This is a genomic window from Nocardia sp. NPDC024068, from assembly GCF_040638875.1.
Taxonomy (GTDB): Bacteria; Actinomycetota; Actinomycetes; order Mycobacteriales; family Mycobacteriaceae; genus Nocardia.
This window is the reverse complement of sequence record NZ_JBEZYU010000046.1, coordinates 1-45,666: the sequence shown is the minus strand read 5'-3', so window position 1 is coordinate 45,666 and position 45,666 is coordinate 1. Positions and strand designations below refer to the sequence as shown.

Sequence of the window (45,666 nt, the reverse complement as noted above, 5' to 3'; positions counted from 1 at the left end):
CCTGTCAGCACGCGAGACAATGCGCCGCAGGCGCGAGTATCGCGTGCTGACAGGCGACGCTCAGGGGGCCGAACCCCCGCGCGCGCCAGCGCGCCAAAAACACAGCACCTTCGCGAGCAAGGCCACCTGCCCCACCTTCACCTCGCAGGTCACCTACCAACTCCCACACGCAGGCTCACCTACCCACCTTCACCTCGCAGGTCACCTACCAACTCCCACACGCAAGCTCACCTACCCCACCTTCACCTCGCAAGTCACCTACCAACTCGCACGCGCAAGGCCACCTCCCCACCCCCACGAGCCAGGGATCCCAGCCCTGTCACCGCCCCCGGCCCCTCAGAACGTGATCACCTGCCGAAGTGCATGCCCCGCCGCCAGCTCATCCATCGCCCGGTTGATCTCCCCCAGCCCGATATGCGAAGAAATCAGCTTCTCCACCGGCAACCGCCCCTCCCGCCACATACGGACATACTCGGGAATATCCCGTGACGGCACCGCCGAACCGAGGTAGCTGCCGATGATCGAGCGCCCCTGGGCGACCAGTCCGAGTGGCGAGATGCTCGCCCGGGCCTCGGGTGCGGGCAACCCGACCGTCACCGTCGTACCGCCCGGCGCCGTGGCCGCGACCGCGCTCTCGAACGCGCGCGCCGAGCCGACCGCCTCGACCACCACCTCCGCCGCTATACCGTGATCGGCGATTTCACCCGGAGTGAAGGCACCGGTCGCGCCGAGTTCTCGGGCGAGGGTGAGCTTTTCGGGGACGGTGTCGACGGCGATGACCTCTCGGACACCCAGCGACACCGCCACCAGCACCGCCGCCATCCCCACGCCGCCGAGGCCGACCACCATCACCCGGTCGGTGGCGGCAGGCCGGGCGGAGTTCAGCAGCGCGCCGCCGCCGGTGAGGACCGCACAGCCGAGGACGGCCGCGACTTCCGGCGGTACGTCGTCGTCGACGGGGACGACCGAGCGCCGGTCCACGACGGCGTAGGTCGCGAATCCGGAGACCCCGAGGTGGTGGTGGACGTCGTGGCCGTCGCGGCGCAGCCGGCGCCCGCCGCCGAGCAGTTCGCCCGCGTTGTTGGCGGCACTGCCGGGTACGCAGGGGGTGCGGCCGCCCGAAGCGCAGCCGGGGCAGTCGCCGCAGCGGGGCAGGAAGGTCATCACCACCCGCTGCCCGACCGGGAGCCCGGCGCCGGGACCGGCCTGTTCCACCCTCCCGGAGGCTTCGTGGCCGAGCAGCATCGGCACCGGCCGGACCCGGTTGCCGTCGACGACGGACAGGTCGGAGTGGCACAGTCCGGCGGCTTCGATCCGCACGAGCAGTTCACCGGGTCCGGGGTCGGCGAGTTCGAGCTCGCTGATGGTGATCGGCGCCGATTCGGCGTACGGCGCCGGCGCGCCGATCCGTTCCAGGACTGCTCCACGGATTCTCATGCCGACCACGCTATGCCCACAGTGGGACCCGGGCATGATCCGGATCGGACTATGCTGGTTGGCCGTGACGGTGCTCCCGTTGGCCGCCTTGTACCGAGCCCGGGGTCGGGACCGTCACGATCCGAGGAGATATTCCTTTGTCCATCCAGTTCAACCACACCATCGTCGGCTGCCGTGACAACCGGGCGTCGGCCGAGTTCTGGGGCGATATCCTGGGCGTGGAACCGGGCGCCCCGTGGGGCCACTTCATTCCGCTGCCCACCGCGAACGGCGTCACCTTCGATTTCGCGAACGTCCCGGAGCATGTCACCGAGATCCAGGGGCAGCACTACGCCTTCCTGGTCTCGGAGGCCGAGTTCGACGCCGCCTACGCCAAGATCCAGCGCTACGGCATCGAGCACTGGGCCGACCCGCAGCAGCGCGCCGCGGGTGCCGTCAATCACAACGACGGCGGGCGCGGCGTGTACTTCCTGGACCCCAGCGGTCACTACATGGAGTTGATCACGGTCCCCTACGGGGGTTGGCCGGAGTGAGCTCATCCGGGCGGCGGGGGTGACCCGCCGCCCGGTCCCGGTTCAGGCCCGGGCCGCTTCGGCCCGGGCACCCGGACGCAGGCCGAGCCCGGCGGCGATGAGACACGCGAGCGCCACCGCGCCGATGAACCACGGGAATACGGTGCTCAGCCCCCAGGTGGTCGCGGCCCAGCCCGCGATCACGGTGGGCAGCGCCATGGCGGTGTAGGCGGCGAGGTAGTACGCCGACATCGTCTCCCCGCGTTTGTGTTCGGGGACCACGTTCGAGAGGTGCCGCAGCGACCCGCCGAAGCCGAGCCCGAAGGTGGCGCCGAGGACGACGCCGATGCCCACGACGGCGACCCAGTTGTGGGTGGCCAGGGCCGGGATGGTGAGCAGCAGCGCGACCGCCATGCCGATATCGCCGAGGATCGCCGCGGTCCGGGCCGGGACGCGGGTCGCGAACAGTTGCACCAGTGCCGCGGACAACGCCGTGGACGCGACGACCACGCCGCCGAAGACCAGGTTGTGGATTCCGGTCTGCTCCGCGGCGAGCGACGGGTACAGGGAGAGCAGAACGCCGAGTACCGACCATGCCGCCATCACGCCGAGCGCGGAGAACCAGAAGTCGGCACGGATTTCCGCCGGTACCGCCGGCCGCGCGATCCGGATCCGGCCGGTCACCCGCGCGGCATGCGGTTCCCGCAGCGCGAGTACCGCGGCGCCCACGATCAGGCAGATCACGCTGATGACGACATAGGGCGTCCGCAGCGGGTTGGGCGCGTATTGCGCGAGCAGCGCGGAGCCCAGGATCGCCACCGCCATACCGACATTGAAGGCGACGCCGGTGAGCTGGCCCGAACGCGCGCCGTGGTCGGGGCGCAGATCCAGCAGGGCCGCGGCCCCCGCCACCACGGTGGCTCCCACCGCCAGGCCGTGCAGGGCCCGAGCCAGCACCAGCATGGGCACCGTATCGGCGAAGACGAAGACGATCAGTCCGACGATCATCGTCGCGAAGGCGCCGAGCAGCACCGGTTTGCGGCCGACCACATCGGAGATCCGGCCGGAGACCAGCACGGCCACCAGTGCCGCGACGGCGTAGACCGCGAATACGACGGTGGTGGTGAACGGCGACAGATGCCATTCCCGTTCGTAGATGCCGTACAGCGGTGCCGGGACGCCCGACACCCCGAGCGCGACGCCGGTTGCCGCCAGTACCAGTGTGTATGCCCAGGACTGTCCGGTCCGGTCCGGCACTGCCACAGTCGCTGTCATCCGCACCCCGATCAGGTAGGTTTGATGAGTATCCAACCGGATCGACGGTATCGCACGGTACGACGAACATCAAACTTGAACGAGGCACTATGACGGACACCACCGCCACCGAGGCCGTTCCCGTGGCCGCCCTCCCTGCCGTTCTCGCCGCGCTGCACGACCCCGTACGCCTGGAGATGGTGCGCCGGCTGAGCAACGCCGGTACCGCGGTGCGCTGCGGCGCGCTCTACGACGGGGTCAACAAGTCCACCGCCACCCACCACTTCAAGATCCTGCGGGAGGCCGGTGTCACCGAACGGCTGATGATCGACGGCCAGACCTGCCAGCGCCTGCGCACCACCGAACTCGACGACGCCCTCCCCGGCCTGCTGACCTCGATCGTCGATGCCGCAAACCGCGCCCACCGGGACTGACCCGTACCGCAGCCCGCCACCTCGGTCGCGCGGACGTCACCGGGAAAGGTGCCGTCCCGGCTCAGGCGCCGACCAACCGGCCCACCGCGGCGGGCAGATCGCGGCGGCGGCGATACGGTCCGGCGACCGACGCGGCGAACGGCCGCGCGAGCAGGGAACGGGCGATCTCGCCCACCTCGTCGGTGGTGACCGCATCGATCCGGGCCAGGGTCTCCGAAACCGATCGGTGATTGCCGTAGCTGAGTTCGCTGCGGCCGATCCGGTTCATCCGGGACGCGGAATCCTCGAGCCCCAGCACCAGACCACCACGCAACGACCCCTTCGCCCGAGCACATTCGGCGTCGGTGATGCCGTCGGCGGCGACCTCCTCGAGCACTCCGCGCGCCAGTTCCGTCACCTCGTTCAGATTTTCCGGCTGGCAGCCGAGATACACCGAGAACGCACCGGTATCGGCGAAGGTGTCCACACTCGAATACACCGAATAGGCCAGACCGCGCTCTTCCCGGATCCGCTGGAACAGCCGCGAGCTCAGCCCGCCGCCGATCACCGTGTTCAGCACCGACAACGGCCAGCGCCGCTGCCCTTCGTGCCGTCCGTAGGCACGCACCCCGAAGACCAGATGGGCCTGTTCGCTGTCGCGGTGGCTCCAGCTCAGGTCCGGAACGCTGCGAGTGCGGAACCGGCCCTCCCGGCGCGGGGCCGGCAGCGCCGCGGGATCGAGCCGGCCGGCCACCGCCCGGTGCACCAGTTCCACGGTGTGCTCGTGCTCGATGTTCCCGGCGACCGCCACCACCATCCGGTCGGGGGTGTAGCGGCGCTGATGGAACGACCGCAACTGTCCCGCGCGCATCCCCTCGATGGATTCGACGGAACCGATGATCGGCCGCCCGATCGGATGGTCGCCGAACAGAGCGGTGAGGAACGCGTCGCCGACGAGGTCCTCGGGATCGTCGTCGCGCATCGCGATCTCTTCGAGCACGACCTGGCGTTCGACGTCGACGTCCACCGCGCGGCACAGACCGTTGAGCACCACATCGGAGACGAGGTCCACCGCCAGCGGCAGATCCTCGTCCACCACATGCGCGTAGTAGCAGGTCTGCTCCTTGGCGGTGAACGCGTTGAGTTCACCGCCGACGGCGTCCATGGCCTCGGCGATATCGAGGGCCGAACGGGTCGGCGTGGCCTTGAACAGCAGATGTTCCAGGAAATGCGCCGCGCCTGCCACGGTCGGTCCCTCATCACGGGAACCGACCCCGACCCACACGCCCACGGAGGCCGACCGCACCCCGGGGACCTGTTCGGTCACCACCCGCAGACCGCCGGGCAGGACGGTGCGCCGCACCCCGTTGTCGATATCGACCGTTTCGCCGATCCGCCACTGCGATGACGAACCCCCCTGGCCGCTCGGGCGCAGGGGGGCCGTCGTTTTCTGCTCCGTCACACAGACCAGTACTACTCGGTCGCCGCGGCGTCCGCAGCAGCGGGCGCGTCGTCGGTCTTCTCCTCGGCTCCCTCGTCGACCGGAACCAGCGAGATCTTGCCGCGGTTGTCGATATCGGCGATCTCGACCCGCAGTTTGTCGCCGACGTTCACGACATCCTCCACCTTGGCGACGCGTTTACCGTTGCCGAGCTTGGAGATGTGCACCAGACCGTCGCGACCCGGCAGCAGCGAGACGAACGCACCGAACGCGGTGGTCTTGACCACGGTGCCCAGGAAACGCTCGCCCACCTTGGGCAGCTGCGGGTTCGCGATGGCGTTGATCGCGTCGATCGCGGCCTGCGCCGACGGTCCGTCGGTCGCGCCGACGAACACGGTGCCGTCGTCCTCGATGGAGATATTGGCGCCGGTGTCGTCGGTGATCTGGTTGATCATCTTGCCCTTGGGCCCGATGACCTCGCCGATCTTGTCGACCGGGATCTTGATCGCGGTGACCCGCGGCGCGTACGGGCTCATCTCGTCCGGGGCGGCGATGGCCTCGGCCATCACGTCCAGGATGGTGGTCCGGGCGTCGTGGGCCTGGCCGAGCGCGCCCGCCAGCACCTGCGACGGAATACCGTCGAGCTTGGTGTCCAGCTGCAGCGCGGTGACGAACTCACGCGTTCCGGCGACCTTGAAGTCCATATCGCCGAACGCGTCCTCGGCGCCGAGGATATCGGTCAGCGCCACGTAGCGGACCTCTTCGGCGCCCGACTCGTTGGTGACGGTGTCCGATACCAGGCCCATCGCGATACCCGCGACCGGCGCCTTCAACGGAACACCGGCGTTGAGCAGCGACAGGGTCGACGCGCAGACCGACCCCATGGAGGTGGAACCGTTGGAGCTCAGCGCCTCGGAGACCTGGCGGATCGCGTAGGGGAACTCTTCCTGGCTCGGCAGCACCGGCACCAGCGCCCGCTCGGCCAGCGCACCGTGGCCGATCTCGCGGCGCTTGGGCGAACCGACCCGGCCGGTCTCACCGGTCGAGTACGGCGGGAAGTTGTAGTGGTGCATATAGCGCTTGGAGGTTTCCGGGCCGAGCGAGTCGACCTGCTGCGCCATCTTGACCATATCGAGGGTGGTCACGCCCATGATCTGGGTTTCGCCACGCTCGAAGATCGCCGAACCGTGCGCCCGCGGCACCACGGCGACCTCGGCGGACAGGGCCCGGATATCGGCCAGACCGCGACCGTCGATGCGGAATCCGTCGGTGAGGATGCGCTGCCGGACCAGTTTCTTGGTGACCGACCGGAACGCCGCGCCGAGCTCCTTCTCGCGGCCCTCGAACGAGGCACCGAGCTTCGACAGCACGTCGAGCTTGATCTCGTCGATCTTCTCCTCGCGCTCCTGCTTACCGGCGATGCTCAGCGCGTCCGAGAGCGGGGCCTGGGCGGCCTCCTCGACGGCGGCGTAGGTGTCGTCGGCGTACGGCGGGAAGAGGGGGAAGTCCTCGGTGGGCTTGGCGGCCAGTTCGGCCAGGTCCTGCTGGGCGCGGCAGAGCCGGGCGATGAACGGCTTGGCGGCTTCCAGGCCCTCGGCGACGACCGCCTCGGTCGGCGCCTGCGCACCGGCGTCCAGGTGTTCGAGCACATTCTCGGTGGCCTCGGCCTCGACCATCATGATCGCGACATCGCCGCTGTCGGTGACCCGGCCGGCGACGACCATATCGAAGACGGCCTTCTCCAGCTGGTCGTTGGTCGGGAAGGCCACCCACTGGCCACCCGTCGGGGTGCCGACCGCCGGATCGTTGATCAGCGCGACCCGCACGCCACCGACCGGACCGGAGAACGGCAGGCCGGCGAACTGGGTGGAAGCCGAGGCCGCGTTGATCGCGACCACGTCGTAGAGATCCTTGGGATCCAGGCTCAGCACCGTCACCACGACCTGGATCTCGTTGCGCAGCCCGTCGACGAACGAGGGACGCAGCGGCCGGTCGATCAGGCGGCAGGTGAGGATGGCGTCGGTGGAGGGGCGGCCCTCACGGCGGAAGAAGGATCCCGGGATCCGGCCCGCGGCGTACATACGCTCTTCCACGTCCACGGTGAGCGGGAAGAAGTCGAACTGGTCCTTCGGATGCTTACCGGCGGTGGTCGCCGACAGCAGCATGGTCTCGTCGTCCAGGTAGGCGACGACCGAGCCCGCGGCCTGTTTCGCGAGCCGGCCCGTTTCGAAACGGATGGTGCGGGTGCCGAACGCGCCGTTGTCGATCAGCGCTACGGATTCGAAAACACCCGGTTCGACCTCGATGGCCGAGCTCTTCGAGCGTTCGGTGGTTTCTGTCATTCTCTGTTCTCAACCTCTCGTCTCGCCGGACCGGCGCGGCGATGGCGCGATCCGGCTGTGTCAGCCGTACCAGGTATGGACGCGGCGCGAGGGCGGAGCCGCGGTGACCGGCGTGGGTCAGCGGTGTCCGTATTCGAGCTGCGGCGCGTACACCCGGCCGGAATCCCCTTGGATCCGGCGACGCGGAGGCGGTCATCGATCGAAGCTCTCCGGCGGTGTCGTCCGGGCCGAAAAGCCACTACCGAAGACCGACGCCACGAGCGCGGGTGGTTACGGCTGTTGTGTCGATCCTCGTGCACCGGTCTCCCCCGTGCACGAAAATGCCGACGAGGCGATTGTATGCGCCCCGCCGGCATGCCTGCCGCCCGGCTCACGGAACCGGGCGTGTTCACGATCTGTCAGCGCCGCAGGCCCAGGCGTTCGATCAGGCTGCGGTAGCGGTTGATGTCCTTGGCGGCGAGGTACTTCGACAGCCGCTTGCGGCGGCCGATCAGCGCCATCAGGCCGTGGCGGGTGTGGTGATCGTGCTTGTGCTGCTTGAGATGCTCGGTGATATCGGAGATCCGCTTGGTCAGCAGCGCGATCTGCGCCTCCGGCGAACCGGTGTCGGTCTCGTGCAGACCGTACTCGGTGAGGATCGTCTTCTTCTGCTCGGTGGTCAGTGCCATGGGGCATCCACTCCTGTTTCTCAGTTCCGCGCGTAAGGTGCCCGGACGGCCGCCGATATCGGGAATTCACCGAAAAGGGGGAAATCCGATCGTCCGGCCGGATGATCCGGGTCGGGCGCCGCCGCGGACCGCAGCAGACCCGACGGGACACATTACCCGATCCGCTCCGGCCCACCCCCGCGGGGGAACTATCGCCCGGTGTCGAGGACCTTCCGGGCGGCGTCCACATCGCGCCCCATCGCGCCCACGAGATCGTCGATCGAATCGAATTTCTGCATCCCGCGCAGGTGGTCCACGAAATCCACGGCGACGTGCTGACCGTACAGATCGGCCTCACGGTCCAGCACGTATGCCTCCACGGTGCGGGCCCGGCCCGAGAAGGTCGGGTTGGTGCCGACCGAGATCGCGGCCATGACCGGCTCGCCGGGAGTGACGGTGCCGATGGCGGGCCCGGGCCCCAGGACGGTGAACCAGCCCGCGTAGACACCGTCGGCGGGGATCGCGGCATGCATCGGCGGGGCCACGTTGGCGGTCGGGAAGCCCAGCGCCCGTCCCCGGCCGTCACCGTGCACCACCACGCCCTCGACCCGGTGCGGCCGGCCCAGCGCGTCCGCCGCGGCGGCCATATCGCCCGCGTCGACGCAGGCCCGGATGTAGGTGGAGGAGAAGGTGACGGCATGTTCGCCCAGCAGGGTCACCCCGTCGACCTCGAAGCCGAACCGGCCACCGAGTTCGCGCATGGTGGTCACCGTGCCCGCCGCCTTCTTGCCGAAGGTGAAATTGTCCCCCACCACCACCTCGGCGACGTGCAGCCGTTCCACGAGCAGGTTGTGCACGTATTCGGAGGGGGTCAGCTTCATGAACTCATGGGTGAACGGCATCACGCAGAACACGTCGACGCCCAGTTCCTCGGCGAGTTCGGCACGCCGGGTGAGCGTGGTGAGCTGCGCCGGGTGCGAACCGGGCCGGATCACCTCCATGGGATGCGGATCGAAGGTCATCAGCACGGCCGGGACGTCACGCGCGGCAGCCGACTTCACCGCCCGGCTCACCAATTGCGCGTGCCCGCGATGAACACCGTCGAACACGCCGATCGTGAGAACGCACCGCCCCCAGTCCGCGGGTACGTCGTCGAGACTTCGCCACCTCTGCACAGACGACAAGCCTACGCAAACAAGCGCCCGCACCGTATTCGGGTGGGATCGGTGCGCGGGCCGCGGATCGGCTACACCCGGCGGCGCCATCTGTGTGGATCACGACCCGAATGCCTAAGCTCGTGGATGTGCCCGGAAAACGAGATGTCACCACCCGACGGGAACTCGCCGACCCCGGGGAATCCGCCGCTCCGGGACTGTCATCGGTCGCGCAGGACTATCTGAAGGTCATCTGGACGGCCCAGGAGTGGTCGCAGGAGCGGGTGAGCACCAAACTGCTGGCCGAGCGGATCGGCGTCTCCGCGTCGACGGTGTCGGAGGCGGTGCGCAAACTATCGGACCAGGGCCTGGTGGAGCACGCCCGGTACGGCTCGATCACCCTGACCGAGGAGGGCCGCCGCGCCGCGATCGCCATGGTGCGCCGGCACCGGTTGATCGAAACGTTCCTGGTGAGCGAACTCGGTTACGGCTGGGACGAGGTGCACGACGAGGCGGAGATCCTCGAACACGCGGTCTCGGATCTGCTGATGGCGCGGATCGACGCGAAACTCGGTTTCCCGGACCGGGATCCGCACGGCGATCCGATCCCCTCGGTGGACGGCGCGGTGCCCACCCCGGAGGCGCGGCGACTGATCGAGTTCGATGCCGGCGACGCGGGCCGGGTGGCCCGGATCTCCGATTCCGATCCGGAGATGCTGCGGTATTTCGATTCGGTGGGTATAGCCCTGGACACCCGGATCGTGGTGGTGGAGCGACGGGATTTCGCGGGCACCATCGCGGTCCGGATAGGCCGTGACGACGCCTTGACGGATCTGGGCAGTATCGCCGCCGAGGCCATCTGGCTCCGGTACTGACCGGACGCGCGGGCGGCGGTTCACCACCGGACGCGCGGCGGTAGCGGCGTGGGCATTGCCGGAACCCCCACCGACGTGCTATCCATATTGTCAACAATCCGACAATCTGATTGCTCTCGATTCCGCATATTCGTCGGTTCGCATCGCCGCACCGACCGTCCCGGGAGGCGCAACCCCAATGACCGAACTTTCCCCGCTCCTGAAGCAGGCCACCCCGGTCACCGTGGATCACGGCTCCGGCTGCTATCTCTACGATGTCGACGGTCGCCGGTACCTCGACTTCACCGCCGGTATCGGCGTCACCAGCACCGGGCACTGCCATCCGCGCGTGGTGGAGGCCGCCCAGGCGCAGGTCGCGAAACTGATCCATGGCCAGTACACGACGGTGATGCACAAGCCGATGCTGGAATTGACCGAACGGCTCGGCACGGTCCTGCCCGAAGGACTCGATTCGGTGTTCTACGCCAACTCGGGCAGTGAAGCGGTGGAAGCCGCCCTGCGCCTGGCCCGGCAGGCCACCGGGCGGCCCAATGTGATCGTCTTCCACGGCGGATTCCACGGCCGCACCGTCGCCGCCGCCACCATGACCACCTCCGGCACCCGTTTCTCGGCCGGTTTCAGCCCGCTGATGGGTGGCGTTCACGTGGCACCCTTCCCCACCGCCTACCGCTACGGCTGGACCGAGGCCGAGGCGACGTCCTTCGCGCTGCGCGAACTGGACTACCTCTTCGCCACCCTCACCTCCCCGGCCGAAACCGCCGCCTTCATCGTGGAGCCGCTGCTCGGCGAGGGCGGGTACATCCCCGGTAACAAGACGTTCTTCCAGGGCCTGCGCGAACGCGCCGACCGGCACGGCATCGTCCTGATCTTCGACGAGATCCAGACCGGATTCGGCCGCACCGGTAAGTTCTTCGGCCACCAGCACTTCGACGTCCGGCCGGACGTGATCACCATGGCCAAGGGCCTGGCGAGCGGCTTCCCGATCTCCGGAATCGCGGCATCGAAGGACCTGATGAGCCGCGCCTGGCCGGGTTCCCAGGGCGGCACCTACGGCGGTAACGCCGTGGCCTGCGCAGCCGCCCTCGCCACGCTGGACGTCATCGAATCCGAGGGTCTGGTCGAGAACGCCCGGGTCCGCGGCGAGCAGTTGCTGGCCGGGGTGCGGGCCGCGGAATCCAAGGCGATCGGCGATATCCGCGGGCTGGGCCTGCTGGTCGGCGCCGAATTCACCACCCCCGACGGCGAGGCCGACCGCGAGACCGCCACCGCGGCCCAGCAACTCGCGGCCGCCAAGGGACTGCTGCTGCTGACCTGCGGCGCGCATATGAACACGGTGCGGATGATCCCGCCGCTCATCGTCTCCGAGACCCAGGTCGCCGACGCCCTCGCCATCTGGTCGGAGGTGCTCGCGGAACTGGGGCAGTGACCCCGGTACCGACGCACCCGGCCACCACCGGGCGACCGGCGGACCACGCCGGTCACCCCCGCACGACCACCAGGACGGATACATGGCCCGCTATATGACGATCACCCTCACCAAGGCCGGTATCACCTGCCGGGCCCGCCTGCTCGACGAGCAGGCGCCCGGCACCTGCGCCGCGGTATGGGACGCCCTCCCCCAGGAAGGCGACGCCTTCCACGCCAAATACGCCCGCAACGAGCTCTACACCCTGGTGCCCCGGATCACCGCCGCGCCGCACCGCGAGAATCCCACCGTCACCCCGATCCCCGGGGACGTCTGCCTGTTCGATTTCGAACCGTGGGAGATCGGTAATCCGGCCTACGGTTACGAACCCGGATCGGCCGCGCACCACGCTCAGGGCGCCACCGATCTGGCGCTGTTCTACGGGCGCAACAACCTGCTCCTCAACGGCGATGTGGGCTGGGTCCCCGGCAATGTCTTCGCCACCATCGAGGACGGCCTGGACGAGCTGGCCACCGCGTGCAACACGCTGTGGATCCACGGCGTCGCGGGGGAAACCCTGGCCTTCGCCCGCGGCTGATCCGGACCGCTCAGCCGAGGAACCCGGCCAGTACCGCGGCCACCTCGGCGGGGATCAGCGACGGCGCGAAATGCGATTGGCCGGGGAAGGTCCGCAGGGTGGAGTGCGGCAGCACCGTCGCGAGCCGTTCGACGGTCTCCGGCATCGGCTGCCAGGTGTCGGCGCCGCGCATGAGCAACGTCGGCGTCGTCACCGCCGACCAGCGGTCGAGATAGGTGGTATCGGCGATCATCGATTCGAGATCGCGGCTCCAGCCGTAGGAATCATCGGGTTCCTCGGCGGGTGGTTCGCCGGCACCGGCCGCGTCCAGCATCGCGGCCGGAACCCGGGCCACTTTCTCGGCCAGCAGCCGCTCCGCCCGCCCGCGGTTCCCGTTTCCGGCCAGTTCCTCGAACCGCGCCAGAACGGGCGCGAGTTCGGCACCCGCGGCATACAACGGCGGTTCCCACAGCGCCAGCGACCGGACCGGTAGCCCCGTCGCGGCCGCGTGCAGGGCGACGGTGGCCCCGTAGGACATCCCGGCCAGATGAGCGGGCACTCCGATCAGCTCGATGAGCGCACCCAGATCACGCACCTCGTCGGAGAAATGTTTGGGTGAGCTGCCGGGTCCGCTGGGCGCGTAGCCCCGCCGCGCCGGCAACCACAGCTCGAACTGCTCCGCGAGTTGCTCGGCCACGGGTTGCCAGGAATGCAGTCCGCCGCCGGACCCGTGGACCATGATCACCGGAGCTCCCGACCCGATCCGCCGGTACCGGATCGTGGTTCCGTCGAACGAGACGAACGACGCGGGCGGTTCGCTGGTGAATGCGGCCATGGAACCAACTCTTGCAGAACCCCGTGCCGGTCCTCCAGCGAAATCCGCGTGTCGTGGTTGGGTCCGAGGGCGGTATCGGCCCCGGGGCAGCCACATCAGGCCCGGGGCAGCGACGTGGCATCGGGGCCCGGTATCGCTCGATGGCGGGCGTTCGATCCGCTGGTGCAGGTGGATGCGTCGCCCTCGGGCAGCGCCGCGCCCGCCGTCCGGGGAGGACCGCCCCGGTCACCGGGCGGCCAGTACCGCCTCCGCGAAACGGCCGACCGCCAGCACGAGATCGTCGGAATGGCGCGGGCCGACGATTTGCAGACCCACCGGCAAACCCTCGCTCGTGAATCCGGCCGGGATACTCAGCGCCGGCTGCTGGGTGAGGTTGAACGGGTAGGTGTAGGGCGTCCACTCCGGCCAGCCGCTCATCCCGCTACCGGGCGGGACGTCGTATCCGGCGGCGAAGGCCGGAATCGGAACCGTCGGGGTGATGAGCAGGTCGTAGGCGGTGTGGAAGGTGCCCATAGTGATACCGACCTGGGCGGCGACGGCACGGGCGTCGAGGTATTCCATCGCACTCACCGTCTCGCCGTACTCCCACACCCGGCGCAGGCCCGGGTCGGCCTTCTCCCGGGAGCCGGGCGGGAACGAGGCGAGCATCGCGGCCGCACCGGCCGCCCACAGTACGTCGAAGGCCTCGCGCGGATCGGGGAACCCGGGATCGGCGGTGGAGATCCGCAGACCCGCGGCGTCCAGGGCGTCCACCGCCGCGGCCACCACGGCCTCGACCTCGGGGTCGGGCCGTACGAAACCGAGAGTCGGCGAATAGGCCGCGGTGACACCGCGGACCTCACGCTGCATCTCGCCCCGGAAGGTGGTCGGGGTGGGCGCCAGCGAGGTGGGGTCCCGCGGATCGGGCAGGGCGAGGATATCCATCAGCAGCGCCGCGTCCTCGACGGTCCGCGTCATCGGCCCGGCATGCGCCAGCGGACCGAACGGGCTGGCCGGATACAGCGGGATCCGGCCGTGGGTGGGTTTGAATCCGACGATGCCGCAGAAGGACGCCGGGATCCGGATGCTGCCGCCGCCGTCGGTACCGACCGAAACCGGGCCCATTCCCGCCGCCACCGCCGCCGCGCTGCCCCCGGAGGAGCCGCCCGCCGTCCGGGCGGGGTCGACCGGATTGCGCGTGATACCGGTGAGCGGGCTGTCGGTGACCGCCTTCCAGGCGATTTCGGGGGTGGTGGTCTTCCCGACCATCACCATGCCGTCCTCCCGGACCCGGGCGGCGACGGGACTGTCCACCGGCCAGGGCCCGTCCGGGTCGATGCTCAGTGAACCGCGGCGAGTGGGCCAGTCCTCGGTGAGGAAGATGTCCTTGATCGAGATGGGCACACCGTCGAGCAGGCCGCGGACATGACCCGACTGCCACCGCGCCTCGGAGTCCTTGGCCTGCACCAGCGCCCGGTCGGGATCCACCAGGCAGAAGGCGTTGACGTCGCCGTCGCGGGCGGTGATGGCCTCGAGCACCGCCTCGGTCGCCTCGACCGGGGACAGCGTCCCGGCGGCGTAGGCGGAGACCAGCTCGACCGCGGTCATGGCGGCCGGGTCGGTGGTCTGCGGGGTCTCTGGCTGGTTCATCTGCGGCCCTCCTTCAGCGGGGCACGTACCCCAGCGTCTTGTCGACGACGTTGTCCAGCTGCCGGCCGGCCAGCCAGTGGTCGAAATTGGTGGTGAATGTGTTGACGATATCGTCCCGCCAACCGGCGAAATCACCCGAATTGTGCGGTGTGATGTGAGCATTCGGCAGCTGCCACAGCGGATGCCCGGGCGGTAACGGTTCCGGGTCCACAACGTCGAGGGCTGCGCCCGCGATCGCCCCGGACTCCAGCGCGGTGACGAGATCGTCGGTGATCACCAGTTCACCGCGGCCGACATTGATGAACCGGGCATGGGGTTTCATTGCCCCGAATGCCCCGGCGTCGAACATATGCCGGGTCCGGTCGGTGAGCGGCGCGATGGCCACCACGTAATCGGCGCCGGGGAGCTCGGCCTGCAGATCGGCGCCGACCGTGCCGAAATCGGGATCGCCGGTGCGGGCTCGGCGACCGACCGCCCGCACCTGCATGCCCACGGCGCGCAGCAGGCCGGCGACGGCGCGGCCGATCGATCCGGTGCCGACGATCAGCGCGGTGGCGCCGGCGATCCGCTCGGATTCGCGATGCCGCCAGATCCGCTGCTGTTGCAACCGCGTCGAACCGGTGAAATCCTTGGCGAAATCGAGAATCTGGCCGAGGACGTACTCCGCGATGGCGGTATCGAAGATGCCGCGGGCGTTGGTGAGCACCACGTCGGCGGCACGCAGTTCGGGGAACATCACCGAATCCACGCCGGTGGCGCCCATATGCACCCAGCTCAGGGAGTCCGCGGCGTGCCAGGCGCCGGGGACCGCGTCGGTCTGGAAGTCGTAGACGAACAGCACATCCGCACCCGGAAGCGCGGCCGCCAACCCGGCGGAATCCGTATACCGCACCGTGGCCCGCGCACTGACCGGCGACATGAGCGCCGGATCGGGCAGCTGGTCACTGTGCAGCACGGTGACAATGGGGCCCGATTTCATATTGACACAGTATGATCACATCGTATGATTGTCAACAATCCGATCGTTCTCGGAGGTCTTCCCGGCTGAGTGCGAGAGGGGCCGCAGTGGAGTTCGATTTTCCCGATATGGAGGGTCCGGTAGCCCAACGCGGCATCGGTGTCATCGCACCCTTCGACCTGGCGCTGGAGCGCGAACTCTGGCGCTGGGTGCCGCTCGAGGTGAGCCTGCACCTGGCGCGCACACCCTACGAGCCGGTGCCGGTCTCGCTGGCCATGGCAGAGCTGGTCTCCGATGCCGTCCACCTCACCGCGGCGACCCGCAATGTCCTGCATGTGGAACCCGAGGTCGTCGCCTATCTCTGCAACTCCGGCAGTTTCATCAAAGGTATCGAGTACGAACGTTCCCTGCGCGACACCATCTGCCGGGCCGGCGCCGCGAACGCGGTCACCACCTCCGGCGCCCTGCTCGAGGCGGTCCGGCATCTGAACATCGAGCGCATCTCCGTGATGACCCCTTACGACGAACTGCTCACCGGCAAATTGCGTGACTTCCTCGACGAAGCGGGCTGCACCGTGGTCCGGTCCGAGCATCTGGGTCTCGGCGGCGGTATCTGGAAGGTCAACTACCGCACCATCGCCGAACGCATCCTGGGCGCCGACGATCCCAGCGCGGAGGCGATTTTCGTCAGCTGTACCAACCTCCCCACCTACGACATCATCGAACCGCTGGAAAAGATGCTGGGCAAACCGATCCTGACGGCCAATCAGCTCACCATGTGGGCCTGTCTGGGGCGGATGAAACTGCCCATGATGGGGCCCGGCCGGTGGCTGCTGGAGGTTTTCTGAAATATGACGTCCACGAACAACACCCAGCACGGAAACGGAGCGCCCATGCCGGTCCCGACCATCGGTTTCATCTACCCCGACCACGCGGCCGAGGACGACTACCCCAGGGCCGAAGCGCTGCTCGGCGCCCGGCTGCCGGTGACCCATATCTACGGAACGGATCTGCATGCCGTGCCGGAACTGCTGGATCTGGGCAGCCCGGAGAAGCTCCGCCGCGGTGCCGCGCAACTGGCCCCGCAGTCCCCCGACGCGGTGGTCTGGGCCTGCACCTCAGGAAGTTTCGTCTACGGTCCCGAGGGCGCCCGCGAACAGGTCCGGGGCCTGTCCGAGGCCGCCGGGGTCCCGGCGTCGAGCACCAGCTTCGCGTTCGTGGCCGCGGCTCGTGCCCTGGGGGTACGGCGGGTGGCCGTCGCGGCCAGCTATCCCGAGGATGTGGCCCGGCTGTTCGCCGATTTCCTCACCGACGCCGGTATCTCGGTGGTGGCGTTCAGTAGCTCCGGTATCGACACGGCCGCTGAGGTGGGCACCCTGAACACCGAGCAGGTGCTGGAACTCGCCGTCGCCAACGACCACCCCGACGCCGAGGCCCTGCTGATCCCCGATACCGCGATGCACACTCTCGAGGTGTTGCCCCGGCTGGAGGCGGCGCTGGGTAAACCCGTTCTCACCGCCAACCAGGTCACCATCTGGGAGGGGTTGCGGCTGGTGGGCGCCACTCCGGCCGCACCGGCGCTCGGAGCCCTGTTCGCGGAAAGGTTCCAGCATGTCGGTAGTTGATTTCGAACCCGTCAATCAACGGTCCACCGCCGAGATGATCGCGGATTCGCTTCGTGACGCGATCATGCGCGGCGGGCTGGAACCCGGCGCCCAGCTGGGCGAAGCGGATCTGGCGGCGCAGTTCGGGGTCTCGCGCGGACCGGTCCGCGAGGCCATGCAGCGGCTGGTCTCGGAGGGACTGCTGCACAGCATCCGCAATCGCGGCATCTTCGTCATCGAACTCACGCTGGCCGATGTCGTCGATATCTACCGCGCCCGCACCGCGATAGAAGGCGGCGCACTGGCCCTGATCCTCGACGGCCGCCGCGAAATCGCCTACGAGGCTCTGGGAGCCGGTGTCACGGCGATGCAGGAACGCGCGCAGGCCGGCGATGCGGCCGGTGTTTCCGACGCCGACCAGAAGTTCCACGAAGCGCTGGTGGCCTCGGCGGGTAGCGCGCGGCTGGTGCGGGCGGCGCGGACCCTGCTGATCGAGACCCGGATGTGCCTGGGCGCGTTGCAGACCACCTATCCCGATCTACGGGTCCAGGCCGACGAACATGTGGCGCTGCGCGAGGCGATCGGCGCGGCCGCACCGCATCGCGCGCACACCCTGCTGCGCGACCATATGACCGACGCGGTGCAACGCCTGCACGGCCGCTTCGCCGAGGAACCCGTCTCCGGCTGACCGGATCAGTCGATCAAACCGCGCGGCCGTACCACCAGTACCGGCGCCGCGCGGTTTCCCTTCTCCTGCAGTAGGGCGATCGCCTTCCCGTCCTCGGTCAGCGCCGCGTACACACCCGATATCCCGGCCGGTTCCAGCCACCGGCCGTCGCGGAGCTTTCCGGTCTCGGCGGTATCGATGACCCGGGGCGGGAAACACAGCCGGATCGCGGCATCGATATCCAGGCTCGGCACCGGATCGTCGGCGAGCTCGTCGAGGGTCCGCGCGTGCTCGAGGGTGAACGGCCCCACGCGGGTACGCCGCAGCGCGGTGAGATGGCCGCCCACCCCGAGCGCCGCGCCCAGATCGCGCGCCAGCGCCCGCACATAGGTCCCCGAGGAGCATTCGACCAGCACGTCCAGGTCGACCAGCCCCTCCGCGGGCAGATCCCGTCTGGCCAGGACATCGAACCGGGAGACCGTCACCGGTCGCGCCGCGAGGGTCACCTCTTCGCCGGCCCGGTGCCGGGCGTAGGCGCGTTCGCCGTCGACCTTGATGGCGCTCACGGTGGCCGGCACCTGCTGGATCGCACCGGTGAGCGCGGCGACTCCGGCGGCGATCGCGTAATCGGTGACCTGCCCGGCCGGGGTAGTGGTAAGGATCTCGCCCTCGGCGTCGTCGGTCGTGGTGGACCGGCCCAGCCGGATCGTCGCGGTGTAGGCCTTGGTGGTGAGGGTCAGCAGTCCCAGCAGTTTGGTCGCCCGCTCCACCCCCAGCACCAGCACCCCGGTCGCCATCGGATCGAGCGTGCCGGCATGCCCGACCTTTTTGGTACGCAGCAGTTTCCGGGCCCGCGACACCATATCGTGGCTGGTCGGGCCGCCGGGTTTGTCGACGATCAGCAGACCGCCCAGGATATCGGCCATCAGCCGTGCGCGATCGCGGTGAGGATGAACCCGCCGGTGATCAGCCAGCGGCCGTCGAACGAGGTCAGCGGCATACCGCCGTCCTCGGTCCGCCCGGGCACCAGGAGCTGGGACCGGAAGGTACCCGAACCGGTTCCGGCACCGGACTCACCGATGGTGAAGGTGATCTGCGCGTCCTCGAAACCGAGCCAGCGCGCGGTCAGCGGGAACCACGCCTTGTAGGTGGCCTCCTTGGCGCAGAACAGCAACCGGTCCAGGTGCAGGCCGGAATCCGTGGTGCGCAGCCATTCCCGTTCGGCGGGCAGGCTCACCGAATCCAGTACGCCTTCCGGCAGCGTCTCGTGCGGTTCGGCGTCGATTCCGATCGACCGGTACCGCAGCCGGTGTGCGAGCGCCGCACCCCGGAAACCGTCGCAGTGGGTGAGGCTGCCGACGATCCCACGCGGCCAGACCGGCGCGCCGCGCTCGCCCTTGCCGATCGCCACCGCCGGTTCCCCCAATTGGGTCAGCGCCTGCCGGGCACAATGCCGGGCGCCGATGAAGTCGCGCCGCCGCTTCTCCACCGATTTCGCGATCAGGTGTTCCTCCGCGGGGTGCGGTTTCAGATCCTCCGGATAGTCGAGCAACTCGGCGGAGGCAACGTCGGCGGGCAGGATTGTCTCGATCATCGTCGCCGAGCCTACTGGGTGGGTATGCGCACGACCTCAGCCGATCCCGCGGCGGCGCTCCGCTTTGGCGCGCATCTCGGCGGCGGCCGCGGCCATCTCGGGCGTCACCACGAAATGCCCGCCCCATTCGTTCAGGTCGCCGGGCGCGTACCGGGGGTCGGGCAGGATCTGGCGCAACAGCCGGTCGGGTTTACCGCGCTTCTGCCATTCCCGCGGATAGCCCAGCGAGACCTCCTCGAACCGGACGCCGTCGTAGTAGGTGGTGCGCGGAATGTGCAGATGCCCGTAGACGGCGCAGACCGTGTTGTAGCGGGAATGCCAGTCGGCGGTGTGCTCGGTCCCGCACCACAGCGCGAACTCCGGGTACCAGAGCATATCGGTGGGTTCGCGGACCAGCGGGAAATGGTTGATCAGGACCAGCGGCGTCCGCTCGGGCAGACTGTCGAGCCGGCGCCGGGTGTAGCGCAGCCGCGCCTCGCACCAGGCGTCGCGGGTCAGATACGGGTCCGGGGAGAGCAGGAACTCGTCGGTCGCCACGACATTGCGCTCCCTGGCGATGGCCAGGCCCTCGGCCTTGGTCCGCGCCTCCGGGGGCCGGAAGGTGTAGTCGTAGAGCAGGAACAGCGGGGCCAGGGTTACCGCGCCGCCGTACTCCTCCGCACCCGCGCCGGTCCACACGGGGAACGGATCCTCGGGGGTCACCACGTCGAGGTCGCGGCACAGCGACACCAGGTAGTCGTAGCGGGACACCCCGTGCATCTGCACCGGATCCTTGGAGGTGGTCCACAGTTCGTGGTTACCAGGCACCCAGATCACGTTCGCGAACCGCTCGCGCAGCAACTTCAGCGCCCACCGGATATCGTCGCTGCGTTCGGCGACATCGCCGGCCACGATCAGCCAGTCCTCCGGGGAGTCCGGGTGGATATCCTCGACCACCGGTTTGTTGCCCTGGTGACCGACATGGATATCGCTCACCGCCATCAGTTTGGGTATCACCACACCCACCTTCGCATATCGTGTGCCGAGACCGGCACGAACGTACCGCGCGGCGCCGAGCCCGGTGTGGTCAGGCCGGGATATCGGCCCCGGTACGGACCCAGCGCCCCGATAACGCCCGGCCGCTCACCGCCGCCAGGCGCAACAGCATGAACGCGATCAACCCGCACCAGATTCCGCCGATCCCCCAATCGAAGGCCAGCGAGAGCCAGATCGCCGGCAGGAAGCCCAGCAGCGCCGCCCCGAGGGTGGTGGTGCGCAGATAGGCCGCGTCCCCCGCGCCCAGCAGCACCCCGTCCAGCGCGAACACCACCCCGGCCACCGGGATCATCGCCACGAAGAACCACCACACGACCCCGGTCCGGTCGAGGACCGCGGCATCCTGGGTGAACAGCGGCGGAATCACCGCGGCACCCGCCGCGAACACGGCGGCCAACCCGAGCGCGAAAATCTCCGACCAGGCGGTGACCCGCCGCGCCACCACCCGCGCGCCGGGGGCGTCGCGCGCGCCCAGCGCCGAACCCACCAGGGTCTGCGCGGCGATGGCCAGGGCATCCAGGGTGAGCGCGAGGAAGTTCCACAGCTGGAGCACCAGCTGATGCGCGGCCACCGACGGCGCGCCGAAGCGGGAGGCCACCGCCGCCGCCGAGACGAAACAGGTCTGGAAGGCGAGGCTGCGCACGATGAGATCGCGGCCGAGCACCAGCTGTGCCTTCATCACCGGCAGGCGTGGGGCCAGCGGCACTCGCGCCCGCACCAGCGCGGTCAGGAACAGTGCCGCGGTGACCGCTTGACCCACCACGTTCGCCACCGCCGAACCCGGCAGTCCCATCCGCGGCATACCGCCCAGACCGTGCACCAGCAGCGGGCACAGCACCGCCGACAGCGCAAGCCCCGCCACCACGTAGATGAGTGGCCGGCGCGTGTGCTGGACACCGCGCATCCAGCCGTTACCCGCCATCGACAGCAGGATCAGCGGTACACCGAACAGCGCGATCCGTATCCACGCCAGCGCCGCGGCCGCGATATCGGCGTCACCGGCGATCGCACCGGCGATGGGGACCGCGGCGATCTGCACGACCACGACGATCAACACCCCGATCCCGCCCGCGAGCCAGCTGGCCTGCACCCCCTCCTCGACCGCGGCCGCATCGTCCCCGGCGCCGTGCCGGCGGGCCGAGCGCGCCGTGGTGCCGTAGGCGAGAAAGGTCAGCTGCGAGCTGACCTGGGCGAGGATCAATCCGCCGACGGCCAGTCCCGCCAGCGCCAGCGCACCGAGCCGGCCCACCACCGCGAGATCGAACAGCAGATAGATCGGTTCGGCGACCAGGACACCGAGGGTCGGCAGCGCGATTCCCAGTATCCGGCGCGGACCCGCCTCGACCGCCGGCGCCGCCGCCGTCACGTCCGTGGGCACCTCGTGCTCTCCGTTCTCACCACCGGCCACCCCGTCCCCGCGGGACTCGGCCGGCACGTTATCCGAGGGCGGCCCGTAACTGCGCCAGGATTTCCTCTGGTTCCCCGAAGGTGGTGTACCCGGCAGCATAGCGATGCCCGCCGCCGCCCAGCCCCGTGGCGATCTCCGCGACATCGGCGCCGTCGTCGGTGGCCGGGCCGCTGTCCTTGGACCGCAGCGATACCGTCCAACGCCGGCGTTCGTCGGTGGGCCTGGCCTCCTTGAACACCGCCGCGATCCCGGCCTCCGCGGTCGCGCGGACGATGTCGACGACGCTTTCCGCTTCTTCCTGCCGCACCCCGCTCAGGTCGCTGGCCAGCACGAACGCGGCCACCAACCCGGTGCCGTCGTGTGCTTCACGATCCAGCCGGGCCGAGGCCAGCACGGTCGACAGCATCCGCAGCCACGCGAACGGGTGGGTATCCATCAGGGTCCGGGTGATGGCGGCGCCGTCGATACCGGTGGCCAGCAGCCGCTCGGCCAGCGCATGCGTACCCGGGGTGACCCAGCGGAAGGATCCGCTGTCGGTGGCCAGGCCCGCGAACAGGCAGTGCGCGATATCGGCGTCGATCGGTTCTCGCCACTCATCCAGCAGTGCGGTGATCACGCTGGCGGTCGACACCGCGTCCGGATCGATCAGGTTGATCTCACCGAACCGGGTGTTGGACCGATGGTGGTCGATCACCAGCGTTGCCGTGGCCCCGGCGAGCCGGTCGGCGAGCCGGCCCAGCCGGCCGGTACTACCGCAGTCCACGGTGACCAGCAGATCGACTTCGGCGGGCACCTGGTCCGGTGGTACCAGATATCCGGTTCCGGGCAGGGTGCGCAGCCCGGCGGACAATTCGGCCGGATCGGCGAACGACACCCGCACCGGCACGCCGCGCCGGTCGAGTACCCGCGCCAGGGCCAGCCCGCTACCGAGGGTGTCGGCGTCGGGCTGCACATGGCAGAGGATGGTCACCGAGCGGGCAGCGTCGAGCGCCCGTACGGCCGCGGTGTAATCCACCGCGGCACCGGTTGTGGTCATAGCGGCCGCGGCTCAGTCGTCTTCGTCGCGGATCTTGTACGGATCCGCCTCACCCGCCGGTGTGGCATTCGCGGCCACCCGGGCGACCTCGTCGTCGGCGGCCCGGGCGCGGGCCAGCAGATCCTCCATCTGCCGGGCGGCGTCGGGCACCGTATCCAGGGCGAAGGCCAGCGTCGGGGTGAACTTCACCCCCGTCCCGGCGCCCACCTTCGACCGCAGTACCCCCTTGGCCTTCTCCAGGCCGGCGGCCGCGGCGGCGTAGTCGGGTTCCGCGTCGACGGTTTCACCCATGACCGTGTAGAAGATGGTCGCGTCGTGCAGATCGCCGGTCACTTTCGCATCGGTGACGGTGATGAAACGCAACCGTGGATCCTTGATCTCGTATTCGATCGCGGTGGCCACGATCGCGGAGATTCGTTTGGCGAGCCGGCGTGCCCTGGCTTGATCCACCATGGCCGCTCCTTTCCCTGTTCAGCGACGGTGGGACGGTCCGCGGATCTATGCGCAGTGCGAACCGGACCACCGCTGATATCACTCGCGGCCGGTCAGTCCTCGGGTCCGAAGACGCGCCGGCGTACTGCCAGCAACTGTAACTCCGGACGCGCCGCGACGTGCCGTTCGCACCGATCGAGCACGGTGGTCAGATGGTCCGTTCCGGCCGACACCATGGCCACTCCCAGCAGGGTGCGGCGATATCGGTCGTGGTCGCCCGCTTCGGCGGTGCTCACCCCGAAGCGCTGGAGTTCGGCCAGGATCGGCCTGATCACCGAACGCTTCTCCTTCAGCGAGTGCACGTCACCCAGCAGGATGTCGAATTCGAGTGCACCCAGGTACACGCAACCTCCCAGTTGGCACGGCGGCACGACCCGGCCGGACCGCCGGAGAAGGCGGCCCGGACCTGTCGTATCGGAACCGTTGATCGGGCCGGGCGGCGATCCACCCGGCCCGGCATCATCAGTCGCGCGGCTTCTCGCGCAACTCGTAGGCCTCGATGATGTCGCCTTCCTTGATATCGGAGTAGGTCAGCGTCATACCGCATTCGAAGCCTTCGCGGACCTCGGGTGCATCGTCCTTCTCACGGCGCAGCGAGCTGATCGTCGTGGATTCGGCGACCACCACGTTGTCGCGGAGCAGACGGGCCTTGGCATTGCGTTTGACAGTGCCCGAGGTGACCATGCAACCGGCGATGAGACCGATCTTCGACGAACGGAAGATCGCCCGGATCTCGGCGCGACCCAGCTCCACCTCTTCATAGACCGGCTTGAGCATGCCCTTGAGCGCGCTCTCGATCTCGTCGATGGCCTGGTAGATCACCGAGTAGTACCGGATATCCACGCCTTCGCGGTTGGCCAGCTCGGTCGCCTTGCCCTCCGCGCGGACGTTGAAGCCGATGATGATCGCATTCGAAGCCGAGGCCAGGTTGACGTTGGTTTCGGTGACACCACCGACACCGCGGTCGATGACCCGCAGGCGCACCTCGTCGTCGACCTGGATCCCGAGCAGGGCCTCTTCCAGCGCCTCGACGGTACCGGAGTTGTCGCCCTTGAGGATCAGGTTGAGTTCGCTGGTCTCCTTCAGCGCGGCATCCAGATCCTCCAGGCTGATCCGCTTGCGGCTGCGCGCGGCCAGGGCGTTGCGCTTGCGCGCATTGCGCCGGTCGGCGATCTGGCGGGCGATCCGGTCCTCGTCGACCACGAGCAGGTTGTCACCGGCACCGGGTACCGAGGTGAAACCGACCACCTGCACCGGCCGCGACGGCAGTGCCGCCTCGACATCGGCGCCGTGTTCGTCGACCATCCGGCGGACGCGACCGTAGGCGTCGCCCGCCACGATCGAATCGCCGACCCGCAGCGTGCCGCGCTGGATCAGCACCGTGGCGACCGGGCCGCGACCGCGGTCCAGATGCGCCTCGATGGCCACACCCTGCGCGTCCTGCTCCGGGTTCGCCCGCAGGTCCAGGGCGGCGTCCGCGGTGAGCAGCACGGCCTCGAGCAGAGCGTCGATATTGGTGCCCTGTTTGGCGGAGATATCGACGAACATGGTGTCGCCGCCGTACTCCTCGGCCACGAGGTTGTACTCGGTCAGCTGCTGCCGGATCTTCTCCGGGTTCGCGCCTTCCTTGTCGATCTTGTTGACCGCCACCACGATCGGCACATCGGCCGCCTGGGCGTGGTTGATCGCCTCCACCGTCTGCGGCATGACGCCGTCGTCGGCGGCGACCACCAGGATCGCGATATCGGTGGCCTTCGCACCACGGGCACGCATGGCGGTGAACGCCTCGTGACCCGGGGTGTCGATGAAGGTGATCAGGCGCTCGGCGTCACCCAGGTGGGTCGGCACCTGGTAAGCGCCGATGTGCTGGGTGATACCGCCGGCCTCGCCCTCGCGGACGTTGGCCTTACGGATGGTGTCGAGCAGCCGGGTCTTACCGTGGTCGACGTGGCCCATCACGGTGACCACCGGCGGACGCTGTTCGAGATCCTCTTCGCCGCCCTCGTCCTCACCGTAGGTCAGGTCGAAGGATTCCAGCAGCTCGCGGTCCTCGTCCTCGGGGCTGACCACGTGCACGACGTAGTTCATCTCGCCGCCGAGCAGCTCCAGGGTCTCGTCGTTGACCGACTGGGTCGCGGTGACCATTTCGCCCAGGTTGAACAGGGCCTGCACCAAGGCGGCCGGGTTCGCGTCGATCTTCTCCGCGAAATCGGACAGCGACGCGCCACGGGCGAGACGGATCACCTCACCGTTGCCGCGCGGCAGCCGCACACCGCCGACCGACGGGGCCTGCATCGAATCGTATTCCTGGCGCTTCTGCCGCTTCGACTTGCGACCACGCCGGGGCGCACCACCGGGACGGCCGAAGGCACCGGCCGCACCGCCGCGACCACCGGGACCACCCGGACGACCGCCACCACCGGGACGACCGCGGAACCCGCCGCCACCGGCGGGAGCTCCGGTACCCGCGGGAGCGCCGCCGCCACCGCGGTAGCCGCCACCGCCGCCACCGGGACCACCCGGACGACCGCCACCACCCGGACGACCGCCACCACCGGGACGACCGCCACCGGCCGCCGGGCCGGGACGGGCCGACCGCTGCGGCATGGCGCCGGGGGTCGGACGCGGGGGCATCGAGGCCGGGCTCGGCCGCGGACCACCGGGACGGGGACCGCCCTGACCGGCCGGGGGCCGGGCACCGCCGGGGCCGGGACGCGCAGCGTTCTGGCCGGGACGGGGAGCACCACCCTGCCCGGGACGGGGACCGCCCTGGGCCGGGCCCGGGCGGGGACCGCCCTGACCGGGGGTGGGACGGGGCCCGGGCTGCGGACGCGGGCTGGGCCGCTCACGTTCGGGGGCCGAGGAGAAGGGATTGTTGCCGACGCGCGGGGTCTTCGGGCCGGGCTTGGGACCGGGCCGGGCCGGAGCCTGGCCGGGTGCGCCAGCCCGGGGCTGACCCGGACGCGGTGCGGCGGGGCCGGGACGCGCGTCGGGGGTGGCCGGCTTCGCCGCGGGCGCCTGCGCCGCTTCCCGGGCCGGGGCCGGAGCCTGGGCCGGACCGGGTTTTGCCGCGGGGCCGGGACGCGGACCAGCGGATTTGGCGACGTCGGAGGTGGCTGCCTCGGCAGCCGGGGCGACCTCCGCCGCGGGCGCCGGGGTACGGGGGCCCGGGCGGGGCCCGGGGACTCCGGGCTTGGCGGCGGCCGCCGGGCCCGGGCGGGTGCCGGGTTTGCTGCCGTTGGACCGGTCCGATTTCGCGGGCGCCGATTTCGGCGCGATCGATTCGCGGAGCCGGCGGGCGACGGGTGCTTCCACCGTCGACGATGCCGACTTCACGAACTCGCCTTGCTCCTTGAGCTTCGCGAGTAGTTCCTTACTCGTGACACCGAGTTCTTTGGCCAACTCGTGCACGCGGGCCTTGCCTGCCACTGCTCTCCTCACTGAGAGGTCGAGCAGTGCCTCCCGCCTGCTGGCGGGGACCCGCACGACCTCGGGTTAACTCCGATGGACGTTCATCGCTGGTACTTCACGGTGTGCTCATGAGTGCTCGTGCCTGTTCTCGAGGTGTTGCTCCAGGGCTGAGATATCCAGATGTCCGGACACTCGTAGTGCTCTGCCGATCGCTCGGCGCCGGACCGCACTGCGCAGACAAGCCGATTCGGGGTGCAGCCAGGCACCCCGTCCGGGAAGTCTGCGCCGCGGGTCGGGAACGATCGCTACGGCGTCCGCATCGTCGCCGATGGTCCGCCCGCACGCCACGATCCGCAGCAGTTCGGTGGCCGGTTCGCGTTTCCGGCATCCGACACACGTCCGCAGTGGCATCATCCGGCGCCGTAGCGCCGCGGATTCACCACCGCGATCGTGTCCGGTTACCGAAGACTCGTACCGAACCTCACACCACTCTACCGCTGACCGCCCGGTGCGCTCCAACCCCGCCCCCGATGACGGCGCCGGAGCCGAGTCGGCGCGGCGTGTTCGCTGGTCGCGGGATGACGCGGCGTGCGCGGCCGGATACATCTGACCGGTCAACGGCGGTGCACCTCCGTCCGGACCGGACCGCCGGCGTCGGGCGCGGCATCGCTGCGGATATCGATGCGCCAGCCGGTCAGCCGGGCGGCCAGGCGGGCGTTCTGCCCCTCTTTGCCGATGGCCAGCGAAAGCTGGAAATCGGGCACGATCACCCGGGCCGCCCGCGCGTCCGGATCCACCACCGTGACCGACACCACTTTCGACGGCGAGAGTGCGTTGCCGACGAAGGTCGCCGGATCCTCGGCGTAATCGATGATGTCGATCTTCTCGCCGGCCAGCTCGCTCATCACATTGCGCACCCGCTGCCCCATCGGGCCGATACAGGCGCCCTTCGCGTTGACCCCGGGCACGGTGGACCGCACCGCGATCTTGGAGCGGTGACCGGCCTCCCGGGCGACCGCGACGATCTCCACCGAACCGTCCGCGATCTCGGGGACCTCCAGGGCGAACAGCCGCCGCACCAGATTCGGGTGGGTCCGCGACAGAGTGATCTGCGGACCGCGCTGTCCCCGGGAGACCCCGACCACGTAGCACTTGATCCGGTCGCCGTGTTCGTAGTTCTCCCCCGGCACCTGTTCCGCCGACGGGATCAGCCCCTCGGCGCCGTGTAGTTCGCTACCGATCCGCACCACCACGGTGCCCCGGGCGTTGGCACGCGCGTCGCGCTGCACCACGCCGCCGACGATATCGCCCTCATGGGTCGAGAACTCACCGAAGGATTTTTCGTTCTCCGCGTCGCGCAGCCGTTGCAGCACCACCTGACGGGCGGTGGTGGCGGCGATCCGGCCGAAGCCCTCCGGGGTGTCGTCCCATTCGGAGATCACCGCGCCCTCGGCATCGAGTTCGGTGGCCATCACCCGCACCACGCCGGTGCGCTGATCGATCTCCACCCGGGCGTTGGCCTGGTGCCCCTCGGTGTGCTTATAAGCGGTGAGCAGCGCGGATTCGATAGCGGAGATCACGGTCTCGATCGAGATCCCCTTATCCGCGACAATGGCGCGCAGGGCTTCGATTTCGATGTTCATTCCATGGTCCCTTCGGTCGAATCGGACGCGGCGACGGTGGTTCCGGAGTGCTCGGCAGGGCCGGGGGCGTCCGCTCCCGCGGGTGGGCGTCCGGAGGCGACCCCTCCGGAGAGTTCGAGTTCGCGTGCGCTGGGCGGGGCGAACTCCACCTGGACCACGGCGCGGTCGATATCCCGCAACTCGACGGCAACCAGGCGCGGGGCGCGTTTACCGCCGAGCACCAGCGCGATTCGATCACCGTCGAGCGCGCCGACACGCGCCTCGTACGGGGTCGGCAGACCGGTTTCGGGGGGTGCGGCGCCCGGTCGCGGGGTGATCTCGACCTTGCGGCCCCGGGCCCGGCGCCAGTGCCGGTCCGCGGTGAGCGGACGGTCGGTACCGGGGGTCGTCACCTCGAGCAGGTACCGGGTGGCTCCGAATTCGTCGTCCGCTTCGTCCAGGCATTCCGACACCTGCGAGCTCAGTTCGGCGATACTGTCCAGGTCCGCGGTCTCATCGCTGTCCACGATCACCCGCACCCGGGTCTGCCCCGCCGCGGTGGAAACCTCGACACCCTCGAGATCGAATCCTCGACCGGCGACGAGCCCGGCGACGAGCCGGCTCACCCTCTCCTCGGTCGGCATCGGCATATGGGCAGCTCCTGGTTCAGTTGTTACGCGGACGGAAATAATCGGTGCCGGTGACCAAGCCTAACGCGCGGCAAGGAGGTAAACGTCGAGCGGTGGGCGGTAAGTTCCGCCGGACGGTGCCCGTACCGGGGCGAGTCCGGGAATCTGGCACGATGTCCCGGTGACCGAGCGCGTTACCCACGGGCCTGCGGCCGGGTGTTCCCGCGACCCCCTGCCCGACCGAGACACTCCCGGCCCCCAGCGCATGAACCGCCGTGCGGCGCTGCGGGTCGCGGGTGGCGGCGCGATGGGGCTGCTGGCGATCCCGGCGCTCGCCGCCTGCGCCGAGGACCCGATAACCGAACCGGATGTCCTGGCGGCCCAGGAGTTCTCGGCCCGTGCCGACGCCGCCGCGGCCGCCGCCGCGATCACCATCGACCCCGCCCGCGGCCCGGCCCTGAACACGATCGCCGCGGAACGCACGGCCCATGCCGACGCGCTGCGCACCGAGATCGACCGGGCGGTCGGCGTCTACGGCGACGGCACCACGCCGCTGGTGCGCACACCCTCCCCCACCACCACCCCGGCCCCCGCCGCGCCGCCGAGCATCGACGCCCTGCGCGACCAGCTCACCTCGTCGCAACGGGCCGCCGCGGACCTGGCCGTCACCCAGTCCGGTTATCGCGCGGGCCTGCTCGCCTCGATCAGCGCCGCGTGCGCGGTACAGGTGGGGGTGTTGCTGGTATGAGTACCGAACGGCAGGCACTGACCGACGCCCTGAAGGCCGAATACGCGGCGGTGTACGCCTACGGCGTGGTCGCCGCCCACACCGCCCCCGACCTACGCCGGCTCGTTTCGCAGCACACCGCCGCGCATCGCGCCCGGCGGGACGCGACGATCGACGCGCTCACCGGTATCGGTGGTACCGCGCCGCCGCCGGAGCCGGCCTACACCGCGCCGCTGGAGGTCACCGACTCCGATTCGGCCGCGCGACTGGCGATCGCCGTCGAAACCGATAGTGCGGTGGCGTGGCGCGCGGTGGTCGAGCGAGCCGGGGTCGAGAACACCCGCCGCCTCGCGGTCGACGCGCTCACCGAGACCGCGGGCCGGCGGGCGGCCTGGCAGTCCGTCCGCGGCACGCAACCGGCCACGGTCGCGTTTCCCGGGCAGCCCTGACGGAGGCGTAGCGGCCCGGGGCCGTCAGTCGGGGCGGCCCGCCCGTTCCTCGGGTCGTGGCCGCGGGAATACGGTGCCGTCCGAGGTCCGCTCCGCACGCCCCCGGGACCAGGGAGCGCTACCTCGTGGCGGCCGCTCCTGTGGGGTCAGCGAGCCCAGCCCGCCCGGCATCCCGGGGAGGTAGGGCATCGACGAGCCGGACGAGCCGCTGCCGGTGTTCCACGGCGTCGAGCCGGACGGCTGCCCGGCCCCCGGGTCGGCGCCCGCGATCGTCTGACCGGCCGTCCACGGAGTATGCCCGGCCGCCGGGGACGCCGGACCGGATGCGTCGGACACCCGGGTCTCTGAGAGGTCCGGATGCGGTGGCGGGGCGGGTGTGTCCGCCGGGGGCTCGGGTCCGGACGGCGGGATCGGAGCCGGGGGCGAGCCGGGCGCGGGCGGGGTCGTCGACGCCGCGCTGGATTCGGGTGACGGCACCGTCGCTGTGGCGGCGGATTCGGGCGGCGGGGCGGGCGCGGCCGCCGCCGGGTCGACGGGAGCGGAGCCCGTCGCCACGGGCGCATCGGCCCCGCCCGCATGGCCCGCCTCGGGTAGCGGGGCCGGGGCGGGGGGCGGCCCCTGCGGATACCGGTTCCCGGAGTCCGGGAAACCCTCGCCGCCGGTTCCGGTGACCCCGGCGATACGGCCCGCGGCCTCGTGGAAATCGCTGCCCGCGTGCTCGATCCGCCGCGCCCCGTCCTCATCGGATCCGACCAGCAGCGCGATCGTTTCGGCTCCCCCGGCGGCTCCCCGGACATTCCGCCGCAGCACTTCTCCGGCACTCTCGCCGACCACCCCGAGCCGGGTCGCGAGCTGTTCGGTCACCGAATCCACGGTCACGCCCCCGGCGCGGTGCGCATCACCGGCATACTCTTCGGACATCGGCACCGCCTCACCATTTCCGCCGGGACCACCGGCCGCCGCGCCGGTTCCCCACGACCGGATCGGATTCCGGCGCCACGGCGGTAGTCCCGCCGCGCGGACCCGGACATCACCTCGACACCGTGACAGGTAATCACCGGCGTCGCGCCCGGTGTATCACCGCATCTGGGAAGACCGGCCGGGCCGGCCTATTCGTGGGAGGCGACGCCGACCGGACCGGTCCCGATGCACACCTGCAGACCCGGGGTCCGGCTCTGGACCAGCAAGGCCGAACCGCTGCCGGCGATCCGCACGTACACCGTGTTCAGACCGGCCCGCAGCGGCACCGCGGCCTTGTGCCCGCTGTCGAAGCCGACGGCGATCTCCCCGTCCCGATCGGCGAAGTAGTTGAGTTGCGCGGTCCATTCGTGCGCGATCATCGGACCGTCCAGCGCGAGGCGCACCGGTGCGCCGCCGGCGATCCGGTACCCGCAGCCGGGATCCGGCCCGGGTTCGATCCCCCGGTTCCACCAGACCCGCGCCTCGGCGAATTCACCGGTATCGGTGATCATCCGCAAATGGCCGGTCGCCTCGGCGAATGCCCCCGGTGGCGTCACCGGCGACAGCACCCGGCTCGCCTCGTTGTCGGGGTAGGCGGTGGGGTTCAGGACGGTCCACGGAACCTCCTGTTCCAGCAGGGGCGCGCCGTCCCAGCGCGCGAATTCCGCCGTCGCGTTCGTCACATAGGTTTTCGTCGGGCTCTCCGACCAGATCCGGGTGAACGAGTAGGTCGACCACAGACTGCTGAGCACGAACGCCACCGCCACCGCCACCGCCGCCACCGGCAGCGGTCCACGCCACCACGTCGCCGGCGCGCCGGCGGCACGCGCGGGCTCCGCCTCGCCACCCGGACCGGCGACTCCGGTACCGGTGGGCGCGAACGCCCGCAACAGCAGAGCCCCTGCCGCGGTGAGGACGACCGACGCGTCCGCGAGGTACCGCAGCGACATCATGAGTTCGTCGACCGTGTTCGGCCCGGCTCGCATCAGCACCACCGGGATCTGCACCGCGGGCAGATAGACCGCCGCCGCCACCCACACCGGCCAGACCACACGGCGGGCGCGGATCGTCCACACCACCGCCACCAGCACCAAGCCCCACGCCGCCCATACGGTCCAGTCCGGTGCGACCGCCCACGGGGCCGAGGGCACCCAGCGCTCCCAGCCCCACGGGCCGCCGAGCAGGGCGGTCACGACACCGGCCCAGGCCGCCCGCGGCAGCATCGAGGCGATATCGCCCGAACCGCCTTCGCCGTGGGTGAGGCCGACCACGGCGTAGTAGGCCACCGCCCAACCGGCCAGTACCACGGCCGCGCCGGCCCACAGCACCGACCCGCGGCGCAGCACCGCGCGGAATCCCGGACCGCGCCCGTCCACGTACCGGGCCAGCACGACGACGGCGAACGCCACGAACGGCACCACCACCGCCTTCTCGAAGAACAGCAGGGCCACGGCCGAGACGAGGACCCCGGATACGGCGTAGCGCCGCGCGCCGGTGCGGTCCAGGCGCAGCGCGTCGGCCGCCACCCAGGCGAGGGCGAACTGCAACGGCAGCGCGTTGAGTGCGGCCGACCACCACGCGAACGCGGGCAGCGTGAGCGGGCCGAAGAGATAGAAGAGCAGCGGGACGAGCATGGTGCGGCGTGGCCCGAGCAGCACCAGCAACAGCCGCAATACCGCCAGCGATGCCGCCGCCTGCATGAGCAGTGTCACCGCGGCTGCCGCCCCCCACTCCAGCGGCGCGATCGCGGTGACCAGCCAGGACACCGCGAAGGCCAGGGGCATGAAATGTCCGTCGTGCTCGTGCAGGAGCAGTTCCGGCGCGTACAGCGGCAGCGAGCCGGCGCGGCCGGCCAGGATCAGATCGTCCCAGTAGAAATAACCGTGCGCGAGTACCAGCCCGCGGAGCACCAGCTGCGCGGCGATCCCGACCAGCGCGATCACGATGACGGTTCGGGCGGGGTGACCACCGCGTAACAGCGACAGGATGCCGCCGGACCGCGGCGCGGACGAGGGTTTCGGGGCAGACGTTCGTTCCGGTGTGACAGCCGGAGCGGTTCCCATGGCCACCCACCCTACAAGTGCGGGCCGGGCGGCACGCGGCGGGCGAGTGCCCGTGGCGCGCGGTATCCGGACTATCGTTCGGTTTCGGCGGGTGCCGCCCCCTCGGTACCGAGATCGAAGTCGCTCAGGTCCACGGCATCGGTGCGTTCATCCCCGATATCGAGCAACTGCGCGACGGCATCGGAATCACCGTGCGCGGCGCGCTCGCGTAGTTCGGACAGGTTCGGCTCACGAGGGCCGGACCGGTCGGGCTCATACATTCAGCGCAACCTTCCCTGGTATCGGCGCCGAGCCGAGGCTCGGCCGCTCCGCCATCCGAGCTTAGGCGCGGGCCCGGATCGCCGCCGAATCCGCAGGCAGGTGCGCGGCGGTCAGGCCACCGGGGTGAGGCCGGGGCCGGTGTACATCGGCAGGTCAGCGGTGGTCCGGATACCGGGTTCGGCCGCGATCACGGCAGGTATGGCATTGACCACCCGGCCCACTCCGGCCAGGATCGCGGCGTAGTTGTGGTCACCGTTGCGGCTGGTCGGGCAGATGTCCACGGCGTAGGACGGCTCCCCGGTGATCTCCACCCGGTACGAGCCCCCGGCCTGCGCCGGGCGCGCCCAGTCGGGTCGCAGATCGTCGCGCAACCGCGTGATGTGTTCCACCACGATCGCGGGCCGCCCCGCCACATGGCCGGTGATCTCGAAGCGCAGCGCCGCCTGGCTACCTTTGGGCACCTGCCCGACCGCGATCTCGAAACTCTCCGGAGCGGGCTCGCGCTCGCAGGTCTCGGTGATCTCGTCGATCTCGACCCCCAGCCCGGCCGCCAGCGCCCGCATACCGGGCCCCCACGCGATACCCAGGACGCCGGGTTGCAGCAGCATGGGGGTCTGGTCGAGCGGCAACCCGAAGCCCATCACATCGAACATGACGGTCGATCCGTCGTAGGTGGCGTAGTCGGCGATCTCCAGGCACCGCACCTGTTCGACCCGCTGGCAGGTCGAGGCCAGCGCGAAGGGGATCAGATCGTTGACGAACCCGGGATCGACCCCGTTGACGAAGAGGCTCGCGCTACCGGCGGTGGCGGCCGCCTCCACCCGGGCGAAGAGTTTCGAGGGCAGCGTGCCCCAGGGATACATGAGCAGACCGGGCGCGGTGCCGACGACGTTCACCCCGGCTTCCAGGAACCGCTGGATATCGCCCATCGCCTCCACCAGCCGGGTATCGCCCATCGCGCAGTACACGACGCAGTCCGGTTTCGTGGCCAGCAACGACTCGAGATCGCCGACAGCGGTGATTCCGGTGGTGCCGGGCAGCCCGGCCAGTTCACCGGCGTCCACGCCGACCTTCTCCGGGGTGGAGACGCCCACTCCCACCAGTTCGAACCTGGGGTCGCCGATCAACTGGGTCAGGGCGATCCGTCCGGCGTTACCGGTGCCGACGAGGACGACGCGTTGGGCCATGATTCTCCTAGGTATAAGGGCCGGCTGCGCCGAAACCGCTGTTCCGCCGCCCTTTCCGGCACCGAGCACTCTTCCGGAACAGTGTCTAGAACGTGTTCCAGTTTCATGGTAGCGTCACCGCCATGGGACGTGTAGACGGCAAAGTTGCTCTCATCAGCGGCGGCGCGCGGGGCATGGGGGCCGCCGATGCGAAACTGCTCGTGGCCGAGGGCGCGAAAGTGGTCATCGGAGATGTGCTCCACGACGAGGGCAAGGCACTCGCCGACGAACTCGGCGCCGCCGCCCGCTATGTCCCGCTGGACGTGACCCAGCCGGACCAGTGGGAGACCGCCGTCGCCACCGCCGTCACCGAGTTCGGGAAACTCGACGTCCTGGTGAACAACGCCGGTATCGTCAACGGCGCTCCGCTGCAGAAACTCTCACTCGAGAAGTTCCGCGCCGTACTCGAGGTCAACCTCGTGGGCACCTTCCTGGGTATGCGCGTCGCCGTCGAACCCATGATCGCCGCCGGTGGCGGTTCGATCATCAACGTCTCCTCGATCGAGGGCCTGCGGGGCGCCCCGTTCGCGCACGGCTACGTCGCCTCGAAATGGGGTGTGCGCGGCCTCGCCAAATCCGCCGCGCTGGAACTGGCCCCGCACGGGATCCGGGTGAACTCGGTCCACCCCGGACTCATCCGCACCCCGATGACCGAGGGCATCCCCGACGATCTGGTGACCATCCCGATGGGCCGGCCCGCGGCACCGGAAGAGGTCGCGACGTTCATTCTCTTCCTGGCCAGCGACGAAGCCTCCTACGCCACCGGCAGCGAGTTCGTCGTCGACGGCGGCCTGGTCACCGGGGTCCCGCACAAGTAACCGCGCCCAGGGCCTCATCCCACTCAGCAGAAAGACCGGCCGCCACACAGTCGAGGGCCGGTCTTTCTGCTGTCCGCGGCCCGGCCCACGCCCGTCACGCCGGGGCGGCGTCGGCGCACACGGGTTCCTCCCACCGGCGAATACGCTCCGAAGTGAGTTGCGTGGACCGGCCGGGAAGGCGGTCGCCGACCCGCTCCGGGCCGCGGCGAGGACCGCCCGCGCCCGGAACTCCGTGCCGGATTCCGTTCGCCATATGTACACCGAGTGCGAAATCACGGACCCACCCGGGGAAGACCCGGCTCAGGCGTTGTATCGGTCGTTGCATGATCCACCTCCACTACACAGACCTGTAAAGTCTCGCACTCGCTAGAATAGGTACACAGACCTGTGAATGCAAGGAGGTGCGGATGTCTGCCACCGCGTACGACGACAACACGCTGACTCCGGCCGCCCAGCGCATCCTGGACACCGCGGCCGAGCTCTTCTACACCCGCGGTATCCACGCGGTGGGCGTGGATACGATCGCCGCCGAATCCGGGGTCACCAAACGAACCCTCTACGACCGCTTCGGCTCCAAGGACGGCCTGCTGGTCACCTACCTCGAACGGCGCGATCGCCGCTGGCGCGCGCTGATCGGCGCCCGCCTCGCCGAACGCACCGATCCGATCGAACGGGTGCTGGTGCCGTTCGACGTGCTGCCCGAATGGCTACCGGACAGCACCCGGGGGTGCAGTTTCATCAACGCGTTCGCCGAACTCCCCGAGCCCGACCATCCGGGCCGGAAGGTGATCATCGCGGAGAAACAGTGGCTCAAAGACCTGTTCGGCGAACTCCTCGCCGCGGCCGGTATCGCCGCGCACGACAAGGTCGCGGTGCAACTGCTGAGCCTGCACGAGGGCGCGATCGTCAGCTATTCCATCACCGGCGCGCAGGACGCGCCGGCCGCGGTACGCGACGCCGCACGACAGCTGGTCGTGGCGGCGGCGCAGTAACGATCCCGAACTCGGACGGCTCCGCTATCCGATCAACGCCGCCGAGGTGGACCCGAACCGCAGCCGGACCGCCGATCCGCTCAGCCGCGAACGCGGGCGAGAACCTCCGATACCGCGTCGCCGGCCGGGATTTCGGTCGTCGCGCCGCTGAACCGGTCGCGCAGTTCGACCGTGCCCTCGGCCCAGCCGCGACCGATCACCAGCACGTACGGCATACCGAGCAGTTCGGCGTCCTTGAACTTCACACCCGGCGAGGCGGTGCGGTCGTCGAACAGCACATCCAGGCCCTGCGCGTGCAGACCGGACACCACCTGTTCCGCGCCTTCCCGCGCGGCGGAGTCCTTGTTGGCGATCACCACGTGCACGTCGTAGGGGGCCACCTCGGCGGGCCAGCGCAGACCCTTCTCGTCGTGCTGCTGCTCGGCGATCACCGCGACCATCCGGGAGACGCCGACGCCGTAGGAGCCCATGACCAGCCGGACGGGTTTGCCGTTCTCGCCCAGGACGTCGACCTCGAAGGCATCGGTGTACTTGTAACCGAGCTGGAAGATATGACCGATCTCGATACCGCGCGCCGACACCAGCGTGCCGCGGCCGTCGGGCGAGGGGTCACCGTCGCGTACCTGTGCGGCCTCGATGGTGCCGTCCGGGGTGAAATCGCGACCGGTGACCAGGCCGACCACATGTTTGCCGGACGCGTCGGCGCCGGTGATCCAGGAGGTGCCGGTGACCACCCGCGGGTCCACCAGGTAGCGGACACCGTTGGCCTGCAGCCCCTTCGGGCCGATATAGCCTTTCACCAGGAAAGGGTTGGCGGCGAAATCGGCCTCGGTGAGCAGTTCGACCTCGGCGGGTTCCACCGAGGCGCCCAGCCGTTTGTCGTCGACCTCGCGGTCGCCCGGCACGCCGATACCGACGATCTCGGTCTTGCCGTCGGGATGGCGCAGCTTGACCATCACGTTCTTCAGGGTGTCCGCCGCGGTGACCGGGCGACCGTACCGTTCGGCGACCCCGGCCGCGTTCGCCCACTCCACCAGGGTGGCGATGGTCGGGGTGTCGGGGGTGTCGTGGACGACCGCCTCCGGCTGTCCCTCGATCGGCAGCGGTTCGGGTGCGGGGGTCACCACCGCTTCGACATTCGCCGCGTATCCGGATTCGCGGCAGACCACGTAGGTGTCCTCGCCGACCGGGCTGTCGGCCAGGAATTCCTCTGACGCGCTGCCACCCATGGCGCCGGAGGTGGCCGCGACGATCACATACTGCACGCCGAGCCGCTCGAAGATCCGCTGGTAGGCCTCGCGATGTGCGGAGTAGCTGGCCTTCAGCCCGTCCTCGTCCAGATCGAAGGAGTAGGAGTCCTTCATGATGAACTCGCGGCCGCGCAGGATGCCCGCCCGGGGCCGCTCCTCGTCGCGGTATTTGGCCTGGATCTGGTAGAGCGTGACCGGCAGATCCTTGTAGGAGTTGTACTCACCCTTCACGGTGAGGGCGAACAACTCCTCGTGGGTCGGCCCGAGGAGATAGTCCGCGCCTTTGCGGTCCTGCAACCGGAACAGAGCGTCGCCGTATTCGGTCCAGCGGTTGGTGGCCTCGTAGGGATCGCGCGGCAGCAGCGCGGGTAGCGAGATCTCCTGTGCGCCGATGGCGTTCATCTCCTCGCGCACCACCTCCTCCACCTTGTGCAGTACCCGCAGGCCCAGCGGCAGCCACGAGTAGACACCCGGCGCGATACGACGCACATAACCGGCGCGCACCAGCAGCTTGTGGCTGGGCACCTCGGCGTCGGCGGGATCGTCGCGCAACGTACGGAGGAAAAGTCGGGAGAGGCGGGTGATCACGGTTGCTCAGCGTAGCCCCTGCCCGTTCCCCGTCGCCATCGCGTTCCCGGCAACACGCCCGAGGGGGTGTCGGCACCGGTCGGAGGCTGTTTCCGGCCGGTCCTCTCACCCGCGCCGCCCCCTGTGCCGAATAACAGAGCAAACACGTTCACATAACAATATTATAAATGTATTTTGAACTTCTGTTTGCGAATTCATTTCGGCGCCGATAGTCGCACCGTGACGCCGATACAGTCGGCTCACCGGGATTCTCCGATTTCCCGGGCAAACTTAAAAAAGGATGCTGACCTGCGTGTATCGGTCGGGGAACGCTCGAGACCAGTTACCCGGCACTCGAGTCAGCGCCCTCGTGGGAAAGGTCGGCCGTGGTGGGAACCAAGAAATCAAGGGCGCGCAGGACAGCATTGTTCGCGGGAGCGGTGCTGGTGGCGGCGACGCTGGCCGGATGCACCAAAACCGATACGACCGCCAGCGGCGAACTGCTGCAGTCCCTGAAGGACAAAGGGGCCGTCACCGTAGGGTTCGCGGGGGAAGCGCCCTACTCGTTCGAGGAGAACGGGCAGCTCAGCGGCGCGACCGTCGCCCTGCATCGCGAAATCTTCCGCAACCTCGGAATCCAGACCGTCGAGGGCGTCCAGACCGATTTCGGCGCCCTGATCCCGGGCCTGCAGGCCCAGCGATTCGACGCGGTCAGCGCCGGTATGTCGATCCTGCCGCAGCGGTGCGAACAGGCGGCGTTCAGTGAACCCGAGTTCATGTACACCACGGCACTGATGGTGAAGAAGGGCAATCCGCTCGGCCTCACCGATATGCAGTCCATCAAGGACAAGGGCGCCGAGATGGCATCGATGACCGGCGCGATCGAATCCGACTACGCCGAATCGCTGGGCATCCAGGCGACCCAGGTCGCGACCCCGCAGGACGGTATGGACGCGGTGATCTCCGGGCGTTCCGACGTCTTCGCCCTCACCGCGATCTCACTGAACTGGCTGGCCGATCACAACCCGGACGCCGCGGTGGAGGTCACCAAATCGTTCGTCGCCGAAATCGACGGCAAACCGCAGATCGGCGCGGGCGGCACGGTTTTCCGGACCGACGACAAGGATCTGCTCGACGCCTACAACGCGGAGTTGCGCAAAATCACCTCGGATAAGGACAAGTACCTCTCCATCGTGGGTGAGTACGGGTTCACCGAAGAAGAACTGCCCGAGCCCGGACTGACGACCGCGAAGCTCTGCGCAGGCGATATCTGATCGTGCCGGAACACAATTCGACAGCGGCGGAGCTCCTCTCCGGTCCATCCCGGCCGGTGCGGAGACGCCGTGAGTAATCTCGACGCCCTCACGGAGGCGGTGCCCCGTATCCGCGACGGCATCCTGGTCACGCTCGAACTCACCGCCGGAGGGGCGCTGCTGGCCTTCGCGCTCGCGCTGGCCCTGGGTACGACGGCCCGGGCACAGAGCCTCGCGGTACGCGGACCCGCCCGGGTGCTGATCGAATTCTTCCGGGGGACCTCGCTGCTGGTGCAGATCTTCTGGTTGTTCTATGTGCTGCCGCTGCTCGGCTATCAGCTCGACCCCGTGTTCTGCGGCATCCTCGCGCTGGGGCTCAACTACGGCGCCTACGGCGCGGAAGTGGTACGGGGCGCGCTGAACTCGGTACCGCGCGCGCAATACGAGGCCGCGGTGGCGCTGGGTTTCGGTCCCTGGCAGCGGCTGCGCCGGATCCTGTTCCCGCAGGCCTGGGCACTGATGCTGCCGCCGCTGGCGAACCTGCTGGTCCACCTGCTCAAGGGCACCGCACTCGCCTCCTACATCACCCTGCAGGATCTGACCTTCGAGATCGGGAAACTACGGCAGAGCACCGGTGACACCTTGTTCGCCTTCGGTATCGGCCTGCTGATCTATTTCGTGATCGCCTACCTGCTCACGCTCGGGATGAACCTGCTCGAGGCCCGCGCGAAACACAAGCTGGGACGCGGCCCCTCGATGCGCGAAGTCCTGCGCCTGGCACCCGACAAGTCGCTCGATACGGTAGCTGCCGACCGGCAGAAGGTGACGCCATGATGCGATACCTCCGCCCGCGCCCCGGCCTCCGCGGACCCCGTACGCCGGCCCCGAGGGAGACCCCATGACTGTGGAATGGAGTTGGGAACGGGCCGCCGAGGCACTGCCGGTGCTGTGGGGCGGTTTCCGGATCACTCTGCTGGCGACGGTGCTCGGATTCGCGATCGCGGCGGCGCTGGGGTTGTGCGTGGCGATCGTCCGGCGTTCGTCCCCCCGATGGATCGCCGCCCCGGTGCACGCGGTGAGCGAATTCATCCGGTTCACCCCGCTGGTGGTGCAGTTGCTGTTCGCCTACAGCCTGCTGCCGCAGTTCTCGGCCCTGCAGATCGGGATCGTGGTGCTCGGCATCCACTACGCCGGATATCTGGCGGAGGTGTACCGGGCCGGTATCGAATCGGTGCCGCCCGGCCAATGGGAGGCGGCCCGTGCGCTCTCGCTGCCACCGGTCCGCACCTGGCGGGCGGTGATCCTGCCGCAGGCGATCCGGGCCAGCCTGCCCGCCCTCGGCACCAACGCGGTGTCGATGTTCAAGGACACCCCGTTCCTGTTCGCCATCACCGTGGTCGAACTGGTCACCGCCGCACAGCAGTTCGGCGCCCGGCATTACGCGTATCTCGAGGCGATGACCCTGGCCGGTGTGTTCTTCCTGGTGGCCAGTTACCCGACCTCGGTGCTGATCAGAAGACTGGAGAAGCGACTTGCCTACTACTGACCCGGTCTCCGGCGCGCAGGCCGGTGACGCCACCGGCGACGCACGCCCGATGATCGAATTCGACAGCGTGGTCAAACGCTTCGGTGACCTGGTGGTCCTCGACAACCTGGACTTCACGGTCCGGCGCGGCGAGAAGGTGACGTTGATCGGGCCGTCCGGGTCGGGGAAGACGACCATCCTGCGGCTGCTGATGACGCTCGAAGCGGTGAGCGGCGGAACGATCCGGGTCGACGGTGAGATGCTCACGCACGAACAGCGCGGCGCCAAACTGGTGCCGGCGCGCGAGAAACACCTGCGCGAGGTGCGCAAACAGGTCGGGATGGTGTTCCAGCAGTTCAATCTGTTCCCGAATATGAACGTCCTGGAGAACATCACCGAGGCGCCGATACACGTCCTGGGGAAATCCCGGGACGAGGCGAACCGGCGGGCCATGGACCTGCTGGAAATGGTCGGTCTCGCGGAGAAGGCGAAGGCCCATCCCGCACAGCTGTCGGGCGGCCAGCAGCAGCGGGTGGCGATCGCACGCTGCTGCGCCATGGACCCCAAGGTCATGCTGCTCGACGAAGTGACGTCCGCACTCGATCCGGAACTGGTCGGCGGGGTGCTCGATGTGCTGCGCGAACTCGCGGAGACCACCGATATCACCATGCTCATCGTCACCCACGAGATGGGTTTCGCCCGCGATGTCTCCGACCGGGTGCTGATGTTCGACCACGGCCGGATCCTCGAGGAGGGCCCGCCCGAGCAGATCTTCACCGCCCCCGAGCACGAACGCACCCGGGCCTTCCTGGACGCGGTCCGCTGACCACAGCGGTTGCGGACCACAGCGGCCCGGTACCGTAACCGCTCGTGCTGGTGCTGTTACCTCCTTCCGAAACCAAATCCGACGGCGGTACCGGCGGCCCGCTCGACCTGGGGGCGCTGGCGTTCGAATCGCTCACCGAGATCCGGGACGGACTGGTGGACGATCTCGTGAAGCTGTCCGCGGATCCGGCGGCCGCCCGGTCGGCGCTCGGGCTCGGTAAGAACGCCGAGCCGGAACTGGCGCGCAATGCCGCGCTGCGCACCGCGCCCACCCGGCCGGCGCTGGAGCGCTACACCGGAGTGCTCTACGACGCCCTCGACGCCGCATCGTTCACCCGGGCGCAACGCGCGAAGGCCGGCGCGCGTCTCGCGATCGGTTCGGCGCTGTTCGGGGCGGTCCGGGCCGGCGACCCGATTCCCGCCTATCGGCTGTCGGGCGGGTCGAAGCTCCCCGGCCGTCCCACCCTGGCCGCTGTCTGGCGGGACCAGCTGGTGCCGGCGCTGCGCGAGGCGACCGACGGCGATCTGGTGGTGGATCTGCGTTCCGGGACGTATCAGCAACTCGGCCGCCTGCCGGGCGCGGTGACCGCCACGGTGCTCACCGAACACGAGGACGGCTCACGGACTGTGGTGAGTCATTTCAACAAACATCACAAAGGCCTGCTCGCCCGCGCCCTGGTGCTGACCCGGGCCGAACCCGGCGACGTCCGCGCCCTGGCCCGGGTCGCCCGCACCGCGGGTCTTCGCGTCGAAGTGGCCTCCGATACCGAATTGACCGTCCTGACCTGACCCCGGATCCCCGGCCCGGCGAGCGCGACCGACGCCCCGGGAGACCCGGGGCGTCGCGGGCATCCGTGACCGCGCGCACCGGCAGGCGGGTGGGGTCGGCGACCCGCCCGGGACGTAGGCTCCAGCCTTGTGCCGAACACGTCAGCCGATACCGACAACCTCTCCGCCGGTGATTCGAACTACCTGGTGGGACTCGACCTCGACGGACGCCGGGTCGTCGTCGTGGGCGGCGGCACCGTGGCACAGCGCCGCCTGGGCCTGCTCATCGCCTCCGGCGCCGAGGTGACGGTGATCGCCCGGGAGGCCACCCCCGCTGTCGAGGGGATGGCCACGGGCGGGCAGATCTCGCTCGTCCTGCGCGATTACGCCGACGGGGACCTCGCCGAGGCCTGGTACGCGATCGCCTGCACCGACGAACCGGACACCAACGCGGCCGTGGTCGCGGAGGCGACCCGGCGACGGATCTTCTGCGTTCGCGCCGATCACGCGCAATCGGGAACGGCGGTCACCCCAGCGACGGCGCGTTACGACGGAATGAGCCTCGGTGTGCTGGCCGGGGGACGGCACCGGCGTTCCGCCGCCGTCCGCACCGCGCTGCTCGAGGCGTTGCAGTCGGGCATGGTCACCGACGACGCGACCCCGATGACCCCGGGAGTGGCTCTGGTCGGCGGCGGGCCTGGCGATCCGGATCTGATCACCGTGCGCGGACGGCGGCTGCTGGCGCGCGCCGATCTGGTGGTCGCCGACCGGCTCGCACCGCCGGAACTGCTGGCCGAACTCGGCCCCGATGTGGAGGTCGTGGACGCGGCCAAGATCCCCTACGGCCGCGCGATGGCTCAGGAGGCGATCAACGAGACGCTCGTCGCCGGTGCGCGGGCGGGCAAGTTCGTGGTCCGCCTCAAGGGCGGTGACCCCTATGTCTTCGGCCGTGGCTACGAGGAACTGGAGGCGTGCGTCGACGCCGGGGTGCCGGTCACGGTCGTTCCCGGTGTCACCAGCCCCATCTCGGTACCGGCGGCCGCGGGCATTCCCGTCACCCATCGCGGGGTGACCCACGAATTCGTGGTGGTGAGCGGGCATATCCCCCCCGATCACCCGGATTCGCTGGTCGACTGGCCCGCATTGGCGAGACTGCGCGGCACCCTGGTGCTGATGATGGCGGTGGAGCGGATCGAACAGTTCGCGACGGCACTGCGGGAAGGCGGCCGGCCCGCCGACACCCCGGCCACGGTCATCCAGGAGGGGACCCTGCGCGGCCAGCGGGTTGTGCGCGCGACCCTGGCCGATGTGGCCGAACGAGTGCGCACCGAGGGCATCCGGCCGCCCGCGATAGTAGTGATCGGACCCACAGCGGGGTTCACCGCCGCCCCCGTAACCGTCGACGACGGTCGGTTACAGTGACCCACTGTGCTCGATAACCCACCAGCCGTGCAGTATCCAGTGACGAAGCGGGCCTTCGGCCTCGCCATCCTCGTACTGAGTGGTTTACAGCTGATGGTGGTGCTCGACGGCACCGTGGTCATCTTGGCGCTGCCCCGGCTGCAGGAGGAGATGGGCCTGTCCAGTTCGGGCAGCGCCTGGACCATCACCGCCTACGGTCTGCCCTTCGCGGGTCTCATGCTGCTCGGCGGCCGCATCGGGGATTCCTTCGGACGGCGGCGCATGTTCGTGACCGGCGTCGGGCTGTTCACACTGGCCTCGCTGCTGTGCGGCCTGGCGCAGGGCGAACAGATGCTCGTCGCCGCGCGCGCCTTCCAGGGCACCGGCGCCGCGCTCGCCGCCCCCACCGCGTTCGCGCTGGTGGCCAGTACCTTCGCCCCGGGGAAGGTACGTAACCAGGCCTTCGCCATCTTCGGATCGATGGTCGCGCTGGGGTCGGTCGGCGGGCTGGTCATCGGCGGGGCACTCACCGAAGCCAGCTGGCGCTGGATCTTCCTGATCAATGTGCCCATCGGCGCGCTCATCGTGGCCGGGGCGCTGTTCGCGCTCCGCGATACCGGCCATCACCGTCTCACCCTGGACGTGCGCGGCGCCTTCCTCGGAACCCTGGCGTGCGCCCTGATCGTCTGGGGCGCCACCGAGGGACCGGAACTCGGCTGGGACAGCCCACTGGTCTACGGCACCCTGATCGCGGGCGCGGTCCTGCTGCCGGTTTTCGTTCTCTCCGAACGTTCGGTGGACAACCCCCTGCTGCCCTGGACGCTGTTCGACAGCCGCGACCGCGTCGCCACCTTCGTGGTGATCCTGCTGGCCAGCGGCATCCTCGGCGCCACCACCTATTTCGCGGGCCTGTTCGTGCAGAACGTGGTCGGTTACAGCCCACTGGTGGCCGGGGTGTCGTTCATCCCGTTCACCGTCGGCGTCGGGCTGGGCAGTGCGATGGCCACCCGGCTGGCCCTGCATATCGCACCGCGATGGCTACTGCTCGGGGCAGCAGTGGTGCTCATGGTCGGTCTCGGATACGGGTCGACACTGGACGCCGATGTGGGTTACTGGTCCACACTGCTGCCGCTGTTCTCGGTGATCGGTTTCGGAATCGGTATCGCCATGGTCCTCATCCCCCTGTGCGTTCTGGTCGGGGTACCACCGGACGAGATCGGCCCGCTCTCGGCGATCGGCCAGATGTTCCTGAACCTCGGTACACCCATCGCCATCGGCGTACTCACACCGCTCGCCGCGTCCCGCACGCTGTCCGAGGGCGGGACCAACAAGAAACCCGCCGAGATGTCGGCCGCGGAGATCACCGCACTCGGCAACGGCTACACCCTCGCACTACTGGTCGCAGCCATAGGCGCGCTGCTGGTCGGCCTCATCGCACTGACCCTGCGCTACACCGCGCAGGAAGTAGCCCGCGCCCAGCACGCCCAAGACGAAGCGCAGGCTGTGTGATTGGAGCGGCTCCGCCGCTCGAGGGTGGGGCCCTATTAACCCGGTTCTTCACTCCCGCCGGTCAGTCGCTGCGCTCCCTCCCTCTGGTCGCTCCA

The 45,666-nt window shown here is 69.4% G+C and carries 44 protein-coding genes; 19 read left to right on the top strand and 25 right to left on the bottom strand.

All coding sequences use genetic code 11. The features are described from left to right. Window positions 1-336: 336 nt before the first annotated feature. Window positions 337-1,437: a zinc-binding dehydrogenase gene (locus tag AB0F41_RS25035; protein ID WP_357427772.1), complete on the bottom strand. Its 1,101-nt coding sequence runs from the start codon at window positions 1,435-1,437 to the stop codon at window positions 337-339. A gap of 137 nt (window positions 1,438-1,574) precedes the next feature. Between AB0F41_RS25035 and AB0F41_RS25030 the strand changes: the two genes are divergently transcribed. Then, a complete protein-coding gene (locus AB0F41_RS25030; protein ID WP_357427770.1) occupies window positions 1,575-1,970 on the top strand; it encodes a VOC family protein in 396 nt (131 codons plus the stop codon). Between the two features lie 42 nt (window positions 1,971-2,012). Here AB0F41_RS25030 and AB0F41_RS25025 read toward each other — a convergent pair whose 3' ends face one another. Next, a complete protein-coding gene (locus AB0F41_RS25025) occupies window positions 2,013-3,224 on the bottom strand; it encodes an MFS transporter (protein ID WP_357427784.1) in 1,212 nt (403 codons plus the stop codon). Window positions 3,225-3,313: 89 nt separating this feature from the next. On the opposite strand from AB0F41_RS25025, the gene AB0F41_RS25020 reads away from it, so the two are divergent. Further along, window positions 3,314-3,637 (top strand): helix-turn-helix domain-containing protein, encoded by a 324-nt coding sequence (locus AB0F41_RS25020; protein ID WP_357427768.1) that lies wholly within the window; start codon window positions 3,314-3,316, stop codon window positions 3,635-3,637. A gap of 61 nt (window positions 3,638-3,698) precedes the next feature. Here AB0F41_RS25020 and AB0F41_RS25015 read toward each other — a convergent pair whose 3' ends face one another. The 4 genes from AB0F41_RS25015 to AB0F41_RS25000 all read right to left on the bottom strand — a co-directional run bounded on the left by AB0F41_RS25015 (window position 3,699) and on the right by AB0F41_RS25000 (window position 9,221). Beyond that, window positions 3,699-5,009 (bottom strand): pitrilysin family protein, encoded by a 1,311-nt coding sequence (locus AB0F41_RS25015; RefSeq protein ID WP_357427782.1) that lies wholly within the window; start codon window positions 5,007-5,009, stop codon window positions 3,699-3,701. 80 nt (window positions 5,010-5,089) lie between these two features. Then, entirely contained in the window at window positions 5,090-7,399 is a 2,310-nt protein-coding gene (locus tag AB0F41_RS25010; RefSeq protein ID WP_357427766.1) for a polyribonucleotide nucleotidyltransferase, read from the bottom strand. Between the two features lie 398 nt (window positions 7,400-7,797). Next, entirely contained in the window at window positions 7,798-8,067 is a 270-nt protein-coding gene (rpsO, locus tag AB0F41_RS25005; protein WP_357427765.1) for a 30S ribosomal protein S15, read from the bottom strand. A 188-nt stretch (window positions 8,068-8,255) separates the two neighbouring features. After that, window positions 8,256-9,221, bottom strand: coding sequence for a bifunctional riboflavin kinase/FAD synthetase (locus AB0F41_RS25000; protein WP_357427763.1), 966 nt, complete (start codon window positions 9,219-9,221; stop codon window positions 8,256-8,258). A gap of 110 nt (window positions 9,222-9,331) precedes the next feature. Here AB0F41_RS25000 and AB0F41_RS24995 point away from each other — a divergent pair, with 110 nt between their 5' ends. The 3 genes from AB0F41_RS24995 (at window position 9,332) to AB0F41_RS24985 (ending at window position 12,078) form a co-directional block, all read left to right on the top strand. Next, on the top strand, window positions 9,332-10,075 hold the full coding sequence (locus tag AB0F41_RS24995) for a metal-dependent transcriptional regulator (protein WP_357427761.1): 744 nt from the start codon (window positions 9,332-9,334) through the stop codon (window positions 10,073-10,075). Window positions 10,076-10,253: 178 nt separating this feature from the next. Beyond that, complete coding sequence (locus AB0F41_RS24990; protein WP_357427759.1) at window positions 10,254-11,501, top strand: aminotransferase class III-fold pyridoxal phosphate-dependent enzyme; 1,248 nt, start codon at window positions 10,254-10,256, stop codon at window positions 11,499-11,501. Between the two features lie 82 nt (window positions 11,502-11,583). Continuing rightward, the gene (locus AB0F41_RS24985; RefSeq protein WP_357427757.1) at window positions 11,584-12,078 is read left to right on the top strand and encodes a DUF3830 family protein; all 495 of its coding nucleotides are present in this window, start codon (window positions 11,584-11,586) and stop codon (window positions 12,076-12,078) included. 10 nt (window positions 12,079-12,088) lie between these two features. Here AB0F41_RS24985 and AB0F41_RS24980 read toward each other — a convergent pair whose 3' ends face one another. The 3 genes from AB0F41_RS24980 to AB0F41_RS24970 all read right to left on the bottom strand — a co-directional run bounded on the left by AB0F41_RS24980 (window position 12,089) and on the right by AB0F41_RS24970 (window position 15,500). Continuing rightward, entirely contained in the window at window positions 12,089-12,892 is an 804-nt protein-coding gene (locus AB0F41_RS24980; protein WP_357427755.1) for an alpha/beta hydrolase, read from the bottom strand. 225 nt (window positions 12,893-13,117) lie between these two features. Next, window positions 13,118-14,521, bottom strand: coding sequence for an amidase (locus AB0F41_RS24975; RefSeq protein WP_357427753.1), 1,404 nt, complete (start codon window positions 14,519-14,521; stop codon window positions 13,118-13,120). Window positions 14,522-14,534: 13 nt separating this feature from the next. Beyond that, window positions 14,535-15,500, bottom strand: coding sequence for a D-2-hydroxyacid dehydrogenase (locus AB0F41_RS24970; RefSeq protein ID WP_357427751.1), 966 nt, complete (start codon window positions 15,498-15,500; stop codon window positions 14,535-14,537). A 107-nt stretch (window positions 15,501-15,607) separates the two neighbouring features. Here AB0F41_RS24970 and AB0F41_RS24965 point away from each other — a divergent pair, with 107 nt between their 5' ends. Genes AB0F41_RS24965 through AB0F41_RS24955 form a run of 3 tightly spaced genes read left to right on the top strand, consistent with a single transcriptional unit; the run spans window position 15,608 to window position 17,771 of the window. Continuing rightward, complete coding sequence (locus tag AB0F41_RS24965; protein WP_357427780.1) at window positions 15,608-16,327, top strand: Asp/Glu/hydantoin racemase; 720 nt, start codon at window positions 15,608-15,610, stop codon at window positions 16,325-16,327. A gap of 45 nt (window positions 16,328-16,372) precedes the next feature. Further along, window positions 16,373-17,104 carry a maleate cis-trans isomerase gene (locus AB0F41_RS24960; RefSeq protein WP_357427778.1) on the top strand — a complete coding sequence of 244 codons (732 nt, stop codon included), beginning with the start codon at window positions 16,373-16,375 and terminating at the stop codon, window positions 17,102-17,104. Continuing rightward, window positions 17,091-17,771 carry a GntR family transcriptional regulator gene (locus AB0F41_RS24955; RefSeq protein WP_357427749.1) on the top strand — a complete coding sequence of 227 codons (681 nt, stop codon included), beginning with the start codon at window positions 17,091-17,093 and terminating at the stop codon, window positions 17,769-17,771. The genes AB0F41_RS24960 and AB0F41_RS24955 overlap by 14 nt, the downstream gene beginning before the upstream one ends. Window positions 17,772-17,776: 5 nt before the next feature. On the opposite strand, the gene truB is transcribed toward AB0F41_RS24955, so the two are convergent. The 11 genes from truB to rimP all read right to left on the bottom strand — a co-directional run bounded on the left by truB (window position 17,777) and on the right by rimP (window position 28,998). Continuing rightward, the gene (gene truB, locus AB0F41_RS24950; RefSeq protein ID WP_357427747.1) at window positions 17,777-18,676 is read right to left on the bottom strand and encodes a tRNA pseudouridine(55) synthase TruB; all 900 of its coding nucleotides are present in this window, start codon (window positions 18,674-18,676) and stop codon (window positions 17,777-17,779) included. After that, the gene (npt, locus tag AB0F41_RS24945) at window positions 18,676-19,344 is read right to left on the bottom strand and encodes a 4'-phosphopantetheinyl transferase Npt (protein WP_357427745.1); all 669 of its coding nucleotides are present in this window, start codon (window positions 19,342-19,344) and stop codon (window positions 18,676-18,678) included. The genes truB and npt overlap by 1 nt, the downstream gene beginning before the upstream one ends. 36 nt (window positions 19,345-19,380) lie before the next feature. Then, the gene (locus tag AB0F41_RS24940) at window positions 19,381-20,340 is read right to left on the bottom strand and encodes a metallophosphoesterase (RefSeq protein WP_357427776.1); all 960 of its coding nucleotides are present in this window, start codon (window positions 20,338-20,340) and stop codon (window positions 19,381-19,383) included. A 70-nt stretch (window positions 20,341-20,410) separates the two neighbouring features. Further along, window positions 20,411-21,757 (bottom strand): MATE family efflux transporter, encoded by a 1,347-nt coding sequence (locus tag AB0F41_RS24935; protein ID WP_357427743.1) that lies wholly within the window; start codon window positions 21,755-21,757, stop codon window positions 20,411-20,413. A gap of 58 nt (window positions 21,758-21,815) precedes the next feature. Continuing rightward, window positions 21,816-22,823 (bottom strand): bifunctional oligoribonuclease/PAP phosphatase NrnA, encoded by a 1,008-nt coding sequence (locus AB0F41_RS24930; protein WP_357427741.1) that lies wholly within the window; start codon window positions 22,821-22,823, stop codon window positions 21,816-21,818. A gap of 12 nt (window positions 22,824-22,835) precedes the next feature. Continuing rightward, window positions 22,836-23,276, bottom strand: coding sequence for a 30S ribosome-binding factor RbfA (rbfA, locus tag AB0F41_RS24925; protein ID WP_357427739.1), 441 nt, complete (start codon window positions 23,274-23,276; stop codon window positions 22,836-22,838). Window positions 23,277-23,368: 92 nt separating this feature from the next. Beyond that, on the bottom strand, window positions 23,369-23,659 hold the full coding sequence (locus AB0F41_RS24920) for a DUF503 domain-containing protein (protein ID WP_357427737.1): 291 nt from the start codon (window positions 23,657-23,659) through the stop codon (window positions 23,369-23,371). 118 nt (window positions 23,660-23,777) lie between these two features. After that, window positions 23,778-26,744, bottom strand: a complete 2,967-nt coding sequence (gene infB, locus AB0F41_RS24915) for a translation initiation factor IF-2 (RefSeq protein ID WP_357427735.1) — start codon at window positions 26,742-26,744, stop codon at window positions 23,778-23,780. Window positions 26,745-26,852: 108 nt separating this feature from the next. Beyond that, the gene (locus AB0F41_RS24910) at window positions 26,853-27,137 is read right to left on the bottom strand and encodes a YlxR family protein (RefSeq protein WP_357427733.1); all 285 of its coding nucleotides are present in this window, start codon (window positions 27,135-27,137) and stop codon (window positions 26,853-26,855) included. Between the two features lie 203 nt (window positions 27,138-27,340). Continuing rightward, window positions 27,341-28,369, bottom strand: a complete 1,029-nt coding sequence (nusA, locus tag AB0F41_RS24905) for a transcription termination factor NusA (protein WP_357427731.1) — start codon at window positions 28,367-28,369, stop codon at window positions 27,341-27,343. Next, a complete protein-coding gene (rimP, locus tag AB0F41_RS24900) occupies window positions 28,366-28,998 on the bottom strand; it encodes a ribosome maturation factor RimP (protein WP_357427729.1) in 633 nt (210 codons plus the stop codon). Before rimP ends, nusA begins: the two co-directional genes overlap by 4 nt. Before the next feature lie 160 nt (window positions 28,999-29,158). Here rimP and AB0F41_RS24895 point away from each other — a divergent pair, with 160 nt between their 5' ends. Continuing rightward, a complete protein-coding gene (locus tag AB0F41_RS24895) occupies window positions 29,159-29,725 on the top strand; it encodes a hypothetical protein (RefSeq protein WP_357427727.1) in 567 nt (188 codons plus the stop codon). Continuing rightward, window positions 29,722-30,153 (top strand): ferritin-like domain-containing protein, encoded by a 432-nt coding sequence (locus tag AB0F41_RS24890; protein WP_357427725.1) that lies wholly within the window; start codon window positions 29,722-29,724, stop codon window positions 30,151-30,153. Before AB0F41_RS24895 ends, AB0F41_RS24890 begins: the two co-directional genes overlap by 4 nt. Window positions 30,154-30,177: 24 nt before the next feature. Here AB0F41_RS24890 and AB0F41_RS24885 read toward each other — a convergent pair whose 3' ends face one another. The 4 genes from AB0F41_RS24885 to AB0F41_RS24870 form a co-directional block, all read right to left on the bottom strand. Further along, window positions 30,178-31,074 (bottom strand): hypothetical protein, encoded by an 897-nt coding sequence (locus AB0F41_RS24885; RefSeq protein WP_357427723.1) that lies wholly within the window; start codon window positions 31,072-31,074, stop codon window positions 30,178-30,180. A 188-nt stretch (window positions 31,075-31,262) separates the two neighbouring features. Next, entirely contained in the window at window positions 31,263-33,176 is a 1,914-nt protein-coding gene (locus AB0F41_RS24880) for a hypothetical protein (RefSeq protein ID WP_357427721.1), read from the bottom strand. Between the two features lie 71 nt (window positions 33,177-33,247). Beyond that, a complete protein-coding gene (locus tag AB0F41_RS24875; protein ID WP_357427719.1) occupies window positions 33,248-33,436 on the bottom strand; it encodes a hypothetical protein in 189 nt (62 codons plus the stop codon). Between the two features lie 111 nt (window positions 33,437-33,547). Beyond that, entirely contained in the window at window positions 33,548-34,624 is a 1,077-nt protein-coding gene (locus AB0F41_RS24870; RefSeq protein WP_357427717.1) for a diacylglycerol kinase, read from the bottom strand. Window positions 34,625-34,746: 122 nt separating this feature from the next. Between AB0F41_RS24870 and AB0F41_RS24865 the strand changes: the two genes are divergently transcribed. Both AB0F41_RS24865 and AB0F41_RS24860 read left to right on the top strand, forming a co-directional pair. After that, window positions 34,747-35,481, top strand: coding sequence for a glucose 1-dehydrogenase (locus AB0F41_RS24865; protein WP_357427715.1), 735 nt, complete (start codon window positions 34,747-34,749; stop codon window positions 35,479-35,481). Between the two features lie 407 nt (window positions 35,482-35,888). After that, the gene (locus AB0F41_RS24860; protein WP_357427713.1) at window positions 35,889-36,473 is read left to right on the top strand and encodes a TetR family transcriptional regulator; all 585 of its coding nucleotides are present in this window, start codon (window positions 35,889-35,891) and stop codon (window positions 36,471-36,473) included. Window positions 36,474-36,553: 80 nt separating this feature from the next. Here the strand turns inward: AB0F41_RS24860 and AB0F41_RS24855 are convergent, their stop codons facing one another. Continuing rightward, a complete protein-coding gene (locus tag AB0F41_RS24855) occupies window positions 36,554-38,311 on the bottom strand; it encodes a proline--tRNA ligase (protein WP_357427711.1) in 1,758 nt (585 codons plus the stop codon). A 368-nt stretch (window positions 38,312-38,679) separates the two neighbouring features. On the opposite strand from AB0F41_RS24855, the gene ehuB reads away from it, so the two are divergent. The 7 genes from ehuB (at window position 38,680) to AB0F41_RS24820 (ending at window position 45,571) form a co-directional block, all read left to right on the top strand. Then, window positions 38,680-39,564: an ectoine/hydroxyectoine ABC transporter substrate-binding protein EhuB gene (gene ehuB / locus AB0F41_RS24850; RefSeq protein WP_357427709.1), complete on the top strand. Its 885-nt coding sequence runs from the start codon at window positions 38,680-38,682 to the stop codon at window positions 39,562-39,564. A gap of 69 nt (window positions 39,565-39,633) precedes the next feature. Continuing rightward, the gene (gene ehuC, locus AB0F41_RS24845) at window positions 39,634-40,377 is read left to right on the top strand and encodes an ectoine/hydroxyectoine ABC transporter permease subunit EhuC (protein WP_357427707.1); all 744 of its coding nucleotides are present in this window, start codon (window positions 39,634-39,636) and stop codon (window positions 40,375-40,377) included. A gap of 64 nt (window positions 40,378-40,441) precedes the next feature. Further along, a complete protein-coding gene (gene ehuD, locus AB0F41_RS24840) occupies window positions 40,442-41,089 on the top strand; it encodes an ectoine/hydroxyectoine ABC transporter permease subunit EhuD (RefSeq protein WP_357427705.1) in 648 nt (215 codons plus the stop codon). 49 nt (window positions 41,090-41,138) lie between these two features. Next, entirely contained in the window at window positions 41,139-41,894 is a 756-nt protein-coding gene (ehuA, locus tag AB0F41_RS24835) for an ectoine/hydroxyectoine ABC transporter ATP-binding protein EhuA (protein WP_357427774.1), read from the top strand. Window positions 41,895-41,938: 44 nt separating this feature from the next. Further along, window positions 41,939-42,682 carry a peroxide stress protein YaaA gene (gene yaaA / locus AB0F41_RS24830; protein ID WP_357427703.1) on the top strand — a complete coding sequence of 248 codons (744 nt, stop codon included), beginning with the start codon at window positions 41,939-41,941 and terminating at the stop codon, window positions 42,680-42,682. Between the two features lie 129 nt (window positions 42,683-42,811). Then, a complete protein-coding gene (gene cobA, locus AB0F41_RS24825; protein ID WP_357427701.1) occupies window positions 42,812-44,083 on the top strand; it encodes a uroporphyrinogen-III C-methyltransferase in 1,272 nt (423 codons plus the stop codon). A 39-nt stretch (window positions 44,084-44,122) separates the two neighbouring features. Then, window positions 44,123-45,571, top strand: coding sequence for an MFS transporter (locus AB0F41_RS24820; protein WP_357427699.1), 1,449 nt, complete (start codon window positions 44,123-44,125; stop codon window positions 45,569-45,571). The last annotated feature ends 95 nt before the right edge of the window (window positions 45,572-45,666 follow it).

Coding starts and splice junctions, on each gene's coding strand:
- AB0F41_RS25035 (WP_357427772.1), bottom strand. CDS start 1,437: ATGAGAATCCGTGGAGCAGTCCTGGAACGGATCGGCGCGCCGGCGCCG.
- AB0F41_RS25025 (WP_357427784.1), bottom strand. CDS start 3,224: ATGACAGCGACTGTGGCAGTGCCGGACCGGACCGGACAGTCCTGGGCA.
- AB0F41_RS25020 (WP_357427768.1), top strand. CDS start 3,314: ATGACGGACACCACCGCCACCGAGGCCGTTCCCGTGGCCGCCCTCCCT.
- AB0F41_RS25010 (WP_357427766.1), bottom strand. CDS start 7,399: ATGACAGAAACCACCGAACGCTCGAAGAGCTCGGCCATCGAGGTCGAA.
- rpsO (WP_357427765.1), bottom strand. CDS start 8,067: ATGGCACTGACCACCGAGCAGAAGAAGACGATCCTCACCGAGTACGGT.
- AB0F41_RS24995 (WP_357427761.1), top strand. CDS start 9,332: ATGCCTAAGCTCGTGGATGTGCCCGGAAAACGAGATGTCACCACCCGA.
- AB0F41_RS24990 (WP_357427759.1), top strand. CDS start 10,254: ATGACCGAACTTTCCCCGCTCCTGAAGCAGGCCACCCCGGTCACCGTG.
- AB0F41_RS24985 (WP_357427757.1), top strand. CDS start 11,584: ATGGCCCGCTATATGACGATCACCCTCACCAAGGCCGGTATCACCTGC.
- AB0F41_RS24980 (WP_357427755.1), bottom strand. CDS start 12,892: ATGGCCGCATTCACCAGCGAACCGCCCGCGTCGTTCGTCTCGTTCGAC.
- AB0F41_RS24975 (WP_357427753.1), bottom strand. CDS start 14,521: ATGAACCAGCCAGAGACCCCGCAGACCACCGACCCGGCCGCCATGACC.
- AB0F41_RS24970 (WP_357427751.1), bottom strand. CDS start 15,500: ATGAAATCGGGCCCCATTGTCACCGTGCTGCACAGTGACCAGCTGCCC.
- AB0F41_RS24965 (WP_357427780.1), top strand. CDS start 15,608: ATGGAGGGTCCGGTAGCCCAACGCGGCATCGGTGTCATCGCACCCTTC.
- AB0F41_RS24960 (WP_357427778.1), top strand. CDS start 16,373: ATGCCGGTCCCGACCATCGGTTTCATCTACCCCGACCACGCGGCCGAG.
- AB0F41_RS24955 (WP_357427749.1), top strand. CDS start 17,091: ATGTCGGTAGTTGATTTCGAACCCGTCAATCAACGGTCCACCGCCGAG.
- truB (WP_357427747.1), bottom strand. CDS start 18,676: ATGGCCGATATCCTGGGCGGTCTGCTGATCGTCGACAAACCCGGCGGC.
- npt (WP_357427745.1), bottom strand. CDS start 19,344: ATGATCGAGACAATCCTGCCCGCCGACGTTGCCTCCGCCGAGTTGCTC.
- AB0F41_RS24930 (WP_357427741.1), bottom strand. CDS start 22,823: ATGACCACAACCGGTGCCGCGGTGGATTACACCGCGGCCGTACGGGCG.
- rbfA (WP_357427739.1), bottom strand. CDS start 23,276: ATGGTGGATCAAGCCAGGGCACGCCGGCTCGCCAAACGAATCTCCGCG.
- AB0F41_RS24910 (WP_357427733.1), bottom strand. CDS start 27,137: ATGCCACTGCGGACGTGTGTCGGATGCCGGAAACGCGAACCGGCCACC.
- nusA (WP_357427731.1), bottom strand. CDS start 28,369: ATGAACATCGAAATCGAAGCCCTGCGCGCCATTGTCGCGGATAAGGGG.
- rimP (WP_357427729.1), bottom strand. CDS start 28,998: ATGCCGATGCCGACCGAGGAGAGGGTGAGCCGGCTCGTCGCCGGGCTC.
- AB0F41_RS24890 (WP_357427725.1), top strand. CDS start 29,722: ATGAGTACCGAACGGCAGGCACTGACCGACGCCCTGAAGGCCGAATAC.
- AB0F41_RS24885 (WP_357427723.1), bottom strand. CDS start 31,074: ATGTCCGAAGAGTATGCCGGTGATGCGCACCGCGCCGGGGGCGTGACC.
- AB0F41_RS24880 (WP_357427721.1), bottom strand. CDS start 33,176: ATGGGAACCGCTCCGGCTGTCACACCGGAACGAACGTCTGCCCCGAAA.
- AB0F41_RS24875 (WP_357427719.1), bottom strand. CDS start 33,436: ATGTATGAGCCCGACCGGTCCGGCCCTCGTGAGCCGAACCTGTCCGAA.
- AB0F41_RS24870 (WP_357427717.1), bottom strand. CDS start 34,624: ATGGCCCAACGCGTCGTCCTCGTCGGCACCGGTAACGCCGGACGGATC.
- AB0F41_RS24865 (WP_357427715.1), top strand. CDS start 34,747: ATGGGACGTGTAGACGGCAAAGTTGCTCTCATCAGCGGCGGCGCGCGG.
- AB0F41_RS24860 (WP_357427713.1), top strand. CDS start 35,889: ATGTCTGCCACCGCGTACGACGACAACACGCTGACTCCGGCCGCCCAG.
- ehuD (WP_357427705.1), top strand. CDS start 40,442: ATGACTGTGGAATGGAGTTGGGAACGGGCCGCCGAGGCACTGCCGGTG.
- ehuA (WP_357427774.1), top strand. CDS start 41,139: ATGATCGAATTCGACAGCGTGGTCAAACGCTTCGGTGACCTGGTGGTC.